The sequence below is a fragment of the Acetobacter sp. P1H12_c genome, assembly GCF_018811975.1.
GTDB lineage: Bacteria > Pseudomonadota > Alphaproteobacteria > Acetobacterales > Acetobacteraceae > Acetobacter > Acetobacter persici.
In genome coordinates this window covers 57,143-108,907 of the sequence record NZ_JACRVR010000006.1, presented here as the reverse complement: position 1 = coordinate 108,907, position 51,765 = coordinate 57,143, and the positions used below count along the sequence as shown (strand labels likewise).

Genomic DNA, 51,765 nt, shown 5'->3' with positions numbered 1-51,765 from the left:
CGTCCGGCTGTGGTAGCGGTGGCCGATGTCAAACCGGCCCGCCCCGCCCCGGCTGCCCGCCGGGACCGTATTGTGGCGGATGAAGACACCGTGCCTGCCCCCCGTGCGGCTGTAACCGTTGCCGAAGAAGCACCGACACGCGCCACGCCTGTTCTCCGCCCTGCGGTGCATCATGAACATGCACCCCGCCCGGCTGCGGACGATACGGATGACGTGGCTGTCCGCATGGCACAGCTCAGCGCCCCTGTTCCGGCCGCACGGCCTGCAGCAACGCGCCGCGCTGCGCCGTCCCAGATTGCGGAAGCCTCTTCGCGCACCAGCCAGCCAGCCGCCCGCACGCCGGTTACTGTTGCAAGTGCTGCTGATGCACCGCAGCCTGTGCGCCATAGCACGCCTGCTCCGGTCCGTGTGGCTGCGGCAACGCCCAGAGCCTCTCTGGCGGACAGCGACGGGGACTCTCAGGTGCGCCATCCGCTGCCTGTCACGGTGGCAAGCTGGCATGCCACCCGGCAGCACCGGGCCGCAACGCCGTCCGCCGGATATGTTGAAGCCCGGGCCACATCCTCGTACAGCGGTGGCTCTCTGCTGAGCCACAGTGAAGATGCGCTGCCAGCCCCGGTGCCGATGACCAACTGATTTTTTCAGACGTATTTTAAGGTGACTACATCCCGATATGGCCGTTCAGCCGCACGATTATGATACGCCACCCCCTGTGACGCGCACAGTGCGCGTCACAGGTGAGGACCTTCGTGCACGCGCCCACCGGGACCAGATGCATGTCAGATTGCTGGGCGTTGCAGGCGGGTTTTGCCTGCTTTTTWCTGTTGTGGCGCTCAAGCTGTCCGTGGCGACCGTTCTGCACCCCATGGCACCGGAAAAGCGGCAGATTGCCTCGCAGGTGCCCGAAATTCCCAAAATTGACCCCAAGGGCAGTCTGGCGGGAGACTTCTCTCTTCCGCAGGTACACCGGGCGTCCATTATGGACCGTAACGGCCAGACACTCGCGCTCTCCCTGCCGGTGGCGCAGGTCTATGCCAACCCGCAGGAACTGATTGACCCGCAGGATGTCACCAAAAAACTGAAAACCGTTCTGAAAGACCTGAACGAGGAAGACACCACCCGCAAACTCTCCCTGCCCAAGCAGTTTGTATATATCGCCCGAAACATCACACCCCAGCAGGAACTCGCTATTAACAGCATGGGGATTCCGGGCATCTATTTTGAACCCGGCGAACGCCGCCATTATCCTCTCGGCCACATGGCCGCCCAGATTATGGGCACAGTGGATATTGATGACCACGGCGTGGCCGGGGTTGAACGGTATTTTGACAAACGGCTGATGAGCGACCACCGCCCGTTGCGGCTGTCACTGGATGTGCGTGTGCAATCCGTGGTGCGAGACGAGCTGGCAAATGCCATGACCACCTTTCAGGCCATTGGGGCCTGCGCCATTGTGATGGATGTGCGGACGGGTGAAGTTATCGCCATGGTCAGCCTGCCGGACTATGATGCAAACGAATTTTCCCACGCCACGAACGATGCGCGCTTCAACCGCGCCGTGACCGGCCTGTATGAACCCGGTTCAACCTTTAAGCTGCAAACGGCGGCGATGGGGCTGGAGACCGGGACCATTCATATCTGGGACCGCTTTTCTTCCATCCCCATCCATATTGGCCGCTTCACCATCTCTGACATGAAGAGCGACCATTTTGCACCGTGGATGAGCCTGCCGGAAGTAATGGCCTTCTCCTCCAACCCGGCAGCAGCCCATATCGCGCTGGATGTTGGCGGCACACGGCAGGCCCAGTGGTTCAGGGATATGGGCTTTTTCGCACCTGTGCCGATTGAACTGCCGGAAGCCGCCCGTCCGCTTGTGCCGCACCAGTGGGGAATTTCCACCACCATGACGGTCGGCTTCGGGCACGGTATGGCGGAACCGCCGCTGGCCATTGTGCGCGGCACCGCCGCCACGGTGAATGGCGGTATTCTCGTAACACCCACTCTGCTGGAAAAAGAAGAGAACACCCCCGCCCCCACGCAGGACGCGGCCCTCGCTCAGGGCGTGCAGACCGCAGCACTGGAACAGGCGCAGGCGGAGAGTGACCCGGATCCTGACGCCGGCAAGCTGACCGTCGGGACGGACGGGCTGGCTATCCCGCAAGGGCGACGTGTGATTTCCGAGAAAAACTCCGCCCTGCTGCGCCGCCTGCTGCGTCTGGACGTAACGGGCGGCACAGGCAGGACCGCAGAATCTCCCGGCTACTTTGTGGGTGGCAAAACCGGCACGGCGGAAAAAATCGGTCCGCACGGCGGCTACCTGAAGCACGTCAACATCTCGGCATTTACCGGCATTTTCCCGATGAACGCGCCGCGCTACGCCGTGTATGTCATGCTGGACAGCCCCAAACCAACGCCGCAGACCCATGGCTGGACCACGGCAGGCTGGAACGCAGCCCCCACGGTTTCCAAAATTGTCTCGCGCATCGGGCCAATGCTGCAAATCTTCCCCGATACCGCGCATGCGGAACAGATTGACGCCAGCATGGCGCTGCCCATGCATCCGGCTGTGCCGCGTGGCGTCCGCCCGCTTGGGCCGGGGAATGACCCCGGAGACCCGCGCAAGGCAGAGGCTGAGCGTCAGGCCGCCAAAGCCGCCGAACGCAAAGCACTAGCTGACAAAAAAGCGGCTCTGAAAAAACAGGCTCAGGAGGTGATGGACGAATGACCACACGCCTTTCCACCCTTCTCCAGACTTTCGGCCTTCAGGCCACTGGCCCGCAGGATGATCCGGTTCTTACCGCCATCACGCCAGACAGCCGCGCCGTAAAACCCGGCACGCTGTTTGTGGCGCTGCCGGGTACTAAAGTTGATGGCCGGGCTTTTATTCCCGCTGCCGTGCAGAACGGGGCCGCCGCTGTGCTGGCCCCCACAGGCACCGTCTGGCCTGCGGATGTTCCGGCCTGCCCGCTGGTGCTTGCCGACACACCACGCCATGTGCTGGCTGTTCTGGCAACCGCCCTTGCCGGGCGTCAGCCGGAGTGCCTCGTGGCCATTACCGGCACAAACGGCAAAACCAGCACCACAGATTTCCTGCGCCAGATCTGGGCGTTACAGGGGCTGAAAGCCGCTGGGGTTGGCACGCTTGGGCTGACAGGCGTGGACGGTCTGGGCATAACCATGCCCTCCCTCACCACCCCGGACCCGGTTGCTCTGGCCAATGGGCTGGCGGCCCTCGCGCAGGCAGGCGTTGAGCATGTTGCGCTGGAAGCCTCCTCCCACGGGCTGGAGCAGGGGCGGCTGGACGGGCTGCATCTGTCCGCAGCCGGGTTTACCAACCTGACGCGCGACCATCTGGATTATCACGGCACGCTGGAGGCCTATCGCGCTGCCAAGCTGAAACTGTTTGAAACCGTTCTGCCAGAAGGCGCTCTGGCCGCCGCCAACGCGGATATGGATGCGCAGACATTAACAGAGCTGCGCGCCATTGCAGCCCGGCGCAGCCTGACCCTGCGTCTGACAGGCGAAAACGGCACCACCCTCCGCCTGCTGCGCCACACCCCTCTGCCTGCCGGACAGGAACTGGAGCTGGAGGTTTGCGGGCAGCGCCAGACTGTCACGCTGGCTCTGCCGGGCCGCTTCCAGACAGATAACGCCCTGCTGGCCGCGGCTCTGGCCGCGCCGGATGAGGCCGCCCTGCCCGGCATCATCGCTCTGCTGCCGCAGCTTACGGGTGTGCGGGGACGCATGGAGCGCGCCGTGGTTCTGCCTAACGGGGCCAGTGCCTATGTGGACTATGCCCACACGCCGGACGCCCTCGCCCGCCTGCTGGCCTCTCTCCGCCCGCACGCCCACGGCAAGCTGGTTGTAGTGTTTGGCGCGGGCGGTGACCGTGACAGGGGCAAGCGCCCCCTGATGGCGCAGGAAGCCGCACGCGGAGCAGATATCGCCATTATTACGGACGACAATCCGCGCACGGAAAACGCCGCCGCCATCCGCGCGGAAGTCCGCACCGGCGCGCCGGAAGCTCTGGAAATCGGGGACCGCAGACGGGCCATTGCCGAGGCCCTGACCATGCTAGGGCCAGACGATGTGCTGGTTGTGGCCGGGAAAGGCCACGAGCAGGGGCAGATTATCGGCACGGAAGTCCATCCGTTTGATGATGCCGCCGTCCTGCGGGACCTTGCTGCGGCTCGTAAAAACGCACCCTTAGAACAGGCAGACCAGGCATGACGGCACTCTGGACACGTCACGAACTGGAAGCCGCAACCGGCGGCACATTCGCAGGCCCGTGTGACCCGGTTGTCAGCGGTATTTCCATTGATACGCGCACACTCGCCCCCGGTGACCTGTTTGTTGCCCTGAAAGGCGACAATAGTGACGGGCACGCCCACATTGCCGTCGCTCTTGAAAAAGGGGCCGCCGCCGTTCTGGTGCATGACACCACGGGCAATACCGACCCGCGCCTGCTGGTGGTGGACGACACCATGAAGGCCCTTCAGGCGCTGGCCCATGCGGCCCGTGCGCGCTTTACCGGCAAGATGGTGGCCGTGACCGGCAGCGTAGGAAAAACCACCACCAAGGAAATGCTGCGCCTGTGCCTCGGCGCACTCGGGCCAACGCATGCGGCGGAAGCCTCCTACAACAACCACTGGGGCGTGCCGCTTACGCTGGCGCGTCTGCCGCGTGAGGCCGCGTTCTGCATCAGTGAAATTGGTATGAACCATCCGGGTGAAATCCTGCCGCTGGCCAGCATGGTGCGCCCGGATATTGCCGTCATTACCACCATTGGCTCCGCGCATCTGGGCTATATGGGCAGTGTGGACGCCATTGCGCAGGAAAAAGCGGACCTGATTACTGCCCTACCCGCAGGCGGTGTGGCCATTGTGCCGGATGACGCACACGGTCAGACATTTTTTTCCGCTGCTGCCCGTCAGGCTAATGCCACCCTGTGGCATACGGGCCTCAAACGTGACAGCTTTGTGCATCTGTCCGGCCTGAAAAGCCTTGAAGGGGGCAGCCAGTTTATCGCCCACGCAGGGAGCCGCTCCGTGCCCGTCACCCTGCATGCTCCCGGCACCCATCTGGCGCGGAATGCCCTGACGGCACTGGCCGTTTGCGCCGCTCTGGGCGGAGACCTGAGCAAAGCCGCAGACGCACTGGCCAGCTTCCGGCCCGGCAAGGGCCGCGGCGCACTGGCGCAGATTGCTGGCGGGACCGTGACCCTGCTGGATGAAAGCTACAATGCCTCCTCCGCCTCCATCCGTGCGGCGCTGGATGTTCTCCGTCACCTCCCGGCCACGCGCCGCATTGCCGTTCTGGGCGATATGCGTGAACTGGGAGATTTTTCCACCTCCGAGCATCAGGCGCTGGCCCAGCCCGCCGCTGATGGTGCCGACCTTGTTTTCTGTTGCGGACCCCACATGAAATCCCTTTTTGAAGCCCTGCCCAAAACGGCACAGGGCGGCTGGGCGCAAGACGCCGCCACTCTGGCTCCTCTGGTCTGCGCCACGCTGCGCAGGGGGGACGCCGTTCTGGTCAAGGGCAGTCTGGGGAGCCGCATGCGGGATGTGATTACGGCTCTGAACACTCTGAGCGACGTGGAGCCTGTCTGATGCTGTATTTTCTGGTCTCCCACCCGCTGACAGATGCACATATTCCGCTGCTCAACCTGTTTCGGTACATCACGTTCCGGGCAGGTGCCGCCTGCTTTACGGCGCTGGCCATCAGCCTGCTTCTGGGCCGCCCGCTGATTGCCATGCTGCGGCGGATTCAGCGCGGTGGTCAGCCCATCCGCGCCCTTGGCCCGGAACGCCATCTGCTGGAAAAAACCGGCACCCCGACAATGGGTGGCGTGCTGATCCTGATTGCGCTGTTTGGCTCCACGCTGCTCTGGGGGGATCTTGAAAACGGCTTTGTCTGGGCCGTCATGCTCACCACGCTGGCTTTTGGCGCTGTGGGCTTTGCGGATGATTACCGCAAGCTGGCCCGCCGCAATACAGACGGCGTTTCCAAACGGATGCGGCTGGGCTGCGAGTTTTCAGCCTCCCTGCTGTGCGGCTGGTTCCTGCAAAGCCTGATGCCGGATGACCTGACCAATCAGCTGGCCTTCCCGTTTGTGAAAGACCTGCTGCTTCCGCTCGGGTTTGCGTATCCTATCTTCGCCATGATCACCATTACCGGCTTCGGCAACGCTGTGAACTTCACCGACGGGCTGGACGGGCTGGCGATTGTGCCGGTGGTGATTGCCGCCCTTGTATTTGCCATTCTGTCCTACGTGGTCGGCAACCATGTTTTTGCCGACTATCTTCAGGTTCATGCCGTGCCCGGCACCGGGGAACTGGCGGTATTCTGCGCGGCTCTGGTCGGCGCGGGTCTCGGCTTCCTGTGGTTTAATGCCCCTCCGGCGTCCGTGTTCATGGGGGATACCGGGTCCCTGTCTCTTGGCGGGGCACTGGGTGCGCTGGCTGTCGCCATCAAGCACGAACTGGTGCTGTGCATTGTGGGCGGCCTGTTTGTGGTGGAGACCCTCTCCGTCGTTATTCAGGTGTTCTGGTACAAGCGCACCGGACGCCGCGTGTTTCTGATGGCTCCCATCCATCACCATTTTGAAAAAAAGGGCTGGGCCGAGCCTAAAATTGTCATCCGCTTCTGGATTGTGTCCGTCATTCTGGGGATGTGTGGTCTGGCCACACTTAAACTGCGATGAATCCTTTCCCGCCCACTCTCTTTTCCGGCCAGCATTTTGCAGTGCTGGGTCTGGGCCGGAACGGCCTGCCCGCCGTCTGTGCCCTCGCGCAAAGCGGGGCCACAGTGCAGGCATGGGATGATGGCGAGGCTGCCCGCGCAGCACTCGCCAAAGCTGTCTCTGGGCTCCCGCAGGATGTTGCGGCCCGGATTACCTGCGCGCCTATTGAGAGCCTGAGCGGCGCGGATGGCCTCGTGCTCTCCCCCGGTATCCCGCATGTGCTGCCCAAACCTCACCCGGTCGCCATAATGGCGCAGGAGGCGGGGGTACCGATCCTGTCCGACGCGGAACTGCTCTATCGCGCCGTGCGGAAAGCAGGCAGCAAGGCGCGGTTTGCTGGCATTACCGGCACTAACGGAAAGTCCACCACCACAACGCTACTGGCCCACATTCTGGCCGAGGCCGGGATACCCGTAGCAGCAGGTGGCAATCTTGGCCCGGCAGCACTTGCCCTTCCCCTGCTGCCGGATAACGGCGTGTATGTGCTGGAAATGTCCTCCTACATGCTGGAACGGCTCGATACCCTGCGTTTTGACGCCGCCTGCCTGCTGAACCTGACCCCGGACCATCTGGACCGCCACGCGGGCATGGAGGGCTATGCCCGCGCCAAAACCCGCGTCTTTACAGGCCAGACCGTACAGGATTTGGCCGTGATTGGCGTGGATGATGACTATTGCCGCGAGATTGCCAGAACACTTAAAGCTGGCCCAGCACAGTGCGTGACCATTTCCGGTGCCAGCCCGGAATGCGACCTGTACGGGCAGGACAATGCCATCTGGCACGCGGGCCAGTGTATCGCCCGCCTCGGCCCGGCGCTGCCCGGCAGTCATAACGCGGAAAATGCCGCCGCTGCCTGTGCCATGGCACGTTTTCTGGGCGTGCCGGAGGCCGCACTGGCTGCCGCCCTTCTCTCCTTCCCCGGCCTGCCGCACCGGCAGAAACTGGTCGCGGAACAGAACGGCGTGGCGTTTATTGATGATAGCAAAGCCACCAATGCCGATGCCTCGGCCCGTGCGCTTGGCTGTTATGACCGGCTAATCTGGATTGCGGGCGGCATGGCGAAAGAGGGGGGCATTGCCTCGCTCACGCCCTATTTTCCGCGCATTGTCCACACGTTCCTGATCGGGCGGGATGCCGCACAACTGGCCGGGACACTCACAGCGCACGGCGTACCCTTTACGCTTTCTGACACGCTGGAACATGCTGTGCCCGCAGCTTATGCGGCGGCCAGAAGCACCGGCACCCCTGTCGTGCTGCTGTCCCCGGCCTGCGCCAGTTTTGACCAGTTTTCCGGGTTTGAGGCCCGTGGACTGCGCTTTCTGGAACTGGCGCGCGCGGTAACGGAACAGCCGCAAACCGGAACAGGAAAGACCGACTGATGGCAGGCTCCCGCATTGATGACTCCCTGTTCGGGCGCTGGTGGCGCAATGTGGACCGCACGACGCTCATCTGCGCGTTCGTGCTGATCGGTTTTGGCTATATTCTGATGCTGGCCGCCAGTCCGGCTGTTGCGGTGCGTATTGGCGCCTCCCGCAACATGTTTATTTTCAAGCAGGTGATGTTCCTCACCATTGCAGGGCTGATTGTGGTGAGCGTCTCCATGCTCTCCCGCAAAACGGTGCTCAGGCTGTCTCTTGTGGGCGGCGCGCTGATGCTGGGGGCAACGGCTCTGACGCTGGTACACGGCATTGAAATCAAAGGCGCGCGGCGATGGATCGCCCTGCCGATGATGTCCCTTCAGCCTTCAGAATTTCTCAAGCCCTGCTTTGCCGTCGCCACTGGCTGGCTGCTCACCCGGCGCCGCGTCTCCCGCTATTTCCCGGGTATGCTGCTGGCGTTCGCCCTGTTTGGCGTCATTCTGATGCTGCTGAAATCCCAGCCGGATATCGGGATGCTCACCGTTATCACCACCGTTTTCCTGACGCAGCTTTTTGTGGACGGGCTGAACCTGATCCTGTTCGGGCTCGGGGTGGCCGTCATGATTGGCGCGGGTATTGCAGCCTTCTTCCTGTTCCCGCATGTGCGCTCCCGCGTGGAACGCTTCCTGCACCCGAATGTGGGGGACCATTACCAGATTGACACCGCCCTCCGCGCCTTTGGCAATGGCGGCCTGACAGGCCGTGGCCCCGGTGAGGGCCGCGTGAAAGATCTGCTGCCTGACGCCCATGCTGACTTTGTGTTCGCAGTGGCGGGGGAGGAATATGGTCTGATTGTCTGCATGCTGATCATCTGCGTGTTTGGCGTCATTGTGGTCCGTACCCTGCTCCGGCTGATCCGCGAGGATGACCCGTTTATCGTCATTTCCACCACGGGCCTTGTCACAGGTTTTGGCCTGCAGGCGTTTGTGAATATGGCGTCCTCCTTGCATCTCATCCCAACCAAGGGCATGACGCTGCCTTTCATTTCCTATGGCGGGTCTTCCGCCATGTCCGTGGCGCTGGCCATTGGCATGGTACTGGCTCTCACACGGCACCAGCCGGGTGAACGGGCGCCGGGTAGCGGAGGCTTCATGACCACTCTCAGACAAGGGCGGCCTGTATGACCCAACGCACGATCGTCATTGCCGCAGGCGGCACCGGCGGACATTTCTTCCCGGCTGAAGCGCTGGCCGATGCTCTCGCAAAACGTGGCCACCGGCTGGTGCTCATGACGGACGCCCGCGCTGGCGCGCGCACGACAGGTGTTTTTTCAGGCGGCAAACAATATGTGCTGCCCGGCGCTGGTGTGGCCGGGCGTGGCCCGATGCGTGCCTTTAAGGCCGGTCTCACTCTGCTGAGCAGCGCATGGAAAGCCCGTGCCATTCTGCGCAGCGTGCAGCCGGACGCCGTGGTAGGGTTTGGAGGCTACCCTTCCGTGCCCCCGCTGCTGGGCGCCCGCCTGCTGGGCCGGAAACATCCGGCACTGATTATCCATGAAGGCAACGCCGTGCTCGGCAAGGCCAATGCCGTGCTCTCCCGCTTTGCGGATGTAATCGCAACATCTTTCCCCTCCGTCGCCAAACTGCCGATTGGCGCCCGCACTGTGTTTACAGGCATGCCGGTCCGCCCCGCGATTGCCGCGCTGGCGGGTGAAGGCTGGACGGCACCGGATCAGACCATCACCCTGCTGGTCTGGGGTGGGTCTCTGGGCGCGAGCGTGTTTGCAAAGGTTGTGCCCGCAGCGCTCGGCAAGCTGCCTGAAGACCTGCGCGCGCGCCTGCGCGTGACGCAGCAGGCGCGGCAGGATGATGTTGAAGCCACCCGCAAGGCCTATGCCGAAATGGGCATTACCGCGCGCGTGGAACCGTTTCTGAATGATGTGCCCGCCCTGTTGCAGAGCGCGCATCTGGTGATTGGCCGGGCGGGTGGCTCTTCCGTCGCGGAAATCACCACAGCGGGCCGCCCCTCCATTCTGGTGCCCCTGCCCATTGCCGCGAGCGATGAACAGACCGAAAACGCTCGCGCCGTCACCACCGCAGGTGCGGGCTGGATGATCCGCCAGCCGGACTTTACTCCCGCTGCTCTGGCAGACCGCCTGAATGACCTCCTTACGGCCCCGGAAGAGCTGGCGCGCGCTGCGGCCGCCGCTGCCTCACTCGCCCGCCCGGACGCCGCCACACGCCTTGCCGATGTTGTAGAAGAATGCTTGCACCTTTCCCCCTCGCCCACCTGTCCGCCACCCCCCAGCCAGACGGAGTTCAGCGCATGAGAGCCCTGCCCCTTTCCATTGGAACGATCCATTTTGTCGGGATTGGTGGCATCGGCATGTCTGGTATTGCCGAGGTGCTGTCCATGCTGGGCTATTCCGTGCAGGGGTCTGACATCGCGGAAAACGCCAATGTCAAACGGCTGCGCGCAGCGGGTATTCCCATCACCATTGGTCATGATGCGGAAAATCTGGGGAAAGCACAGGTTGTTGTCATTTCCACCGCCGTCAGCCGGGATAACCCGGAAGTGGTTGCGGCCCGCAGCCGCCTGATCCCGGTTGTGCGGCGTGCGGAAATGCTGGCGGAACTCATGCGCCTGCGCTGGTCCGTGGCCGTTGGCGGCACACACGGTAAAACAACCACCACCAGCCTGATTGCCGCGGTGCTTGAAGCCGCGCGGCTGGACCCCACCGTGATCAATGGCGGGATTATCGAGGCCTACGGCACCAACACCCGTATGGGCAAAGGGGACTGGATGGTAGCGGAAGCGGATGAGAGCGATGGCTCCTTCCTGCGTCTGCCCTCCGTGATTTCCGTTGTGACCAACATGGACCCGGAACATCTGGACCACTGGGGCTCAGCCGAGGCGATGGAAGCGGCGTATGACCAGTTTGTCTCCAACGTGCCGTTTTATGGCTTTGCCGTGCTGTGCATTGACCATCCTGCCGTGCAGCAGATGATCCCGCGCATGTCCGACCACCGGATTGTCACCTACGGATTCTCTCCGCAGGCGGACGTCAGGGCGGAAAAACTGATTACCGACAAGATGGGCGCCACGTTTGAGGTCACACTGACGGACCGCTCCACCCGCCGCACCCGTAAGGCAGGCCCGTTCCGCCTGCCCATGCTCGGCTCGCACAACGTGCAGAACGCGCTGGCCGCCATCGCCGTGGCGACCGAGATGGATATCAGTGATGATGTGATCCGCTCCGGTCTGGCCGCCTTCCGGGGTGTGAAACGCCGCTTTACCCGCACCGGGGAATGCAATGGTGTGACGGTGATTGATGATTACGGCCATCATCCCGTGGAAATTGCTGCCGTGCTGAAAGCCGCGCGGCAGGCCGGGGCGAACAATGTTATCGCCGTCATGCAGCCGCACCGTTATTCCCGCCTGAAAATGCTGTTCTCGGATTTCTGCACCTGCATGAATGATGCCGATACCGTCATTGTGGCGGACATCTATGCCGCGGGTGAGCAGCCGGACCCGGATGTGACGCGCGACAAGCTGATTGAAGGCCTGCGCGAACGCGGGCATCGCTCTGTTGTGCCGCTGTCCAGCCCGGACCATCTGGCGGAAATGATCAACGCCATCGCCAAACCGGGCGATTATGTTGTCTGCCTCGGCGCAGGGACCATCACCAACTGGGCGCAGGCGCTGCCGGAACAGCTTAAGGCCCTGCACGCAGCGGACGGCGGGCGGGCGGCATGAGCCTGTCTTCTGCCTCCATGACGGATCTGGTGCAGCAGGCTTTTGCGGAAACCCGTGGTCGCCTCACGCCTCAGGCACCCCTTGGCCCGCGCACATGGTTCCGCGTGGGCGGCGCGGCGGAATGGCTGTATCAGCCTGCGGATGCGGAAGACCTCGCTTCCGTCATGCAGCGCCTCTCGCCCGAACTGCCTGTGACAGCACTCGGGGCCTGTTCAAACGTGATTATCCGGGATGGCGGGCTGGACGGCATTGTCGTCCGTCTGGCGCGCGGCTTTTCTGACATCACGGTGGAAGAAGACGGGCTTGTGGTCGGCAGCGCCTGTCTGGACGCAACCGTGGCCGAATACGCCGCGCAGGCCGGTCTGGCCGGGCTGGAATTTCTGGCGGGGATTCCCGGTTCCATTGGCGGAGCCGTGCGGATGAATGCCGGGGCCTATGGGTCTGATATTGCAACCGTGCTGGACTGGGCCGACATCATCACGCGCGATGGCAGCCTGATGCGGCTGGATGCGGGCGCTTTGAAATTTGGCTATCGCCGCTCCGGCCTGCCGGAAGGCGCCCTGGTTATTCGCGCCCGTCTGCGCGGCACACCGGACAAGCAGGCGGATATTTCCGCCCGCATTGCGGATATTCGCGCAACACGGGAACTCTCCCAGCCTGTCCGGGCCAGAACCGGCGGCTCCACCTTCCGCAACCCGGACCCGGATCTCTCCCCCCGCAAGGCATGGGAACTGATTGACGCCGCGGGCTGCCGTGGCCTCCGGCGCGGCGATGCACAGGTGAGTGAGAAACACTGCAACTTCCTGATCAATCTCGGTCAGGCCTCGGCAGCCGATCTGGAAGGTCTGGGCGATGAGGTGCGGCAACGCGTTGCTCAGCAGTCCGGGGTGCAGCTCCACTGGGAAATCAAACGCATCGGCAAGGCAGAAGGACCATCCGCATGAGCAACAGCAAACGGATTACCGTTCTGATGGGCGGCATGTCTTCCGAACGGGATGTCAGCCTCTCTTCCGCCAAAGGCGTTGTTGAGGCCTTGCGCAGCCTTGGCCATACCGTAACTACACTGGACGCCGGTGCTGATCTGGCGGCACTGGTTACGGCCCTTGCCGAGCAGAAACCGGACGTCGTGTTCAACGCGCTGCACGGGCAGTTCGGGGAAGATGGCTGTATTCAGGGCGTGCTGGACTGGCTCGGCATCCCCTACACCCATTCCGGCGTGCGGGCTTCTGCCACTGCCATGGACAAAGCCGCCGCCCGTGCTGTTTTTCTCTCAGCCGGTCTGCCGGTTGCAGAAGGCAAAGTGATTGCCATTGAAGATCTGGCCGAAGCCGACCCCATGCCCGCCCCGTATGTCGTCAAACCGGTAAGCGAGGGCTCCTCCGTTGGCGTGTCCATCGTGCGCGCCGGGTCCAACACGCGGCATGAAATTATTAAAAGCTGGCGCTACGGCCCCCATGCTCTGGTGGAAGATTTCATCCCCGGCAAGGAAATTACGGTCGGTGTGCTGGGAGACCGTGCCCTGACCGTTACGGACATTACGCCCACCCCCGGTGCGGGCCGTGATTTTTATGATTATGACGCAAAATATACCAGTGGCGGCTCCAGCCATGTCCTGCCTGCGGACATTGATGATGCTGTGAGCAAACAGGCCTGTGCCGTCGCGGTTGCCGCGCATCAGGCGCTTGGCTGCTCCGGCGCATCCCGCTCGGACTTCCGGCTGGATGATACCGGCCCCGGCCCGGCCCGGCTGATCCTGCTTGAAGTCAACACCCAGCCGGGAATGACAGCAACCTCCCTGCTGCCGGAACAGGCTGCCTATTGTGGCATCAGCTACCCGGAACTGTGTGGCTGGCTGGTTGATCAGGCGACCTGCCGCCAATGAGACCCCCGTCCTCCCCGTCCGACCGCCCGTCACGCCTCGGGCTGTTTGCCAGACGCCAGAAACGGCTGTTCCGCCCGCTGTTTGGCGTGCTGGTTCTGGCTGCGCTGGGGGGAGGAGTCTATCTGTATCTTCAGCAGCCGGGCGCACAGGAACGCCTTGCCCCGCTGCGGGACAAGGTTCTCAGTTCCGCCCCGCTGCGGATTACCAGAATTCAGGTGCAGGGCGCGCAGCTCACCAGTGACGCCGCCATTCACAAAGCCCTTGGCGTTGCGGTGGGGGACCCTGTGCTGAATTTCAGCGTCTCCGACGCGCGGGACCGCCTGAACGCCCTGCCTTTTGTGGATCACGTAACGGTCGAGCGCCATCTGTCGGGTGAGATTAACGTCACCATTACCGAGCGGCCGCCTTTTGCCGTCTGGCAGCATAAAGGGCATTTTGAACTGATCGACCGGCAGGGCAAACGTGTGCCTGATCAGGGTATGACAGGCAAAGATGCCGAAGCCTTTACCAAACTGCCGCTGGTGGTAGGGGATGGCGCGAACGAGGCTGCTGCCGCTCTGATTGACGCACTGGGGCAGGAACCCTCCGTGCGGGACCACGTCACCGCCGCCGTGCGTGTAAGCGACCGGCGCTGGAACCTGACCCTGCGGGACGGCGCAACGGTTTTCCTGCCAGAAGGCGAGGAAATCCCCGCCATTCATCGTCTGGCCAAGCTGGATGCCACCACCCATCTGCTTGACCGCCCGGTGGTGCTGATTGATATGCGTCTGCCCGACCGCCTGACCATCCGGGAACGCCCGCCGCAGCCTGACCCTGCACCCCAGCCCGGCACGGACGCCGCTCCCGGCGGCCACGCTCCACAGCCTCCATCACAACCCGGCAGCCCACAACCCGCTGGCCGGCAGGGAAGTCCCGCATGATCAACCGCGCGCGCCCGTCCTTTTCGCTCAACTCTGACGCTCAGTCCCGTTTGCGCAAGAAAGCCGGTTCACCCTCCTCTTCATCCAGCCTTCGGATGAGCGGGGATGACACCATTCTCCCCCTGCCCCCGTCCGAGACCAACAAGCGCCCCCGCACCTGGCGCAATGGCTATTCGGCCGTGCTGGATATCGGCTCCACCAAAATCACCTGCCTGATTGGCAAAGGCGAGCCAAATGGCAGCCTGAAAGTGATCGGCTGTGGCTGGCGACGGTCCGCCGGGGTGCGTAACGGAGCGATTACGGACCTGCACGCTGCGGAAGCCGCCATCCGGGCGACTGTCGGGCAGGCAGAACTGATGGCTGAACGCACGATTGACCGCGTGGTGGTCAACCTCTCCTGCGGGCATCCGGCCAGCCGGCTGTTCAACGTGCGCTGGCCTGTGGGCGGCCGCGTGGTGACGGAAGCTGACATCCGCCGTGTTGTCACAGAAGGCCGTGTGCAGGCCACAGTCGAGGGGCGTGACGTTGTCCATACTCTGCCGATTGATTTTACGGTGGATGATACGGAAGGTGTGGCGGACCCGCGCGGACACCTTTGCGAAACCCTGAAGGCGCGCCTGCATATTATTGACGCTGCCTCCACCGCGCTGCTCAACCTTGAAACCGTGCTGAGCCGTGCGGAACTCAAGGTGGAAGCACTGGTATCCTCCCCCCTCGCCTCCGGCCTGTCCGTTCTGGATGCTGATGAACGTGAACTTGGCACGACCGTTGTGGAAATGGGCGGCGGCACGACCTCTCTGGCTGTTTTTGGAGAAGGCCAGATCCTGCATACTGCGCAGATCAGCGTCGGCGGGCTGCACGTCACGCGCGATATTGCACGCGGCCTCAGCACCTCTCTGGAAAATGCGGAACGACTCAAAACAGTTTACGGCAGCGCGGATCTTTCGTCTGACGTGGAAGATGAAATTCTGACGGTTGAACTGCTGGGGAATGACGTTCCTCATTTTGAACAGATTTCACGTGCACAGCTTGGCCGTATCATCCGCCCCCGCATGGAGGAAACTCTTGAACTGGTGCGTGAAAAACTGGACGGCGCAGGGCTGGGCAATGCCGCCAGCGGCCGGATCGTGCTGACAGGCGGCGCCTCTCTGCTGGACGGGATGCGCCCGCTGGCTGAACGTATTCTTGGCGCCTCCGCCGCGCGTGGGCGCAACGGTGGCCCGGCCTTTACGCGCTCCGTCCGGCTCGGGCGGCCCAAACATATTCTGGGGCTGCCGGAAAACACGGCGGCAGCGGCGGGATTTGCAACAGCTGCTGGCCTGCTCTCATGGGCTGCCAGTGCGGAACGCCCGTTTGGAGATGTTGAATTCCGTGCAGCCCCACCCTCGGGGATGTTACAAAAACTCGTCGCTTTTATTCGTGACAGAGTTTGATACAGTCAGAGAAATATTGGTAGATTCACTCTAGCCTCAACCTAAAAATTTCGTTAGTTTGCCCCACTTGCCCGGGAGAGCCTCATGACACTGAACCTGACCGTTCCACCTCAGACACATGCTGATTTTTCGCCGAAAATTACGGTTTTCGGTGTTGGGGGCGGTGGCACAAACGCAGTTGATAACATGATTGCGTCCAGCCTTCAGGGTGTGGAATTTGTTGTTGCCAACACGGATGCGCAGAGCCTTGCCAAAAGCCGGGCGGACCGCCGTGTGCAGCTTGGCCCGCACCTGACCCATGGGCTGGGTGCCGGTGCAAAGCCGGAAGTAGGCCGGGGCGCTGCGGAAGAAGCGGCTGATGAACTGGCGCGGTATCTGGATGGCTGCCACATGGTGTTCATCACCACGGGTATGGGTGGCGGCACGGGCACCGGGGCGGCTCCTGTTATTGCCCGCATGGCGCGTGAGCGGAATATTCTGACGGTTGGTGTTGTCAGCAAGCCTTTTGATTATGAAGGCAAGCGCCGGGCCCGTATTGCGGAAGAAGGCATCAAGGAACTTCAGCAGTATGTTGATACGCTGATTGTCATTCCGAACCAGAACCTGTTCCGCGTCGCGAGTGAACGGACAACTCTGCGTGAAGCCTACAAGATGGCTGACCATGTTCTCTACATGGGTGTGCGTGGCGTGACCGATCTGATGATGGCTCCGGGCTACATCAACCTCGACTTTGCCGATATCCGCAGCGTCATGGCGGAAATGGGTAAAGCCATGATGGGCACGGGTGAAGGCGAAGGTGAAAACCGCGCTGTTGAAGCCGCCGAGGCCGCCATTGCCAACCCGCTGCTGGAAGACACCTGCATGTCCGGCGCGCAGGGCCTGCTGGTCAACGTGACCGGCGGTGAAGACATGACGTTCTTTGAAGTGGATGAAGCCTGTAACCGCATCCGCCGTGAAGTGGCGGAAGACGCGAACATGATCTTCGGCTCCATTATTGATGAAAACATGAACGGCAAGATCCGCGTGTCCGTTGTGGCCACGGGGATTGATATCGGCACGCAGGCCAATGACCGCCTGCATCTGGTGCCGGTTGAAAACGAAGGTCAGGCTGAACAGCAGGCCGTTGCAACGGGCACGGGTCCGTCCGTCATGGGGGCCCCGGCCCAGACTGCCTCCGGCAGCCACATGCAGCAGCCGTCTGCGCCGCGCATGGACCTCGGCATGCAGCAGGCCCGCCCTGCCGCTCCGGCCCCGCAGGCGTATCAGCCGCAGCCGGGTGGGCAGCATGTCTCCCCGCCGCCTGCCCATAGCGTCCCCGGCCAGATCAACACGGCTCCGGCCGCTGCGGCCCCTGCACAGCCTCAGCCGCAGCGCCCCGCAGCCTCCCCGCGTGCAGGCCTGTTTACGGAAGCCCCGCGCTCCCCGTATCTGCCTGAATCCAGCCAGCCCTCTTCCCGCAGCCTGTTTGGCCGCGTGACCGGCGCCTTCCGCCGGACGGGCATGGGTGAAGAACAGCGGCATGAACCGGCGGCAGAACCGCAGCGCCCCATGGTCAGTCCCGCTGGCCAGCAGGGCCCGAGCGTGCGTCCGGCTGACACGGATGATGCAGGGCTTGAAATTCCGACCTTCCTGCGCCGCCAGTAATCAGGCGCAGTTTTCTGCCGCGCTGCTCATCAGGGCAGCGCGGTTTTTTATGTAATAGACGGCAATAATGATTGACTCGCCAGAACAGAAGGTGGGCTTTAGCGTTACCCTGCACGTCTTTTAAACCGCGCAGGAAAGAAGCCAGAGCCATGGACAGTCTGCTTATGGAACCCATCACCTACTCCGCCCCGCCGGAGTCCGTTACTGGTCCCGCTGCCCTGCCATCAGCTCCACGTTCCCCTGCTGTCCAGCATACGCTGCACCACACCATTTCCTGTGTGGGCACAGGCCTGCATACCGGAGCCTGCATTACCCTCACCCTCCAGCCCGCCCCTGCCGGGCATGGGGTTGTGTTCAAACGCTCCGATCTGAACGCAGCGTTTCTGCCTGCACGATTCGACTATGTGGTGGATACGCGCCTCAGCACCGTGCTGGGGGACCCGACAAACCCCGCCAACCGGATTGCCACCATTGAACATCTGATGGCCGCGCTGAATGGCTGCGGGATTGATAATGTTCTGGTGCTAGTGGACGGCCCGGAAATTCCGGTTTTTGACGGATCTGCCGCTGATTTTGTGTTCCTGATGGATTGCGCTGGCCGCGTGACGCAGGACGCTGTGCGGCACCGGATTGACGTCCTGCGTCCGGTCCGGGTCGAGCAGAATGGCGCGTTTGTGGAACTCAGCCCGGCGCCCGTGCAGAGCCTGCATCTGGATATGAGCATTGATTTCCCGGCAGAAGCCATCGGCAAACAGACATTCTCAACCGAGCTGACCCCGGCCACCTTCCGTCGGGATCTGGCACGCAACAGAACCTTCACGCTGCGGCAGGAAATCGAAGCCCTGCACAAAGCCGGTCTGGCGCGTGGCGGCTCTCTGGAAAACGCAATTGTTGTGGATGGGGCCGAGATTCTCAACCCGTCTGGCCTGCGCTGCCCGGATGAATTTATCCGCCACAAAGTGATGGACGCCGTGGGCGACCTATATCTGGCTGGAGCCCCCCTGCGCGCCCGCTTTACCGGCCACCGCTCAGGCCATTGCCTGAACAATAAGGTGCTGCGCGCTCTGTTTGCGGACCCGTCAGCCTGGCGCTATGTGCCTGCCCATGCGGGCTTTTCCCTCGCCGCGGCGTAAGGTGCCTGCGCCCAAAATACAAAGAGCGCCTTCATTCCCTTTTCTTGAGCGCCATGCGTGCTATAAGACGAGTTCAAACTGAAGAGCCGGGATGCCTGTGAGCCTCATTAATTCTCTTTCCGTTCGCTGCCGCATACGCCATCTGGCATCGGCTGGTCTGCTGTTGGGCTTGTCCGGGTGCGGCCTTTTTGGCGGCGGGAAACCCGCTCCGGCTCCCAAGCTTGCATCCCCGGAAACCCTTTATAATAACGGGATTGATGCTCTGCGCACGCAGCGTTACACGCTGGCGGCCGCAGAGTTTGAAGTTCTACAGCAGAACTATCCCTATTCCGGCTACATTGCGAACGCCCAGTTGATGGAAGGGTATGCCTACTACCTGAAAGGCAAATACCCGGAAGCCGTGCAGCAGCTTAACCGCTTTATTGGCCTGCACCCCACCAGTGCTGATGCCGCTTATGCCTATTACCTGCGCGCACTGTGCTTCTATGAGCAGATTGCGGACGTCAAGCGTGACCAGCAGGGCACCGTGGAAGCCATGGATGCGCTGGAAGAAGTGATTACCCGCTTCCCGCAGTCTCAGTATGCGCGGGATGCCCAGTTGAAAATTGACCTGTGCCGGGACCATCTGGCCGGGAAGGAAATGCTGGTTGGCCGGTATTACCAGCAGGAACGGAACTATGAAGCCGCAATCAACCGCTACCAGCGCGTTGTGCAGGACTTCCAGACAACCAACCATGTGCCCGAAGCTCTTGAGCGTATGGTCGAAGTCTATCTGGACCTCGGCCTGACCGATCAGGCGCGTAAATCCGGTATTGTGCTGGGCTACAACTATCCCGGCAGCAAATGGTATCGTTACGCTTATAGCGACCTGAAGCGTTATAAGCTGCTGAGCAACAACTTCCCCATTCCGGGCAAGGTGATTACAGCGCAGACCCAGCCTGCCCCAACAACACAGCCGCCGACCGCCACGGGCACCGCCCCGGCTCCCTCGGCTCTGGATATCAAAGCCGCACCTGTTCAGCCTGTTAAAAAACAGCGCATTGAACCACAGGTCGATCAGGCTCCGGTCCTGCGTTAAGCAGAACGACATGGCACACACATCAGACCCACGCCGGAGCCACCGCTTCCGCGTGGGTTTGTTGTTTTATGGGCAGACAGCGCTGCGGATGAGAGCTATAAGCCGCAAGAACGTATAGTGAACAGTCTTTCGGACCGGACATCATCATGCTGACAAACCTTTCCATCAGGGACGTCGTGCTGATTGAAGCACTGGATCTCTCCCTGCATGCCGGTTTTACCGCCCTGACGGGTGAAACGGGGGCGGGTAAATCCATCCTGCTGGACAGCCTTGGGCTTGCTCTGGGGGAACGCGCCAACGCGGGCCTCGTCCGTGCCGGGGCGGAAGAGGCCCGCGTTACTGCCAGCTTCGATATCCCCCAGACACATGCCGCTTACGCTCTGCTGAAAGAACAGGGCATTCCGGCGGAAGCGGGTGAGCCGCTCATGCTGCGCCGCATTGTCTCCCGGGAAGGCCGCTCACGCGCATGGATCAACGATCAGCCGGTGGGCATTACGCTCATGCGCCGGGTGGCGGTATCTCTGGTGGAAATTCAGGGCCAGCATGAACAGATGGGACTGGCTGATTCCAGCACACATCGCGGCCTGCTGGACGCCTATGGTGTCCCGGCTTCTTTGCTGCGCGATGTGTCCGCCACGTTTGATAGCTGGCAGAGCCTGCGGCGGGATCTGGACACGGCCCGGAAAAACCTCCTTGAAGCCGCGCGGGAAGAAGAATGGCTCCGGCATACGGTGGAAGAACTCACCACCCTTAATCCGCAACCGGGGGAAGAGGAGCAACTGGCCTTGCAGCGCCACGGCCTGCAACAGTCCGAACGACGCGGCGAAGCCATTGCGGCCGCCCTTGCGGAACTGACCCCGCGTGACAGACGGAACAGCGGCCCGGCAGCTGCCCTGCGTGGGGCTAGCCGTGCCCTGCAACGCCTGCTCCCTGCCCCCACAGCGGAACAGACAGGCATTGACCCGCTGGAAGCCCGCACAAACGAGGCCCTGAGCGCGCTGGAAAGTGCAGAAAACGCTCTGGCGGAAGCGGAAAACCTCCTCTCCCGTCTGGCGGATGAGTCAGAAGCCAACCCGCGCCTGCTGGAAGACATTGAGGAACGCCTGTTCACGCTGCGCGCCGCAGCCCGCAAACATGACGTAACAGTGGATGATCTCCCTGCCCTGCTGGCGGATCTGTCCGCCCGCCTGACTGCGCTGGAAACAGGAGCCACACAGCTTGATGCGCTGGAGCAGGCCGTTAAAGAGGCCCGCGCTCAGTATGAACAGGCCGCCACCCGCCTTTCTGCCGCGCGGGAAAAAGCCGCGCGCAAGATGGAGCAGGCTGTCACCAAAGAACTCAAGCCGATCAAACTGGATAAGGCCCGGTTCTTTGCGCAGATCGAACCACTCTCACCGGACAACTGGAGCCGGCAGGGGATGGAACAGGTCCTGTTCCTGATTGCCGCCAACCCCGGCCAGCCGCCCGGCCCGCTGGCAAAAGTGGCCTCCGGCGGGGAACTTTCCCGCCTGATGCTGGCCCTCAAACTGGTGCTGGCAGGCCAGTCCGGTATTGGCACACTGGTGTTTGATGAAATTGACGCAGGCGTTGGCGGCGCAACAGCCGCTGCTATTGGGGAACGCCTGCACCGTCTGGCCCGCTCCGTGCAGGTTCTGGCCGTTACCCACAGCCCGCAGGTTGCCGCCAGTGCGGATGCCCATTTGCGCATTGGCAAAATTGTGCGTGACGGGCAGACTGCCACCCACGCAGCCCCCCTCAGCCACGCAGAACGACAGGAAGAAATTGCCCGTATGCTGGCCGGGGATGTGATTACCGATGCCGCCCGCGCCGCAGCCGCCAGCCTGCTGAAACATGAGAATGACTGACTTCCCGGACCTTACTGCCCTGACCGCCGCACAGGCCAAAGCTGAACTCACACGGCTTGCAGACCTCATTGGCCGCTACAATACCGCCTATTACACGGAGGATGCCCCCGAGGTAAGCGATGCGGAGTATGACGCGCTCCGTAAACGCTACGACGCTCTTCTGGCTCTGCACCCGGATGCAGAACCAGCGGACAGTGCCGCGCGCGCCGTTGGCGCCGCGCCAGACAGCGCTTTTGGCAAGCACCGGCATCTGGTGCCCATGCTCTCACTGGATAACGTGTTTGATCAGGCGGAATTTGAAGCCTTTATCAGCCGCGCCACCCGCTTTCTGGGTCTGAGCGAGGCGGATGCCTGCAAGCTTGCGTTTGTGGCCGAACCCAAGATTGATGGACTGTCCATCAGCCTGACCTACGAAAATGGTGTGTTTGTCCGCGGCACAACACGCGGCGACGGGACTGAGGGGGAAGACGTTACCGCCAACCTGCGCACGCTGAAGGATCTGCCGGAACGCCTGCATGGCTCCGTGCCGGAGCTGATTGAAATTCGCGGCGAGGTCTTTCTCTCCAAAGAGCATTTTCTGGCGCTTAACGCAGCACAGGAAGAGCTTGGGCGCAAACCGTTTGCCAACCCGCGCAACGCGGCCGCCGGGTCTCTCCGCCAGCTGGATGCGCGGGTTACGGCCCGACGCCCGCTCTCACTGTTTGCGTATGCCATGGGCTTCTGTTCGGAAAAACTGACCCTGAGCCACTGGGATTATCTGGAACAGCTCAAAACGTGGGGCTTTCCGGTCAATCCGCTGTCCGTGCGTCTGGAAGCCGCCAGTGGCGCGGAAGCGTTTTTTGAGACAGTCAGCCAGAAACGCGCGGCCCTGGCTTATGATATTGATGGGGTTGTTTATAAAATCGACAACCTGACCCTTCAGGAGCGGCTGGGCTTTGCCGGGCGTGCGCCCCGCTGGGCGGTTGCGTGGAAATTCCCGGCGGAGCAGGCTGTCACGACCCTGAAAGCCATTGAAATTCAGGTTGGCCGCACCGGCGCGCTGACCCCTGTTGCGCATCTTGAACCGGTCAATGTGGGCGGTGTGCTGGTTACGCGCGCCACCCTGCATAATGAAGATGAAATTGCCCGCAAGGACGTCCGGCCCGGAGATACCGTACAGATCCAGCGCGCCGGGGATGTAATCCCGCAGATCCTGTGCGTGATCCCTCCCGGCCCAGATGCCCCTCCCCGGCAGGAACCGTTCCGGTTCCCCGACCACTGCCCGGCCTGCGGGGCCCTCGCTGTGCGGCCGGAAGGGGAGGCCGTGCGGCGCTGTACCGGCGGCCTGACCTGCCCGGCCCAGATTGTTGAACGGCTGATCCATTTTGTCTCCCGCACCGCGTTTGATATTGACGGGCTGGGCGAGCGCAGCATCCGCGAATTTTACGATGCCGGTTTCCTGCACACACCGGGCGATATTTTCCGCTTGCAGGACCATGCGGAGGAAATCATGAAGCGGGATGGCTGGGGGGAGCAGTCTGTGCGCAACCTCATGCAGGCCATTGAGGCCCGGCGCACCATCCCTCTCTCCCGCTTTATCTATGCGCTGGGTATCCGGCGCGTCGGGGACAGTAACGCCCGCCTGCTGGCCCGGCATTACGGATCGTATGAAAACTGGCTGGAGCAGCTCCGTAAGGCCGCACTGATCGGCTCGGACGAGCGGCTGGAACTCGGGTCCATCACCGGGATTGGCAGCGTGATCGCGGAGGATCTGGTGGCCTTCATGCAGGAAGATCACAATCTCGCAACCCTTGCGGACCTGCGCGCCTCTCTGACCATCACGAATGAAGAGGCCGTGTCCGGCGGGGCGCTGGCAGGCAAGACGGTTGTCTTTACCGGCACCCTGCACACCCTCACCCGGCAGGAAGCCCGCGCCATGGCTGAACGCATGGGGGCAAAAGTGTCTGATTCCGTCTCCAAAAAGACCGATCTGGTCATTCTGGGAGAAAAAGCGGGATCAAAAGCCAAGAAGGCCGAAGACCTTAAAATTGCCACTTTGGATGAAGCCGGCTGGAATGCTTTTTGCGCAGGTGAGGGACCTGATTTTTCTGCCTGATAACGCAAAAAGAGTCGTTGCCCGGACCAGAAATCTGCGCCATGCTACCGGGCAGCGAAGGGGTGGAATTCGTCGTCCAGAATAAAAATAAAATTTCGTTCGCAGACCAGCCTGTTTCCTCGTTGTTTTCCCCCTCGTGCGGGCAAATGAGGCCTCTGCGTTCGCAACAATAAAGTGAACGGCAACATGACCAAGTGGATCTACAGTTTCGGCGCAGGCCAGAACGACGGCAACGCCGGAATGCGCAATCTCCTCGGCGGCAAAGGCGCAAACCTGGCCGAAATGTCCAATATCGGCCTGCCAGTGCCGCCCGGATTTACCATCACCACTGAAGTCTGCTCCGCCTTTTACGAAAACGGCCGCAAATATCCGTCTGACCTCAAGGACCAGCTTAACGAAGCGATGGCCCGCGTGGAAAAGGCGATGAACCTGCGTTTTGGCGATGCGGACGCCCCGCTGCTGGTTTCCGTGCGCTCCGGTGCGCGCGTCTCCATGCCCGGCATGATGGATACGGTGCTGAACCTCGGCCTGAATGATCAGACGGTTGAAGGACTTGCCCGCTCCTCCGGTGACCCGCGCTTCGCATGGGACAGCTACCGCCGCTTTATCCAGATGTACGGCTCCGTGGTGCTCGGCGTCTCTCATCATCGCTTTGAAGATCTGCTGGAACAGACCAAGCGTGAACTCAGCAAAGATGATGATACCGAGCTGACAGCCGAAGAATGGAAAGTTGTCCTTAAAGGCTACAAGGACATCGTGCTGAATGAAACCGGCACAGCCTTCCCCGAAGACCCGCAGGACCAGCTCTGGGGTGCCATCGGGGCCGTGTTCGGCTCATGGATGAACCCGCGCGCCAACACCTACCGCAAGCTGCATGATATTCCGGCAAGCTGGGGCACGGCTGTGAACGTACAGTCCATGGTGTTCGGCAATATGGGGCAGGATTGCGCCACCGGCGTCTGCTTCACACGTGACCCGTCCACGGGTGAAAACGTGTTCTACGGTGAATATCTGATCAACGCGCAGGGTGAAGACGTGGTGGCCGGTATCCGCACACCGCAGCCCATGGCGGCCGAGCGCGCAACGCCTGACCAGAACCCGATGGAAAAGGCCCTGCCGGAAGCCTATCAGGAAATGCTCAAGGTGCGTGACCTGCTGGAACGCCACTACAAGGACATGCAGGACATTGAATTCACCGTGCAGAGCAACACGCTCTATCTGCTCCAGACCCGGTCTGGTAAGCGCACGGCTGCCGCTGCCCTGCGTATCGCCATCGACATGGCGCAGGAAGGGCTGATTACAAAAGAAGAAGCGATCGCCCGCGTCCCGCCTGCATCTCTTGACCAGCTTCTCCATCCGATTCTGGACCCCAAAGCCGAGCGCAAGCAGCTTGCCCGTGGCCTCCCCGCCTCTCCGGGTGCCGCAACCGGCGTGATTGCGTTCTCTGCGGAAGATGTGGAAGACCGCGCCAGCAAAGGCGAAGACGTCATTCTGGTCCGTATCGAAACCTCTCCGGAAGACGTGCATGGCATGCACGCCGCCCGTGGCGTGCTGACCACCCGTGGCGGCATGACGTCTCACGCCGCCGTTGTAGCGCGTGGCATGGGTCGTGTCTGCGTTGCCGGTGCCGGCAGCATCATGGTGGACTACAAAGCCCAGACCATGACCGTGAACGGCCACACGCTGAAAGCAGGTGACTGGCTGACGCTGGATGGTGGCACGGGTGCCGTCTATCTCGGCCGCGTGCCGACCATTCCGCCCACGCTGTCGGGTGACTTCTCCACCCTGATGGGCTGGGCGGACTCCGTGCGTCGCCTTGGCGTCCGCGCCAACGCGGAAACACCGGAAGATGCTGAAACCGCCCGCCGGTTTGGCGCGGAAGGCATTGGTTTGTGCCGCACGGAACACATGTTCTTTGGCCCGGACCGCATCGGCCATATCCGGCAGATGATCATGACGGAAGAAAAAGGCGCGCGCGCCAGAGCCATTGGTGCTCTGCTGCCGTTCCAGCGTGATGATTTTGCGGCCCTGTTCCGCATTATGGCGGGCCTGCCCGTTACCATCCGTCTGCTTGACCCGCCGCTGCACGAGTTCCTGCCGCACGGGGAAGCTGAACTGAAGGAAGTGGCCAAGGCACTGGGTCAGGATGTGGAAGCGCTGCGCGCGCGTCGCTCAGCTCTGTCCGAAGCCAACCCGATGCTTGGCCACCGTGGCTGCCGTCTGGGGATCAGCTACCCGGAAATCTACGCCATGCAGGTGCGCGCCATTACGGAAGCCGCCCTCGCCATTTCCAAGGAAACTGGCAAGGCTGTGATCCCGGAAATCATGATCCCGCTGGTTGGCACCAAAGCCGAGCTGGATCTGGTCCGTAAAGCCAGTGAGGCCGTGATTGCGGATGTTCTGAAAGAACAGAACGCCACTCTGGAATACCGCATCGGCACCATGATCGAGCTGCCGCGCGCAGCCATCACGGCCGACAAAATTGCGGAAAGTGCTGACTTCTTCTCCTTCGGCACGAACGACCTTACTCAGACCACACTCGGCCTCTCCCGTGATGATGCCGGGTCCTTCCTGCCTGACTATGTGGAAAAAGGCCTGCTGCCGCAGGACCCCTTCATCTCCATTGATCAGGAAGGCGTTGGCGCTCTGGTGCGGATGGGCGTTGAAAAGGGCCGGGCTACCAAACCGGATATCAAGCTGGGCATCTGTGGTGAACATGGCGGGGACCCGCTCTCCATCACGTTCTTTGAATCTGTCGGGCTTGATTACGTCTCCTGCTCCCCCTTCCGTGTGCCTGTTGCACGGCTGGCAAGCGCACAGGCTGCTCTGGCTGCACGCAAAGCGGTAAAAGCCTGAAGAAAAGCGTGGCCGCCCCTGTTTCGGGGCGGCCATGACCCTGAGTGACCAGCCATGCAACAAAACACCATCACTCTGCATCTTGTTTCTGAAGCCACTGGCCAGACACTGGATGCCGTCGCACGGGCCTGTATTGCCCAGTTCCCCAATACCGATGTCAGACTGCGCCACTGGAATCTGATCCGCTCGCGCCTGCAACTCCGCCGCGTTCTGCGCCATATTGCGCTGGACCGCGGGCCTGTCATGTCATCCCTGACGGACCCGGCTTTGCAGGCCGATATGGAAGCCGGATGTGTGAGCCTTCAGGTGCGCCTGCTGGATGTGCTGGATAATGCTGTGACGTTTCTCTCCGAAGAAACAGGTGAGACCGCCACACGTCACCCCGGCGGCCAGTATATCATGGATGAAAACTACTATCAGCGGATTGAGGCCATGCATTACGTGCTGGCTCATGACGATGGACAGGAAACGGATGATCTGAATGAGGCGGACCTCGTTCTGGTCGGGGTTTCCCGCGTGTCCAAAACGCCAACCTGTTTTTATCTTGCCAACCGCGGCATTAAAGCGGCCAACGTCCCGCTTGTGATGGGAATTGAACCGCCCCCTTCCCTGTTCACGCTGAAACGCCCGGTAATCGGGCTGACGATTGACCCGCAGACCCTGATTGAAATCCGGCGGACTCGTCTTTCCCAGATGATGCCAAACAGCCGCCATGCCGATCCTTCAGCAGACTACGCCTATATTGACCTTGAAAAAGTGCAGGAAGAACTGCGCTGGGCCCGCCGCCTGTGCCGCCACCACAACTGGCCGGTTATTGACGTGACCCGACGCTCTATTGAGGAAACATCAGCCTCCATTCTGGATCTGATAGCACCGCAATAAACTCCGTCTCCTGTCCGCAGACGTAAAAAAAAGCCCCGGTCAACGGGGCTTTTTTGTAAGGAAACCAGAAGGCTCAGTCTTCCAGTTCCGAGGCTTCAAGCCGCTGGACGCGAATGGCCTGCCCCTGTGCATTATAATAGATAATGCTGCTGCCACGGCGTTCAGCATAGCCATCGGGCTTGCCATCCTGTGTCCAGAACAGCAGACGGTTGGCGTCAGCCTGCTCCTGCACTTTATCCCCGGCAGGACGATAGCGGAATTTGCTGAAATCCTTGTGGGCACGCGGCAGCGGGGGTTTGGCCGCAAGATGGTGCATATCCGGGCCTTTGTGGCCTTCCTCGCCGCCCTCTCCGTCATCATCATCCGCCAGAGCGGGAGAGACCGTCAGAACAGGCAGAGCAACAGCCCACAGACCAGCAAACAGAACACACCCTTTACGGAACCACTGTGCCATAGCGCGTTGACCTCCCGCGTTCAAACAGCCTTTAACGCCCTGATCTTTGCCCGTTTTTACCACCGGGCGCAATGCAGGAGGGCTGTTCTCCGCCGCTCACAGCACAGCCTTGCAAATCAGTCACCTTTTCTGGGTGCAAGCTTCTGGAAAATAGCCTCAAAGGCCGGGTCTGCAAAACGCCCTACTTCCCGGAAGGCGATGGCCTCCTCCACTTCTGGCTCGTGCCGTAGCCGTTGCTCCAGAAGCTTCATGACGCCCGCTGCCGTATTACCCTCTGCATAGAGCAGGAAAGGCATATCAAACCGCTCATTGTAGGATTTATTGAGGGACCGAAACTGAGCGAATTCTTCCGGTGAGAGCTGGTCCAGCCCGGCGGGAGCCGTCGTGCCCGAAATAATCCGCTCCCGCGGGGAGGCCACGGCCAGCAGGGTTTCCAGCCCCGGATAAGCCCGCAGGACCCGCAGACGGGCTTCCTGCGGTGCGCCACGCACCATAGCCATCAGGGTGCTTTTCAGCGCGGAGATATCCGCAAAAGGCCGACATTCATAAGCCTCTTCCGCAGCCCAGGGTGCTTCCCTGAAAACAGACCCGAATGTCGCTATAAACTCAGAGCGCTTCATGGCGTTAATCGCGCGCGTTACGGACTCGTCCATACAGATATCTCTCCGTTTCAGCCCTGTTGCGGCAGGTCTGGCCTGTTCATTTCCACTCATGTGGTACGCATCCGTCCCCATCAGGTCGCCTTGAGGATGCGAGAGCGGAACAAAACAGACAACGCCTGCCAGCACCTATCGTTCATGCATCATGCGCACAGCCAGCCCCTTGCCCACAAGGCTTTGTTTTTTCACCCGCAAGGACCTTGTCGGTCCTCCGGGCGGGCCTTTATCATGCGCGTCATGACGGAAACACTGACCGGGCCGTTCACGCTGGAACGGGATATCAAAAAAAGCCGGTTTGTGGCCCGTGCCGCGCCCGTGCAGAGCAGTGAGGAAGCCGACGCCTTTATTGCCGGTATTATGGCCGCAGAGCCGGATGCCACGCACCATTGCTGGGCATGGCAGGTGGGGCCGCACTGCCGCTGCCATGATGCCGGAGAACCCTCCGGCACGGCCGGACGCCCTATTTTACAGATGATTACCGCACAGAAGCTGGATCTCGTCGCCATCGTCGTCACCCGCTGGTTTGGCGGGATCAAGCTCGGCGCGGGCGGGCTCGTGCGGGCCTATGGCGGCACAGCGGCGGAGTGTCTGCGGGAAGCCCCGAAGGAAGAACTGATTGAGCGCATCCGGCTCAGTTTCCACTGTCCGTTTTCACTGCTGGCTCTCATGCAGGCAAGACTGCAGGACTGGACGGGGATAGAAAGCGCGCCGCCGGAGTTTGACAGCACAGGAGCCCTGATTGTGCTGAGCCTGCCTGTTGAACAGCAGGAGAGCATCACACATCGCATTCAGGATTTAACCAGCGGGCAAGCCACTGTCAGCGTGGTGGAGGACTAGGAGCCCCGCCTGCACAATTTTCCGCACAGGCAGGCTTCAAACCCTCCGGTCACGTCAGCGCGGTGTAACCCAGCCGTTCCCGGTCGCGTCACCCATCTGGCCGGAACCATAAGGGCCGCTGCTTTCATAGGCAGAACCATAACGGGACAGGTCAGAGCCGGTCACGGCATCACGATGCACTTTTGCCAGATGGTCCGGGTCCGCACCGTGGTTGAATTCCATGGACGGCGCATCCTGATAGCCCGGCGGGAGGCTACGGTGACCATGCACAGTCTTCTTTTCAGCCGATTTCTGGCCGGACTGGGAAGAGGCATCATCCCCGAAGGAAATATTGTCATCAGGCGTCAGAGCCGGGTCAGCATAGGCAGCGGACAGCCCCGTAGCCAGACTGAACCCAAGGCAAAGCCCGGTGAGCAGAAGTAAAGACGGTTTACGCAGCTGCGCCATTGCGCGTCACCCCGCGAAAAAAAATGAACCCTAACCTGCACTCAGAGATCTGGCGCGGGCGACAAGCAGCCAGTATCGCACCAACCCACGAAAAAATCCAATCAGCTTTCATCACGAAACAGTCCGCCGATCCTGTGGGCTGCCCCGCTGGCTATCCTGCTGGAAACAGAGGGAAACCGAGAACCCCACGCCCCTTTGCGGTAGCCATACCCCAGCAACACGGGGGCCATTCCTCATGCGCAATACGTATTGCAGTCATTAAAGAACAGCACCATTTAACCCTAACAAAATTTGCGTATTGCGGCGGTTTTAGACATAAAGTCACGCCCTCACGCTCACTGAACGTGTAAGGGCCTTTCTTTTTCCATCCGGCCTTCCCTTTTATTCAAGAATGAACAGACAGGATCGACCTATGAGTGCCTCGCTCAACCAGCCCCACCCGACGTCTAAAGCCTGGATGCCGGATAGCTGGCGGTCGTTTCCGGTCCGGCAGATGCCCACCTATCCGGATCAGGAGACTCTTAAAGCGGTTGAAGGCCGCCTGAGTTCCTACCCGCCGCTGGTTTTTGCCGGTGAAGTGCGCCGCCTGCGCGCACAGCTTGCCAAAGCCGCCAAAGGGGAAGCCTTTGTTCTGCAAGGCGGTGCCTGCGCGGAAAGCTTTGGGGAATTCAAGGCGGACGTTGTGCGCGACACATTCCGTGTCCTGCTGCAAATGGCGGTTGTGCTGACCTTTGGCGCAAAAGTGCCGGTGATCAAACTGGGCCGTATGGCCGGGCAGTTCGCCAAGCCACGGTCTTCCGATACGGAAACGCAGGGCGATGTGACGCTTCCGTCCTACCGCGGCGATATCATCAACGGGCCGGAATTCACGGAAGAAGCCCGCATCCCTGACCCGCTGCGGATGGAAACCGGCTATTTCCAGTCCACCGGTATCCAGAACCTGCTGCGCGCCTTCTCCCGCGGGGGCTATGCCAACCTGCATGAAGTGCATCGCTGGAATCTGGGCTTTGTGGAACGCTCACCGCTGGCCGACCGCTACCGCGTGATGGCCGAACGGATTGGCGAGACGCTCTCCTTCATGCAGGCCTGCGGGATTGACGCCGCCTCCGCCCCGCAGGTGGATGAGACAGAATTCTATACCTCTCATGAGGCTCTGCTGCTGCCGTATGAGCAGGCTCTGACCCGCATCGATTCCACATCTGGCGAATGGTATGACTGCTCTGCGCATTTTGTGTGGATCGGGGACCGCACCCGCCAGCCGGACGGCGCGCATGTGGAGTTCCTGCGCGGTGTGCGCAACCCCATCGGCATCAAGGTTGGCCCAACTACCTCTATCGAGGATCTGGAGCAGCTTCTGGAAATCCTGAACCCGCAAGATGAAGCCGGGCGCATTACCCTTATCTCCCGCATGGGGGCGGAAAAGCTGGGCAACCACCTGCCGCAGCTTATGCGGGCGGTCAAAGGCACGGGCCGTACCGTGACCTGGCTGACAGACCCGATGCACGGCAACACCATCTCCACCTCTCACAAGGTGAAGACGCGCTCCTTTGATGCCATCATGAAAGAAATCAAAGGCTTCTTTGATGTCAGCAAAGCCGAGGGCGTCCATGCAGGCGGCGTGCATCTGGAAATGACAGGCCAGAACGTGACGGAATGCGTCGGGGGCGCCAACTGCCTGACGGAAGATGATCTGGGCAGCCGGTATGAAACCTTCTGTGACCCGCGCCTGAATGCGGAACAGTCTCTGGAAATCGCGTTCCTACTGGCTGAGGAACTGACGGGCAAACGCTGAGCGCTGCCTGACGGGTCTCTTCATCACAGAACCGGGGGGTGTCTTTACCGCACCCTCCGGAGAGACCATGATCCGTGCACCTAAAACCGGAACGGAGCGCTGAGAGCATGACGCATTCCCCCAAAGGCACGGATGCGCCCGGCCTGACGAACGCCTACACATCGGCCCCGCTGGCTGACGCCACCATTCATGCGCGGACGGATTCCTACTTCAATCGCACGCGGGAAATTGTCTCCCATTTTGGCGATGCGCAGGTGACGTATGCCTTCTTCATCCGTCGTCCGGTTATTTCCGCACCGGGGCTGATGCTGGAGTGGCTGAAAAACGTCATGGCCGAACGCAACAGCCCCTATTCGGTTGATCTGGTTCACCCGGAAGGCGACTGGGTCGGCGCGGGTGAACCGCTGATGTACATCACCGGCTCCTTCACCCATCTGGCGGATCTGGAAACGCTGCTGCTGCAAAAGCTCGGCAGCCCCTGTGTTGCGGCGCACCGTGCCTATCAGATTGCCATCTCCCTGCCCCAGACGAGGTTTCTGGCGATGGATGCCCGCCACTGTGCGGGCTTTGAAATGCAGGAACTGATGGCCTACGCCGCCTCTGTTGGCGGACGTACCGCACAGCGCGACGGTGCTATCGGTTTTGTCGGCACCGCGAATGATGCCGTAGCCCCCTTTTTCGGCACGCAGGATGGCGCGGGCACCATGCCACATGCGCTGATTGGCTATGCAGGCTCAACCGTGCGGGCTGCCGAAATGTTCCATGAGATGTATCCAGAGGCGACACTGGTCGTGCTGGTGGATTATTTCGGGCAGGAAATTACGGATGCTCTGGCCGTTTGCCGCCGCTTTCCGCACCTTGCGGCGGAAGGCCGACTGGCCGTGCGGCTGGACACACATGGCGGCCGCTTTCTGGAAGGGCTGAACCCGCAACTTTCTTACGCCGTGCTCGACCGGCACGCACCGGAGTCGTTACGCCGCTACCGCTCAGATTCAGAACTGCGCTATCTGATTGGCACCGGCGTTTCCGCCGCAGCGGTCTGGCGGATGCGGGATGCGCTGAATGAGGCCGGTTTCCCGCAGGTGAAAATTATCGCCTCTTCCGGTTTTGGCGTCACCAAATGCGCCTGTATGGCCGATGCCCGTGCGCCAATTGACATTGTTGGCACCGGATCTTTTATCCCGGACCGATGGAACGAAACATACGCCACAGCCGATATTGTCTCCTACAACGGCGTGGAACGCGTAAAAATCGGACGTGAGTTTCTGCTCCCGTCCGCACAGAAGACACAGAAAGGCAAAGAGGCATGACGGAAACCTCCCCTCCCGAGGATAAAACATGGCGCGTGCGCATTATGGATCTGTCCGGCGGTGCGGAAGATAATATTTCTGAAGAAGTCGGCGGGTTTCATGACCTTGCCCACGCCAACGCCTTTGCCCGCACCTATGTGCGGGACAGTGTGGAACGCTGCCGCATGCCCGGCTCCTCCGCCAAGGACGTGCTGACGGCATGGATGAGCTTTGGGGAAGATGCGCTGGTGATCGACGCGGGCGAAAGTGGCTGGCACTCCGCGAATGAACTGGATGATTTTGCCGCCACCCGCGCCACCCCCATGGAACGGGACTGGCGCGCTCTGGACCCCCGCCGTCTGGTGGAAGATGAGGATGCGGACGAGGACCTGCCCGGTGCCAGGGATGAGCCGGAAGAGCCCTCCTTTCACTAATCCTGTCTTCCACTCCGGCGGAGGCTGGTATTTCCCCTCTGCCCACGGCATAGAGACCCTATGAAGCTTCGTTTTGCGCCCAGCCCCACCGGCATGCTGCATGTTGGCAATGCCCGTCTTGCTCTTGCCAATGCCCTGTTTGCCCAACGCAACGGCGGCAGCTTTCAGTTACGTATTGATGATACGGACACAGAACGCTCCCGCGAGAGCCATGTGGAAGCCATCCAGACTGATCTGACATGGATGGGCATTACGTGGGACGAAACCTTCCGCCAGACGGACCGGCTGGACCGCTACGCGCAGGCCATCAAAAAGCTGAAGGCCTCTGGCCGCCTCTACCCCTGTTTTGAAAGCGAGTATGAACTCGCGTCCAAGCGGGAAACCCAGATCCGCCAGCGTCGCGCCCCGGTGTATGACCGCGCCATGCTCAAGCTGACCCCAGAACAGCGGGCATCTGCGGAAGCAAACGGGAAAGTCCCTTACTGGCGCTTTAAACTCTCGGATACCGTCGTCCACTGGCGCGATCTGGTGATGGGGGACTGTCAGGTCAAACTCCCCTCCGTGTCCGACCCTGTTCTGGTCCGCACCGATGGCACCGTGCTCTACACACTGGCCTCCGTGGTGGATGATCTGGAAACAGGTGTGACCCACATTATCCGGGGTGAAGATCACGTGACCAACACGGGTGTTCAGCTTGATATTGCGGAAGCACTGGGTGCGCGCCCGGACCATTTCCGGTTTGCACACCTGCCGCTGCTGCTGGATGAAAACGGGGGCAAGCTGTCCAAACGCTTTGATGCGCTCTCCCTGCGCACCCTGCGGCAGGACGGGATTGAGGCCGAAGCCCTGATTTCCTATCTGGCGCGTCTGGGCAGCTCGGATGATCCGGTTCTGCTGCCGTTTGCCGAACAGGCCGCAGTCTATGATATTTCCCACATCTCCCGCTCTGCCGCGCGGTTTGACACCCACCAGATGCTCGGGCTGAACCACAAACTGCTGGGCCAGTTGCCATTTGAGGCGGTGAAAGACCGCCTGCCGGAGGGCGCAACGGAGGCTTTCTGGCTGGCCGTACGCGGTAATCTCGACCTGCTTTCTGAAGCCCGGCTGTGGCACACCGTGACGGATGGCACGCTGATCCCGCCGGTGCAGGAAGAGGGGCAGGATTTCCTGAAACAGGCCGCTGATCTGCTGCCTGCGGAACCGTGGGACACCACGACATGGAAGACCTGGACAACCGCCCTGCGTGAGCAGACAGGCCGGTCCGGCAAAGCGCTGTTCCATCCGCTCCGCCTCGCGCTGACGGGTGAGGAACAGGGGCCGGAACTCAGAGACCTGCTGCCTTTGATTGGCCGTGCCCGTACCCTGTCCCGTCTGGTACCCGGCAAGGCCTGAACTTCTTACCCCATAAAGCAGGAGAGAGTGTGCGTCATGATATCTGGCTCCCCCTCTCTCCGGCACACAACCCCGCACCACAGGATGGGCCTGACACCCGGCCCCGCTGATGCGTTGCTGATTATTGATGTGCAGAATGATTTCCTGCCCGGCGGCGCTCTCGCCGTGCCGGAGGGAGACGCCATTCTGCCGGTTATCCGGCAACTGACCCCTCTCCCCTTTGGTCTGATTATCACCTCGCAGGACTGGCACCCGGCACAGCATGTCTCTTTTAAGACAGCGACACCGGCTGGCCCATGGCCGCCCCACTGCGTGGCCGGGACGCAGGGGGCCGCGTTGGCGGCAGACCTGACGGTACCCGCAGATACACTGGCGGTTTTCAAGGGCACGCTAACGGATCAGGACAGTTACTCGGCGTTTGGCGGAGCAGATGCACAAGGCGCGTCTCTGGCGGCGCTGTTACAGCGCCACGGCATAAACCGCGTTTTTCTCTGCGGACTGGCGCTTGATTACTGCGTGCAGGCCTCTGCACTGGACGCGCGCAAGGCTGGTTTAGAAACTGTTGTGCTGACAGATGCCTGCCGGGGCATTGCGCATGATCTCACGCCTGCTCTTACCGCCCTGCAGACCGCAGGCGTAATACTCTGCACATCGCAGGATCTTGCACCCGATATCCGCAACTAGAAACGCTTCCGGTCCCGCAAAAGGCTTCCGGTTGGGGCATACAGCACTGAAGATTACTCCGTTTCCAGTTTTCTGACCGTGACAGCCCCCGGAACATCAGGCACTCTTTTCGTCAGTTGTGATCAGAACAGTGTTCGATAGTCCGGAAACCGCATGTTACCGCCTTTATCCCGCCGCTCTTTTGGTCTTGGCCTGACCGGTCTGCTGGCCCTCCCGCGCAGTGCGGGGGCCTCAACGCCTATCATGACATCGGATGTGCCGCCGCCCACGCTGGAAGTCCTGAAATGGGCACCCGCAACACGCGCCGCCCTGCAAACCGTTATGGACGCACACGGCCATTATGCGGAAGGATATGACCCCAACCAGCGCCCCTACGCCGTGTTTGACTGGGACGAGACAGCAATTGTCGGCAATGTGCAGGAAACGCTGTTCCACTTCATGCTGGAGCATTTCAGCTTTCTGCTCCCCGCCGAACAGTTCCGCCATCTGCTGCATGTTGGCGGCTCTGAGCACCCGCTGACCACGCAGTTTAAAAATCTTGCTGGTCAGCCCATTATTTTTTCCGAGCTGATACAGGATATTCTGGAAGATTACCGCGCCCTCGCCGCGCATTACGGGCATATGCCGCACCCGCTCCCGCGTGAGGAACTCGCGGATGATCCCGCGTTGCAGGCTTTCCGCGCCCGTATGGCGCTTTATCATCAGGCCTTGCGCGCCATGCATGGGGAGGAAGCTGCCCAGCGTGGCCTGATCCGCCTGCTGGCAGGCCAGACCGTGCAGGATGTTGTGGCCCTGACCCGCGCTGCGAATGAAAGCGCCCTCGGCCAGTCCATAGAGCGCGTGACATGGAAAAGCCCGGCCACCCGCCCCGGCAGAACCGGCCCCCTCAGCGTCACCCTCACGCAGGCGCTGCGCCTGACGCCGGAAATGGCAGACCTGTTCCAGATTTTGCAGGAACAGGGGATAGACCCGGTTATCTGCACATCGTCACTGGAAGAGAGCGTCGCTATTTTCGCAACTTCTGCGGAATATGGCTATAATTTACGCCGCGAGCATATTTTTGGCGCACGGCTCAGCCAGCACAAAAGCGTCTATGCCGCAACGGAAGAAGCCAATTACCCATTCCCGTTCGGGGTTGGGAAAACCGCTATCATCCACACCCATATGGCCCACCGCAAACAGCCGCCACTGATCATTTTTGCAGGCGAGGATAGTTCCGGCCATCTGCTTTCCGCCTTCCCCCAGACCCCGCTCTGCTGCCTGATTAACCGCAAACAGACAGCGGATATGCAACCTTTTCTGCAAGACGCCGCCAAACAACGGGGCACATCCTCCCCGCGCTTTGTTCTGCAAGGGCGTGATGAAAATACTGGCGAGTGGCGGCCTGACGAAGCCAGTATTTTTCTCGGCGAGACCAGCCCGACACTCCCGTAAGGCTCGCGTTTGAAAATCCATCCGTTGCCTCAACAGCTTTTCCAGTCTGTCGCACGAAATTTTTCAAATAGCCTCAGCAAGCGTGATCCCGCGCCATAGAAAAAGGGCCTGCCGGAACAAACCGGCAGGCCCTTTTTTAAAGACACCCAGAAACTGGCTGGCTTTTTAGTTCTTGGTTTTGTCAACCAGACGGGATTTTGCAATCCACGGCATCATGCCACGCAGCTTTGCGCCAACGGCTTCAATCTGGTGCGCATCGTTACGGGCGCGCGTTGCCTTGAAGCCGACATTGCCGGACTGGTTTTCCAGAATGAAGTTACGGACAAACGTGCCGTTCTGGATATCCGTCAGAATGCCTTTCATGGCCTTCTTGGTTTCCGGCGTAATCACGCGCGGGCCGGACACATATTCACCATACTCAGCCGTGTTGGAGATGGAGTAGTTCATGTTGGCGATACCGCCTTCATAAATCAGGTCCACAATCAGCTTCGTTTCGTGCAGGCACTCAAAATATGCCATTTCCGGAGCGTAACCGCCTTCAACCAGCGTTTCAAAGCCAGCGCGGATCAGTTCGACCAGACCACCACACAGAACAGCCTGTTCACCAAACAGATCGGTTTCAACTTCTTCCTTGAAGCTGGTTTCGATCACGCCTGCACGGCCACCGCCGATGGCAGAAGCGTAGGACAGAGCGATATCCAGAGCGGAACCGGATTTATCCTGCGCGATAGCCACGAGGCAGGGCACGCCACCACCACGCTGATATTCAGAACGCACCGTGTGGCCGGGGCCTTTCGGGGCGATCAGGAACACGTCCAGATCCGGGCGGGCTTCAATAATACGGAAATGGATTGCCAGACCGTGTGCAAAAGCCAGAGCAGCACCCTGCTTCAGGTTCTTTTCCAGAGAGTCCTTATAAAGAGCGCCCTGCCCTTCATCCGGCGTCAGCACCATCACAACGTCAGCCCATGCAGCCGCTTTATCCGGCGTCATGACCGTAAAGCCAGCCTGCTGTGCCTTTTCAATCGCGGAAGAGCCTTCACGCAGGCCGATCACGATTTCCTTAACGCCACTGTCCTTCATGTTGTTGGCGTGGGCGTGGCCCTGGCTACCGTAGCCAATAACAGCAACTTTTTTGGATTTGATCAGATTCACGTCGGAATCGCGGTCGTAATACACACGCATTGTCATATTGCTTTCTTCCTTATTCTGTCAGAGCGCGCACGCCCTGCTCTTTCACCTTCAGAGGGACTGAATCGTCTGGGGTCCACGGCAGATTGCAGCGACTCCGGTACGGGAGACCTCAACCAGCCCAAGCGGACGCATCAGCTCGATGAAACTGTCAAGTTTGTCGGTGGAGCCTGTCAGTTCAAACACGAACGACGTCGCGGTTGTGTCCACCGCCCGCGCGCGGAACGCCTGCGCAATGCGCAGCGCCTCGGTGCGGGGTTCGCCGGAGGAGACGACTTTGATCATCGCCATCTCACGCGCCACATGCGGGCCTTCCGCCGTCAGATCCACCACGCGGGAGACAGGCACCAGACGCGCCACCTGCGCCTTGATCTGGCGGATATCAGCCAGACTGCCAGTCGTGACGATATTGACGCGGGACTGCACGCCATGTTCATCCACCGGAGCCACAGTCAGGCTCTGGATATTATAGCCACGGCCGGAAAACAGGCCGACAATGCGGGCCAGCGCCCCGCTTTCATTATCGACCAGAAGAGAGATGACCGCAGAGCCGGGAGCTTCCTGCTGCATTGAAAAACTTCCTGAAAACACGCCAGAACACGCCGTGTGCCTCACACGGCAGAGGAGAAAGGTGGGACGATCAGACGAGCATCATGCCCTCACGCGTGACTTTCGCGTCGCGTCCTTCCTGTTCCGGGCCAAGGATCATTTCATTATGGGCCGCACCTGAGGGAATCATCGGGAAGCAGTTTTCCCCTTCCGTCACGCACAGATCCACCACCACCGGACCATCATGCTCAAGGGCGGCACGAATGGTATCATCCAGTTCCTCCATGCGCGTTGCCCGCAGGCCTTTTGCGTGGAAGCTTTCCGCCAGTTTTACAAAATCCGGCAGGGCATCACTATAGCTTTCGGAATAGCGGGAGCCGTGCAGCAGTTCCTGCCACTGGCGCACCATGCCCATATAGTGGTTGTTGATAATGAACAGCTTAACCGGCAGACGATACTGCGCGATGGTGCCCAGTTCCTGAATATTCATCAGGGTGGAGGCCTCACCAGCAATATCCAGCACCAGTGCGTCCGGGTGCGCAATCTGCGCGCCCACGGCGGCAGGCAGGCCATAGCCCATGGTGCCCAGACCACCAGACGTCAGCCAGCGGTTCGGCTCATCAAACCGGAAATACTGCGCCGCCCACATCTGATGCTGCCCGACTTCCGTTGAGACATACGTATCCCGGCCCGTTTCACGCGCCAGTTCATAAATCCGGCGGATGGCCTGCTGCGGTTTGATAACGGCGTCCGGCGCCTGATCCTGCGAGAACCGCAGGCAGTTGAGCGCACGCCACGCCTCAATCTGCTCCCACCAGGCCGCCAGATCAGCCTGATGCGCATAAGCGGGTTCTTTTTCCCACTCTTCGATCATCATTTCGATAATGCGCCCGGCATCACCCACAATCGGCTGATCAACAGGGATGATCTTGTTGATCTGGGAAGCATCAATATCCGCATGGATCTTGAAAGAGTCAGGGGAGAACGCATCCACCCGGCCCGTCACGCGGTCATCAAACCGGCTGCCCAGCGCAATGAGAACATCACAGCCGTGGGTTGCCAGATTGGCCTCATACATACCGTGCATGCCCAGCATGCCCAGATACTGCTTATCATTCCCCGGATAAGCCCCAAAACCCATCAGCGTGCAGGTAATGGGGAAGCCCGTCAGCCTGACCAGCCTGCGCAGATTTTCACAGGCTTCCGGGCCAGCGTTGATCACGCCGCCCCCGGTGTAGAACAGCGGACGACGCGCCTTTTTCATGGCGGCAACCGCACGTTTTACGGCCTCACGGTCCGGCTCTGCCGTGCCTTTGGCAACACGCATCTGGGTCTGGCTGGCGGCAACATACGGTGCATCGCCCACCGTGATATTTTTCGGCAGGTCAATCAGCACCGGTCCGGGGCGGCCGGAGCGGGCAATGGTAAAGGCCTCATGCACTGCCGGGGCAAGATCTTCCGGGCGGCGCACCAGATAATTGTATTTGGTCACCGGGCGGGTAATGCCTGTGGTATCCGCTTCCTGAAACGCATCATTGCCAATCAGGGAGGACGGCACCTGCCCGGACAGGCAGACCAGCGGGATGGAATCCATCAGCGCGTCCAGCAGGCCAGTGACGGCGTTGGTCGCACCGGGGCCGCTGGTAACCAGCACAACACCCACCTTGCCGGTGGAGCGGGCATAGGCTTCCGCTGCATGCACAGCCGCCTGCTCATGCCGGACAAGCACATGACGGATACGGTTCTGCTTAAACAGGGCATCATAAATCGGCAGCACAGCACCGCCGGGATAGCCGAAAATAACCTCCACACCCTGCTCATCTAACGCGCGCATAAGCACTTCCGCGCCCGGAAGGGTCTGCGGTTTCTGTGCATCGGGTGCTGAGGAGGCGGTCTGCGGTGTCATCTTATCCTGTTCTCCCATGGAAGGGCTGGGCCGCATCTTTAGGGAACCTGCGCACCAGCGTCAATCCCGGAAAGAATAAAAGAAATAATTTCGTGCCATTTTCTTTCCGAAAATTTCTCAAAATCCGGCATACACATATCAAGATCATATGTGAGACCGGATTGTGTCAGGGCGTGATGCGTAAACCACGTCGCCTGACGCCGCGTATAACGGCCAGTTGCAAGGGTCGCGAGGCGGATCGCCTCCTCTTCCGGGATCTCGCCGCGCAGCATAGCCGCAAGCTCCGGCACACCATGCGCCCGCATGGCAGGCAGAGCTGGGTCCAGTTTTTGTAATAACAAAGCGCGCACCTCGTCCACCGCGCCCTGCTGCATCATGGCCTCAAACCGCAAAGCGATTCTGGCGCGGAGGTCTGGCCGGGGCGGCAGCAGGCGCAACGCCACAAACCGGCACGGCGCAGGCGGCAGCCCCGGCTGAGCCTGCCACCATGCCAGACTGCGGCCCGTGCCGCGCCACACTTCCCACGCGCGGGAGACACGTTGCGCATCAACCGGTTGCAGGCGCGCCGCCATGTCCGGGTCAACCTCGGCCAGTCTGGCATGCACGGCGGGCGCCCCTTCTTCCGCCACCAGCCTGCGGGCCTCCGTCCGGGCGGCTTCCCCACAGTCCGGAATTTCCGCCAGACCATCTGTCAGGGCGCGCAGATACATGCCCGTCCCGCCGCACAGAATGGGCAGACGGCCAGCAGCCCATGCCTCCTGCATGGCGGCCAGCGCCTGCGTACGCCACCAGGCCACGCTGCCTTTTTCCGCCGCGGGCAGCACCCCATAAAGCCGGTGCGGCACGCTCTGCTCGTCGTCGGCACCCGGACGCGCTGTCAGCACATGCAGATCCCGGTAGACCTGCATGGAATCCGCATTGATAATCGTGCCACCGAATTCCCGCGCCACGGCAAGCGCCAGAGCAGATTTGCCCGAGCAGGTCGGGCCGGCAATAATCAGGGCCGGAGGGATCAGGGCTGCGGGTTGGGTTGTCTGGTCTTCCGCTTGCTTCATGCAGGCATTCCTGTCACACACCGATCTGAAATGATGAGCTTTGTTCTGACACTTGTCGCACAACGCGACGCCACCACCCTTGATAACGCCACCATCGCCCTTGCGCGCGATACGCTGGACGGCGCACGGGACGTCACCCTTCTCTCACCGGAAGAAGCGGTGGATATCCCCTGCCCTGCCACAGCGGCGGAGCGCCTGCCTGCCCTGCATGCTGCGCTGGAAGGCCGAGCGATTGATGCGGTCCTGACACATCAGGCCAGCCGACGCAAACGCCTGCTGGTCTCTGACATGGACAGCACCATCGTCGCGAATGAAACGCTGGATGATCTGGCGGCCCACGCAGGCATTGGCGAAAAAATTGCCGCCATTACCACCCGCTCCATGAATGGTGAGCTGGATTTTGCCACGGCTCTGCGGGAACGCGTAGCTTTGCTCAAAGGCTTTCCCTCCGCTTTGCTGGAAAAAGCATGGAACGATGTCACGCTGAATGAGGGCGCAAAAACCCTCGTGCAGACCATGCATGCCCACGGGGCCCATACGGCTCTTGTGTCTGGCGGATTCACCTTCTTCACGGCCCGCGTAGCAGGTCTGTGCGGGTTTGATGAAGACCACGCCAATACGCTGATACTCGATGATGCACAGGGCGTTCTGACCGGCGAGACCGGCCACCCGGTTCTGGGGCCGGACACCAAGCTGGCCCTGCTGGAGCGTCTGGCGGCCGAACGCGATATTCCCGTCGCGGAAACACTGGCCATCGGGGATGGCGCGAATGACCTGCCGATGCTGAAAAAAGCCGGGCTGGGGCTGGCCTTCCACGCCAAGCCGGTCGTGCGCAAAGCCATTGCAGCCCAGATCAACCAGACGTCTCTCAGGACAGCCCTGTTCGCGCAAGGCTACCCGGCATCGGCTTTTTCAGGCACATAACGCAAAGACCAGCGCCCGAAGGGAGAAAACCACACCATGCAGCTTGACCCGCGTGATTTTTCTTCCTTCCCCATTGTCCGCATCATTCTGGTGATTATCGGCTGCGCCCTGATGGCCTACTGCGTTCAGTATTATCTGGTACTGCCGCCGGACTCGCCGGAGCACGTCATGCGGCATGTGGCTGCCCTGATTGTCGGCACGCTCATTCTGCTGGGAACAATCTGGGTTTAAAAAGGGCGGGCTGCCCCGCCCTGCCCTCAGGACTTCTTTACAAATTCAGATTTCAGGTTCATGGCCCCGATCACGGGGATCTTGCAGGCAATGTCATGCCCGTCCCCGCCATCTGTCAGGCGGATACCTTTTACTTTCGTGCCGCCTTTGACCACCAGAGATGATCCTTTGACCTTCAGATCCTTGATCACGGTCACAGTATCTCCATCCGCCAGCACATTGCCGTTCGCATCCCGGATTTCTGCAACGCCATCCACACCGTCCGCGTCTGCGGCCTGATCCTGCTGGCTCCATTCATGCCCGCACTCCGGGCAGATCCACAATGCGCCATCCTGATACGCATAGGCGGAACTGCATTTGGGGCACTTAACATTACTATCCATAATCAACCTCGTTGTTATGGTCCTGTCCTAAAGCACGGATAACGCGCGGCTCCTACCCCTGCGCCTGCCGGGCAGACAGCACCGGCAACAAAAAGAGGGGCGGCTTTCAGACTTTATTTACTGCGTATCGGACGTCCGGCCCATCCACAGCCAGAGGACAAGCGGCGGGATAAAAAAATACAGCGCAACAGCAACAATCAGCAGCCGTAATTCAAACATCAGGTCGGTATGCAGCACACCCCGACAAAAAATGTTGGCAAGGCCAAGCATAAAGGCCACGCAGACAAAACCACCCAGATTGGCCAGAAAGGACCGTCCGGCATTAATCTGCACAAGGGTTCTGAACACCACGCCACCGGGTTGCTGCTTGTTCATGGCTTTTCCTCTGGTTCTGCTTTGCCTGTTTCTCTTAAGCGCCCGCGGGCGGGAAGTCACTGACCGATCTGCGAAACACAGCCCCTAGAATCCCAGCCGACGGTGCATCTCCGCGATAAGCTCCGGCGTATCATCCAGCGGAGCCGCAACCCACGGTGTCAGTCTCTGTGCCGGGCTTTCCGGCTCCAGCATACGAATACGCCCGGCGGCTTCCAGCCCTTGCAAAAAGCGGGTAATGCGCCGGGACCGGCCCGGCAGAGGAAAAACAAATACGCTGGCTGACCCGGCCACGGCTTCGGACACCATGGAGACGCTATCCATCGTCACCACAAGCGTATCCGCACAGGCTACCAGCCCCTGATACGGGTTATCGCCCTCCCCGTTCCAGACCGTGCCTCCGGCTCCTTCCACCAGTTCAGTCAGCACCCGCAGAGCCTCCGGGTCCGTCCGGCGGGAGGGGGTGACAATCAGGCTGCCGCCCTGCGCCGTTACGGCCCCCGCCAGCAGCGTGCCCAGCCGGTGCGCTTCCGGCACACCAAATGTAAAACGCCCGTTGGAACCACCGACCAGCCCCGCAATGAGCGGGCGCGGCAGAGCCGCAAACCGGGGGGCCCAGTGCGTACGGGCCTGTGCCAGCACCTCCGGCGTCAGACCGTGCAGGGCTGTACGCCCGAGCAGAACATTGGGGCCGGTAATCTCATCATGATCACAGGCCACAATCAGATCAAACCGGTCCAGAGACTGGCGCGGGTTCTGCACCTGCACCACAGGCCGACGCCCCGGTGCGCGCAAAGCCGCACCGACTGCCCCCCCTTTACCGCCAATGCTGATCACCACATCCGCCCGAGCCAGATCAGCCATGCCTGCCAGCCGCGCCCCGGAAGCCGTGCGGAGGAAAGGCCGGGCCAGAACCTGCGGTCCGGCCAGCATCAGCCGCGCCAGACGGGACGGGCTGACCGCCTGAAAACGGCTTTCCCACCCCGCACGGCCTGCCAGCCCGAGCGCCTGAGAACGCATGCCAGCAAAATCTTCCCCTACCACCAGAGCAGAGACAGGGTTTGAACCCGGCACCTTTCCGGCATATACGTCTTCAGCCATCAGGCTCCCCTGCTTTTTTCTCGTTTCACACCCGGTCAGGACGGATACCACACAGCATGTCCAACAGCTTTGAGGCAATGGGCCTTCTGCCGTCTTTGTGCACATGGGCCGCACAGGCTGGCATGGAAGAGCCAACACCCATCCAGCAGGCCGCCATTCCAGCAGCCCTCGCCGGGAAAGATATTCTGGCCATTGCCCCTACAGGCACGGGCAAAACGGCAGCATATGCCCTGCCCATGCTGCAACAGCTTCTGGAAAGCAAACGCGAGCAGGACGTGCTGGTCATGGTCCCGACGCGAGAACTAGCCTTGCAGACGGCCCGCGTTTTCAGAACCTGTCTGGGCCTGAAGGCCGACAACTCCCGCCAGAAAGCTGGCAGCATTGCCGTTATCCCGCTCTATGGCGGTGCAGACCGTGCGCATCAGGCCGAGCGCCTGCTGCATGATGGACCGCGTGTGCTGATTGCCACCCCCGGACGCCTGCTGGACTTTGCCGATGGCGGAGAAATTCTGCTCGCCTCCTGCACCCGCGTCGTGATGGATGAAGGGGACCGCCTGTTCTCCCCTGAATTTTTTGAGGAAAGTGCGGCCATTGTCAGCCTTCTGCCGCCTGTCCGGCAGACGCTGTTCTTTTCCGCCACCCTGCCGGATGCCCTGAAGCAGACCGTGCAGCAGCTCCTGCGACGGCCCGAAGAGATCCGGATCACCCGGTCGGCTGAAAAACGCGGGCCGATCCGTCAGGGCGCCGTCTTTGTGGAACCCGCGCAGAAAACCGGCTTCCTGCGGCAGTTTTTTATGCGCGACCGCACCAACCGCGCCATTGTCTTTGTCAAAACCAAAGCCGAAGCTGATCTTCTGGCTGCCACCCTCAAAAAAGCCCGTATTCAGGCAGCCCCTCTGCATGCCGATCTGTCTCAGGCGCAGCGCAACGCGACCGTCGCCAGCTATGCCGAAGGCAAGCTTATGGTGCTGGTGGCAACCGATATTGCGGCACGCGGGCTGGACCTGCCTGCCGTGAAAACCGTGGTGAATTATGACCCGCCGGATCAGCCGGAAGCGTATCTGCACCGTATTGGCCGCACAGGCCGCGCAGGCCAGACCGGCTCTGCCCTGACACTCTGCGCGGCGGCGGAACGCAAGAAGCTCCGGCAGATTGAACTCGGGGCCTCGGTGCGCCTGCGTATTCTCTCACAGGATCAGGCCTTGCCGGACGCCACCGGAAAGGATGCCTCTGGGCAGGATGCCGCCCCCCGCGCACCACGCAGCGGAAAACCTGCCCCCCGCCGCCCATCTGCCTCTTGAACACGGCCCCAAAAGAGTGGACCATAACGCCATGATCTGCACAGAGAACGCCCGATGAGCGCCAGCCAGCCCGGCTTAGGCCCGGTTCATATTTATGTCTGCCATCATGCTGCGGGCATTGCGTTTGAAGATGACGTCTTCCGCCCCATTCAGGTTGGTCGTGCGCTTGCCACCACCACTCTGCCAATGCGCGGGGATGACACCGGTGACAATATTTCCAGCAAAAACCGGGAATATTGTGAGCTGACAGCACTCTACTGGGCCTGGAAAAATGACCCGGATGCCGCGTGGATCGGCTTCATGCATTACCGGCGCTTTCTGGACTTTGCCTGCACAGGGCTGAAGACTGACCAGTTCGGCTGTATCCCTCTGCCGGACATGACGCCCCAGACCCTCAAACAGATGGGCCTGAACGCCGCCACGGTCCGTAAGACGATTGAAAACACACCGGACGCCTGCGCCATTCTCCCCGAGAAATGGTCTGTGCGGAATGTCGGCTTCACCTCCTTCTACCAGCATTATGTGGAAGCCGATTACCACTTCGCGCATGACCTCGCACTGACGCGGTCCGTTATTGCCGACCTGTATCCCGATGATCTGCCCGCGTTTGATACAGTCATGGCAGCGGATGAAGGCTACTTCACCAACGTCTTTATCTTCCGGCGGGACCTGTTTGACACCTATTGCGCGTGGCTCTTTGCCATTCTGGCAGAAGTGGAACGCAAAGCCGATCTGACCAATTATTCCGCTCAGGCACGCCGCATTTACGGCTATCTGGGGGAGCGGCTGTTCAATGTCTTCATGGCCTCGCCCCATGTGCCTAAAACGGGCGTGATTGAACGCGCGCGCTGCTTTTTTGAAAATACCAAAACCGGCAAGGAAGTTGTCCTTCCCAAAAGCCCTGCGGCCCCAGCGGCAAACACTGTCACCCTTGTTACCGCGGCGGATGAAAACTTTGTGCCGCATCTGGCCGCTCTGCTGGAATCCATCAAGGCGTCCTTCGACCCTGACCGCTTTCTGGACCTGATTGTGCTGGATGGCGGCATCCCGCCGCTCAAACGCAATCTTCTGCGGCGGCAGTTCCATATGGGCCTGCCTGCCAGCAAAGGCAGCCTGACCTTTCTGGACTGCCAGCATATGTATCGCGGCATCAGCACGCATATGCATTTTTCACCGGCGACGTTCTACCGGCTCTCGCTGGGACAGCTTCTGCAAAACCATAAGCGTGCCCTCTATATTGACTGTGACACCATTGTTCTGGCCGACCTGTGCCGCCTGTGGGACACCCCTCTGAACGGCGCCGTCATTGGAGCCACGCCTGACCTGATCATGAAGAACTTCGTAAAGGCCGGGATCCGCTCCATGGAAGAAACGGGCGCCCTGCCCGCCAGCCAGTATCTGAGCGAGTATCTGGGCCTGCAAGGCCGGGGCGATGCGTATTTTCAGGCGGGCGTGATCCTGTTTGACCTTGACGCCTTCCGGGCCGCCAATATTTCCGACGCTGCCATCAAAGACCTCAGCAACCGGCGCTACTGGTTCCTTGATCAGGATATTCTGAACAAATATCTGATCGGCAAAGTGAAAATGCTGGATACGTCCTGGAACTGCGTCAACAGCATCCGCGAGATCTTCCCGCACCTGAATGCCGACTGGCGCGCCAAGGTTCTTGAAGACCTCAAAGACCCCAAAATTGTGCATTACGCCGGGTATGAAGCCAAACCCTGGAACAACCGCCGCGCACCGCTAAGCTTTTTCTACTGGTACTTCCTGCGCAGAACCTTCTGGTATGAATCCGTCTTTAATGGTGAGGCCGGACCGGGGGATGACCCGGCCCCCTTCCGCCACAGCCTGCTGCGCCGCGTGCTGACACGTGGCTGGCATCTGCTCCCCCACCCGCTGCGCAGGCCGTTGTCCGGCGTGGCGTCCCGCCTCAAACAGGCGCTGTAAACCCACATGCCCCAGCCCCCCTCCACGCCGGCAGGACACACGCCGTGCACGGTGGCAGCCGTTATTGTCACCTGTAACCGGCTGGCCATGCTGAAAACGGTTCTGGACCACACGCTTGCCCAGAAGTTTTCAGCCGTGGTGGTGGTGAATAACGCCAGTCAGGATGGCACACAGGACTGGCTGGAAACCCAGACAGACCCGCGCCTGCATTGCCTGCATGAAACCGTCAATAGCGGGGGCGCTGGCGGGTTTGCGCGGGGCATGGAGTATGCTGCGCACCACACAGACTGTGAATGGATGGTCTGTTTTGATGATGATGCCTGGCCGCAGCCTGACGCCCTGAGCGTTTTTCAGTCCCTGCCTCTGCCCCCTGCAGTGGGCGGCGTGGCCGCGGCGGTCTATTTCCCCGGTGGCGCGGTCTGTGACATGAATCGCCCCGGCCTGAACCCCTTTACCAGCGGGCGCGGCCTCCTGCGCCTTCTCAAAAGCCGCAAACCCACCTTTGCCATTGACCCGTCCATCTACCGGCAAAACAAACCTCTGCCCGTTGATTACGCCTCTTTCGTCGGCTTTTTTGTCCGCTCGGATCTGGTGCGCGGCCCGTTGGGCCTGCCACAGACAGACCTGTTCATCTACGCGGATGATACCCTCTACGCGTGGAAATTACGCTGTCTGGGCCGCAAAATCCTGTTTGTTCCCGCCGTTCGTTTTAATCATGACTGCAAGACAACCGTCAGCTTTGCGCGCAACCGGTGGAAAATTTACTACATCGTGCGGAACAGGATTCTTTTTTACAAAAAAATTGCGGGCGGCCTGTTTCTGCCTTTTGCCCCCCTGCTACTGCTCAGTATTCTGAAACTCTACTGGAAAAACCGGACAGTCCCGCATATCCGGGCACTCATGCTTGCCGGGCTACGGGACGGGTTCCGTAACGATACCTCACGCAAACATCCCAGCATTGTGACCCTTGCCGGCGAGTCCTGAGAGCGACGGGATTGCAGCATGAGCCAAGGGAGATAATACTTCCCTCGCCATGCTGTGCCTTACCCCCTCATCTGGCGAAAGCGCCCCCCTGCCAAACCCCATAACAGGCTGGGTTTCGTCATGAGTTGTGCGTCCCGTCGCCAGAACACGCAACAGGGACGCATCCGTCTTCGTACGCTTTCAGAAACACTGCCGCCACCCCAGCTTCCGCTGCCGCGGTTTGAAATCGCCTTACCGCCACCTGACCTCAGCCGCTGGCAGGAGGGCAATTGCGGGGTTCCCGGCGCTTATCACTTTGAAGCCTCTCACCCTGGCCCGCATGTTGCCATCACCGCCCTTATGCACGGCAATGAATATAGCGGGGCCTGCGCGCTGGCTCATCTGCTGAGGCAGGAAGTGCGACCGGAACGTGGCCGCCTCAGTCTGATTTTTCTTAATCTGGCGGCTTTTGCACGATTCGATCCGGGCCGCCCCACACTCTCCCGCTTTATTGATGAGGATATGAACCGCCTGTGGGAGCCGGGGCTGATGGCCTCTGGCCATACATCCTATGAGATGGAACGCGTACGCGCAGTGGCCCCCATTCTCAATACAGTGGATGCGTTGCTGGACCTGCACTCCATGCTCTGGCCTGCCGACCCGCTTTTTTTAAGTGGCCTGACAGAAAAAAGCTGTGCGCTGGCCACGGCACTCGCCACCTTCCAGCCGCCCCCGCCTCTTATTGTGCAGGATAGCGGGCATGAAGAAGGCCCCCGGCTGATTGATTATGTGCGCTTTGCCTCCAACCGCACAACGGCCCGGGCCTGCCTGCTGGAGGCCGGGCAGCACTGGCAGCCCGAAGCCGCGACACTGGCTCTGAATGTCTGTCAGACGTTTCTGGAGCAGATGGGCACCGTCTCGCCCAAAAATCTTCGGTCCCCCTGCCGCCAGAAAACCCGGCAGGTCACGGTGACAGATCATGTGCTGGCCTGCACGTCCCGCTTTGTTTTTGCGAGGCCCTTCCGCAGCGGGGAAGTCATTAAAAAAGCAGGGACTCTTCTGGCATTTGACGGATGTGAAGAAATCCGCACCCCGTATGAGAACTGCCTGCTGGTCATGCCCAACCTCAGGCCGATGCGCGGGCATACAGCCGTCAGACTGGCCCGCTGCACCTGAAAACATCCCTCCGGAGCCTGAGCCGAAGCCCGGCCCCGGAGGGATTTTGTTTTAGCGATTATAGATCGGGAAGCGGGCGCACAGCGCACGCACACGGTCATGCACAGCGTTTTCAACCGCTGCATCGCCTTCCCCGCCAGACGCAGCCAGCGCGGTCAGTACTTCGTCAATCATTTCACCAATCTGGCGGAATTCCGCTTCACGGAAGCCGCGCGCCGTGGCTGCCGGGCTGCCCAGACGCACGCCAGAGGTAATGGCAGGCTTTTCCGGGTCAAACGGAATAGCGTTTTTATTAGCGGTAATGCCTGCGCGTTCCAGAGCATGCTCGGCGGCCTTGCCGGTCACTTTCTTGGGCCGCAGGTCAACCAGCAGCAGGTGAGAGTCCGTCCCACCCGTCACGATATCAAAGCCGCGTTCCACCAGAACTTCCGCCAGAACATTGGCGTTTTTCTGAACGGCTTTCTGGTATTCCTTGAATTTCGGCTCAAGCGCCTCGCCAAACGCCACGGCCTTACCGGCAATAACGTGCATCAGCGGACCACCCTGCAGACCGGGGAAGACGGCGGAGTTGATCTTTTTGGCCAGCGCTTCATCGTTGGTCAGGATCAGCCCCCCACGCGGGCCACGCAGCGTTTTATGCGTGGTGGACGTCACCACATGCGCGTGCTCAAGCGGGTTGGGATAGAGGCCAGCAGCCACCAGACCAGCAAAATGAGCCATATCGACCATCAGGAATGCGCCAACTTCATCCGCAATGCGGCGGAAGCGGGCAAAGTCGATGATCCGCGGATAGGCAGAGCCACCAGCCACAATCAGGGTGGGCGTTGTCTCGCGGGCCAGACGTTCCATTTCCTCATAGTCCAGCAGGCCATCTTCCTTGCGGACGCCATACTGCACGGCATTGAACCACTTGCCGGAATAGTTCGGGGCGGCCCCATGCGTCAGGTGGCCACCGGCCGCAAGGCTCATGCCCAGAACGGTGTCACCGGGCTTGGAGAGCGCCATGAACGCGGCCTGATTGGCGTTGGCGCCAGAGTGCGGCTGCACGTTGGCAAAACCAGCCCCAAACAGCGTTTTTACGCGCTCAATAGCCAGTGTTTCAATTTTATCGACCTCGGAGCACCCGCCATAATAGCGGCGGCCGGGATAGCCTTCCGCATATTTGTTGGTCAGCACGCTGCCCTGAGCCTGCAACACGGCTTCAGACACCATGTTTTCGCTGGCAATCAGTTCAATGCCGTCCTGCTGCCGCTTCAGTTCACTGGCAAGTGCGGCCGCAACATCCGGATCCGTCTTTGTAACCGGCGCGTGAAAGAAACGATCCAGATCCGTCTGGCTCATCAGGAGCTCCTCATTTATCTCGTTCAACCGCCCCGTTACACTGTCCTATGAAATGCCGGGCCGTTCGTTACGTTTAAAACACATCTTGCTAAGAGAGACACTCTAGCCTCTCTATGGGACGAAGACCACCAATTGCTCTATACGTGGTTTTGTTCACGGTCGAGACAGGAGAGAAAACTCTATGACGCAAAGGCCTGCATCTTCCGCAGCGTCATTCCTTACGCGCTGCATGCCTTTAGACAAGCTGGAAACCTCG

At 60.8% G+C, this 51,765-nt stretch carries 44 protein-coding genes and 1 pseudogene (1 of these 45 running past the window's edge); 34 read left to right on the top strand and 11 right to left on the bottom strand.

The genetic code is table 11. From position 1 onward, the window contains the following. From KP699_RS06250 to KP699_RS06155, 20 genes and pseudogenes are all read left to right on the top strand, one after another. Window positions 1-636: pseudogene (locus KP699_RS06250) on the top strand (hypothetical protein); the annotation flags it as partial. Between the two features lie 37 nt (window positions 637-673). Then, the gene (locus KP699_RS06245; protein WP_215761990.1) at window positions 674-2,725 is read left to right on the top strand and encodes a penicillin-binding protein 2; all 2,052 of its coding nucleotides are present in this window, start codon (window positions 674-676) and stop codon (window positions 2,723-2,725) included. Continuing rightward, window positions 2,722-4,230 (top strand): UDP-N-acetylmuramoyl-L-alanyl-D-glutamate--2,6-diaminopimelate ligase, encoded by a 1,509-nt coding sequence (locus KP699_RS06240; protein WP_215761989.1) that lies wholly within the window; start codon window positions 2,722-2,724, stop codon window positions 4,228-4,230. Before KP699_RS06245 ends, KP699_RS06240 begins: the two co-directional genes overlap by 4 nt. After that, window positions 4,227-5,612, top strand: a complete 1,386-nt coding sequence (murF, locus tag KP699_RS06235) for a UDP-N-acetylmuramoyl-tripeptide--D-alanyl-D-alanine ligase (protein WP_215761988.1) — start codon at window positions 4,227-4,229, stop codon at window positions 5,610-5,612. The genes KP699_RS06240 and murF overlap by 4 nt, the downstream gene beginning before the upstream one ends. Further along, a complete protein-coding gene (gene mraY, locus KP699_RS06230) occupies window positions 5,612-6,706 on the top strand; it encodes a phospho-N-acetylmuramoyl-pentapeptide-transferase (protein ID WP_077931316.1) in 1,095 nt (364 codons plus the stop codon). Before murF ends, mraY begins: the two co-directional genes overlap by 1 nt. Continuing rightward, window positions 6,703-8,124: a UDP-N-acetylmuramoyl-L-alanine--D-glutamate ligase gene (gene murD, locus KP699_RS06225; protein WP_215761987.1), complete on the top strand. Its 1,422-nt coding sequence runs from the start codon at window positions 6,703-6,705 to the stop codon at window positions 8,122-8,124. The genes mraY and murD overlap by 4 nt, the downstream gene beginning before the upstream one ends. Next, window positions 8,124-9,287, top strand: a complete 1,164-nt coding sequence (locus KP699_RS06220) for an FtsW/RodA/SpoVE family cell cycle protein (RefSeq protein ID WP_215761986.1) — start codon at window positions 8,124-8,126, stop codon at window positions 9,285-9,287. The genes murD and KP699_RS06220 overlap by 1 nt, the downstream gene beginning before the upstream one ends. Next, window positions 9,284-10,432, top strand: coding sequence for an undecaprenyldiphospho-muramoylpentapeptide beta-N-acetylglucosaminyltransferase (murG, locus tag KP699_RS06215; protein ID WP_215761985.1), 1,149 nt, complete (start codon window positions 9,284-9,286; stop codon window positions 10,430-10,432). Before KP699_RS06220 ends, murG begins: the two co-directional genes overlap by 4 nt. Next, window positions 10,429-11,859 (top strand): UDP-N-acetylmuramate--L-alanine ligase, encoded by a 1,431-nt coding sequence (murC, locus tag KP699_RS06210; protein WP_077931312.1) that lies wholly within the window; start codon window positions 10,429-10,431, stop codon window positions 11,857-11,859. The genes murG and murC overlap by 4 nt, the downstream gene beginning before the upstream one ends. Continuing rightward, complete coding sequence (murB, locus tag KP699_RS06205) at window positions 11,856-12,803, top strand: UDP-N-acetylmuramate dehydrogenase (RefSeq protein WP_215761984.1); 948 nt, start codon at window positions 11,856-11,858, stop codon at window positions 12,801-12,803. The genes murC and murB overlap by 4 nt, the downstream gene beginning before the upstream one ends. Then, window positions 12,800-13,741 (top strand): D-alanine--D-alanine ligase, encoded by a 942-nt coding sequence (locus KP699_RS06200; RefSeq protein WP_212360913.1) that lies wholly within the window; start codon window positions 12,800-12,802, stop codon window positions 13,739-13,741. The genes murB and KP699_RS06200 overlap by 4 nt, the downstream gene beginning before the upstream one ends. Next, entirely contained in the window at window positions 13,738-14,661 is a 924-nt protein-coding gene (locus tag KP699_RS06195; protein WP_212360915.1) for a cell division protein FtsQ/DivIB, read from the top strand. Before KP699_RS06200 ends, KP699_RS06195 begins: the two co-directional genes overlap by 4 nt. Continuing rightward, window positions 14,658-16,094 (top strand): cell division protein FtsA, encoded by a 1,437-nt coding sequence (gene ftsA, locus KP699_RS06190; protein ID WP_212360918.1) that lies wholly within the window; start codon window positions 14,658-14,660, stop codon window positions 16,092-16,094. Before KP699_RS06195 ends, ftsA begins: the two co-directional genes overlap by 4 nt. Window positions 16,095-16,178: 84 nt before the next feature. After that, on the top strand, window positions 16,179-17,738 hold the full coding sequence (gene ftsZ, locus KP699_RS06185) for a cell division protein FtsZ (protein WP_215761983.1): 1,560 nt from the start codon (window positions 16,179-16,181) through the stop codon (window positions 17,736-17,738). 149 nt (window positions 17,739-17,887) lie between these two features. Further along, a complete protein-coding gene (gene lpxC / locus KP699_RS06180; RefSeq protein WP_215761982.1) occupies window positions 17,888-18,871 on the top strand; it encodes a UDP-3-O-acyl-N-acetylglucosamine deacetylase in 984 nt (327 codons plus the stop codon). Between the two features lie 91 nt (window positions 18,872-18,962). Continuing rightward, the gene (locus KP699_RS06175) at window positions 18,963-19,949 is read left to right on the top strand and encodes an outer membrane protein assembly factor BamD (RefSeq protein WP_025828363.1); all 987 of its coding nucleotides are present in this window, start codon (window positions 18,963-18,965) and stop codon (window positions 19,947-19,949) included. 146 nt (window positions 19,950-20,095) lie between these two features. After that, window positions 20,096-21,814 (top strand): DNA repair protein RecN, encoded by a 1,719-nt coding sequence (gene recN / locus KP699_RS06170; protein ID WP_215761981.1) that lies wholly within the window; start codon window positions 20,096-20,098, stop codon window positions 21,812-21,814. Continuing rightward, on the top strand, window positions 21,807-23,909 hold the full coding sequence (gene ligA / locus KP699_RS06165) for an NAD-dependent DNA ligase LigA (RefSeq protein ID WP_215761980.1): 2,103 nt from the start codon (window positions 21,807-21,809) through the stop codon (window positions 23,907-23,909). Before recN ends, ligA begins: the two co-directional genes overlap by 8 nt. A 186-nt stretch (window positions 23,910-24,095) precedes the next feature. Next, window positions 24,096-26,765, top strand: coding sequence for a pyruvate, phosphate dikinase (gene ppdK, locus KP699_RS06160; RefSeq protein WP_025828360.1), 2,670 nt, complete (start codon window positions 24,096-24,098; stop codon window positions 26,763-26,765). A gap of 54 nt (window positions 26,766-26,819) precedes the next feature. After that, entirely contained in the window at window positions 26,820-27,647 is an 828-nt protein-coding gene (locus KP699_RS06155) for a pyruvate, water dikinase regulatory protein (protein WP_025828358.1), read from the top strand. 73 nt (window positions 27,648-27,720) lie between these two features. Here the strand turns inward: KP699_RS06155 and KP699_RS06150 are convergent, their stop codons facing one another. Together KP699_RS06150 and uraD are read right to left on the bottom strand one after the other, a co-directional pair. Continuing rightward, window positions 27,721-28,101, bottom strand: coding sequence for a hypothetical protein (locus KP699_RS06150; RefSeq protein WP_025828355.1), 381 nt, complete (start codon window positions 28,099-28,101; stop codon window positions 27,721-27,723). Window positions 28,102-28,217: 116 nt separating this feature from the next. Next, on the bottom strand, window positions 28,218-28,814 hold the full coding sequence (gene uraD / locus KP699_RS06145) for a 2-oxo-4-hydroxy-4-carboxy-5-ureidoimidazoline decarboxylase (RefSeq protein WP_215761979.1): 597 nt from the start codon (window positions 28,812-28,814) through the stop codon (window positions 28,218-28,220). Between the two features lie 183 nt (window positions 28,815-28,997). Here uraD and KP699_RS06140 point away from each other — a divergent pair, with 183 nt between their 5' ends. Beyond that, window positions 28,998-29,597, top strand: coding sequence for a YigZ family protein (locus KP699_RS06140; RefSeq protein WP_215761995.1), 600 nt, complete (start codon window positions 28,998-29,000; stop codon window positions 29,595-29,597). A gap of 54 nt (window positions 29,598-29,651) precedes the next feature. Here the strand turns inward: KP699_RS06140 and KP699_RS06135 are convergent, their stop codons facing one another. Beyond that, window positions 29,652-30,044, bottom strand: coding sequence for a hypothetical protein (locus KP699_RS06135; protein WP_025828350.1), 393 nt, complete (start codon window positions 30,042-30,044; stop codon window positions 29,652-29,654). Between the two features lie 412 nt (window positions 30,045-30,456). Between KP699_RS06135 and KP699_RS06130 the strand changes: the two genes are divergently transcribed. From KP699_RS06130 to KP699_RS06105, 6 genes are all read left to right on the top strand, one after another. Continuing rightward, on the top strand, window positions 30,457-31,836 hold the full coding sequence (locus tag KP699_RS06130; protein WP_086655064.1) for a class II 3-deoxy-7-phosphoheptulonate synthase: 1,380 nt from the start codon (window positions 30,457-30,459) through the stop codon (window positions 31,834-31,836). A 107-nt stretch (window positions 31,837-31,943) separates the two neighbouring features. Continuing rightward, window positions 31,944-33,146 carry a nicotinate phosphoribosyltransferase gene (locus KP699_RS06125; RefSeq protein ID WP_086655063.1) on the top strand — a complete coding sequence of 401 codons (1,203 nt, stop codon included), beginning with the start codon at window positions 31,944-31,946 and terminating at the stop codon, window positions 33,144-33,146. Further along, the gene (locus tag KP699_RS06120) at window positions 33,143-33,559 is read left to right on the top strand and encodes a hypothetical protein (protein WP_077931301.1); all 417 of its coding nucleotides are present in this window, start codon (window positions 33,143-33,145) and stop codon (window positions 33,557-33,559) included. Before KP699_RS06125 ends, KP699_RS06120 begins: the two co-directional genes overlap by 4 nt. Window positions 33,560-33,619: 60 nt before the next feature. After that, on the top strand, window positions 33,620-34,951 hold the full coding sequence (gltX, locus tag KP699_RS06115) for a glutamate--tRNA ligase (protein ID WP_215761978.1): 1,332 nt from the start codon (window positions 33,620-33,622) through the stop codon (window positions 34,949-34,951). 36 nt (window positions 34,952-34,987) lie between these two features. Further along, window positions 34,988-35,635, top strand: a complete 648-nt coding sequence (locus tag KP699_RS06110; RefSeq protein ID WP_252346830.1) for a nicotinamidase — start codon at window positions 34,988-34,990, stop codon at window positions 35,633-35,635. A 153-nt stretch (window positions 35,636-35,788) separates the two neighbouring features. Further along, entirely contained in the window at window positions 35,789-37,069 is a 1,281-nt protein-coding gene (locus tag KP699_RS06105; protein WP_215761977.1) for a lipoprotein pyruvate-formate lyase, read from the top strand. A 165-nt stretch (window positions 37,070-37,234) separates the two neighbouring features. Here KP699_RS06105 and ilvC read toward each other — a convergent pair whose 3' ends face one another. The 4 genes from ilvC to miaA all read right to left on the bottom strand — a co-directional run bounded on the left by ilvC (window position 37,235) and on the right by miaA (window position 41,770). After that, window positions 37,235-38,254 carry a ketol-acid reductoisomerase gene (gene ilvC / locus KP699_RS06100; protein ID WP_077931821.1) on the bottom strand — a complete coding sequence of 340 codons (1,020 nt, stop codon included), beginning with the start codon at window positions 38,252-38,254 and terminating at the stop codon, window positions 37,235-37,237. A gap of 57 nt (window positions 38,255-38,311) precedes the next feature. After that, window positions 38,312-38,830, bottom strand: coding sequence for an acetolactate synthase small subunit (gene ilvN, locus KP699_RS06095; RefSeq protein ID WP_025828340.1), 519 nt, complete (start codon window positions 38,828-38,830; stop codon window positions 38,312-38,314). A 70-nt stretch (window positions 38,831-38,900) separates the two neighbouring features. Beyond that, on the bottom strand, window positions 38,901-40,715 hold the full coding sequence (gene ilvB, locus KP699_RS06090; protein ID WP_212354129.1) for a biosynthetic-type acetolactate synthase large subunit: 1,815 nt from the start codon (window positions 40,713-40,715) through the stop codon (window positions 38,901-38,903). Between the two features lie 38 nt (window positions 40,716-40,753). After that, entirely contained in the window at window positions 40,754-41,770 is a 1,017-nt protein-coding gene (miaA, locus tag KP699_RS06085) for a tRNA (adenosine(37)-N6)-dimethylallyltransferase MiaA (RefSeq protein WP_215761976.1), read from the bottom strand. A 30-nt stretch (window positions 41,771-41,800) separates the two neighbouring features. Between miaA and serB the strand changes: the two genes are divergently transcribed. Both serB and KP699_RS06075 read left to right on the top strand, forming a co-directional pair. Further along, the gene (serB, locus tag KP699_RS06080; protein WP_086655058.1) at window positions 41,801-42,694 is read left to right on the top strand and encodes a phosphoserine phosphatase SerB; all 894 of its coding nucleotides are present in this window, start codon (window positions 41,801-41,803) and stop codon (window positions 42,692-42,694) included. Window positions 42,695-42,730: 36 nt separating this feature from the next. After that, the gene (locus KP699_RS06075; protein WP_077931294.1) at window positions 42,731-42,925 is read left to right on the top strand and encodes a hypothetical protein; all 195 of its coding nucleotides are present in this window, start codon (window positions 42,731-42,733) and stop codon (window positions 42,923-42,925) included. A gap of 26 nt (window positions 42,926-42,951) precedes the next feature. Here the strand turns inward: KP699_RS06075 and KP699_RS06070 are convergent, their stop codons facing one another. From KP699_RS06070 to KP699_RS06060, 3 genes are all read right to left on the bottom strand, one after another. Next, window positions 42,952-43,308, bottom strand: a complete 357-nt coding sequence (locus KP699_RS06070; protein ID WP_215761975.1) for a zinc ribbon domain-containing protein YjdM — start codon at window positions 43,306-43,308, stop codon at window positions 42,952-42,954. A gap of 117 nt (window positions 43,309-43,425) precedes the next feature. After that, the gene (locus KP699_RS06065; protein WP_215761974.1) at window positions 43,426-43,683 is read right to left on the bottom strand and encodes a hypothetical protein; all 258 of its coding nucleotides are present in this window, start codon (window positions 43,681-43,683) and stop codon (window positions 43,426-43,428) included. Between the two features lie 84 nt (window positions 43,684-43,767). After that, window positions 43,768-44,781 carry a mitochondrial fission ELM1 family protein gene (locus KP699_RS06060; protein ID WP_215761973.1) on the bottom strand — a complete coding sequence of 338 codons (1,014 nt, stop codon included), beginning with the start codon at window positions 44,779-44,781 and terminating at the stop codon, window positions 43,768-43,770. Between the two features lie 56 nt (window positions 44,782-44,837). Between KP699_RS06060 and KP699_RS06055 the strand changes: the two genes are divergently transcribed. From KP699_RS06055 to KP699_RS06040, 4 genes are all read left to right on the top strand, one after another. After that, window positions 44,838-46,082, top strand: coding sequence for a DEAD/DEAH box helicase (locus tag KP699_RS06055; protein WP_215761972.1), 1,245 nt, complete (start codon window positions 44,838-44,840; stop codon window positions 46,080-46,082). A 54-nt stretch (window positions 46,083-46,136) separates the two neighbouring features. After that, a complete protein-coding gene (locus tag KP699_RS06050) occupies window positions 46,137-48,029 on the top strand; it encodes a DUF4422 domain-containing protein (protein WP_215761971.1) in 1,893 nt (630 codons plus the stop codon). A gap of 6 nt (window positions 48,030-48,035) precedes the next feature. Then, window positions 48,036-49,013 carry a glycosyltransferase gene (locus KP699_RS06045; RefSeq protein ID WP_215761970.1) on the top strand — a complete coding sequence of 326 codons (978 nt, stop codon included), beginning with the start codon at window positions 48,036-48,038 and terminating at the stop codon, window positions 49,011-49,013. Between the two features lie 120 nt (window positions 49,014-49,133). After that, window positions 49,134-50,168 (top strand): succinylglutamate desuccinylase/aspartoacylase family protein, encoded by a 1,035-nt coding sequence (locus KP699_RS06040; protein ID WP_215761969.1) that lies wholly within the window; start codon window positions 49,134-49,136, stop codon window positions 50,166-50,168. Between the two features lie 51 nt (window positions 50,169-50,219). Here KP699_RS06040 and glyA read toward each other — a convergent pair whose 3' ends face one another. Further along, window positions 50,220-51,509 carry a serine hydroxymethyltransferase gene (gene glyA, locus KP699_RS06035; protein WP_215761968.1) on the bottom strand — a complete coding sequence of 430 codons (1,290 nt, stop codon included), beginning with the start codon at window positions 51,507-51,509 and terminating at the stop codon, window positions 50,220-50,222. 181 nt (window positions 51,510-51,690) lie between these two features. Here glyA and KP699_RS06030 point away from each other — a divergent pair, with 181 nt between their 5' ends. After that, window positions 51,691-51,765, top strand: partial view of an amino acid permease gene (locus KP699_RS06030; protein ID WP_025827134.1) — the beginning only. Its footprint extends 1,383 nt past the window's final position; 75 of the gene's 1,458 nt are visible here — the first part of the coding sequence; the start codon lies at window positions 51,691-51,693; its stop codon lies off the right edge, out of view.

What these genes read in the sequence shown, in the direction of transcription:
- KP699_RS06240 (WP_215761989.1), top strand. Translation starts at nt 2,722, where the DNA reads ATGACCACACGCCTTTCCACCCTTCTCCAGACTTTCGGCCTTCAGGCC.
- murF (WP_215761988.1), top strand. Translation starts at nt 4,227, where the DNA reads ATGACGGCACTCTGGACACGTCACGAACTGGAAGCCGCAACCGGCGGC.
- mraY (WP_077931316.1), top strand. Translation starts at nt 5,612, where the DNA reads ATGCTGTATTTTCTGGTCTCCCACCCGCTGACAGATGCACATATTCCG.
- murD (WP_215761987.1), top strand. Translation starts at nt 6,703, where the DNA reads ATGAATCCTTTCCCGCCCACTCTCTTTTCCGGCCAGCATTTTGCAGTG.
- KP699_RS06220 (WP_215761986.1), top strand. Translation starts at nt 8,124, where the DNA reads ATGGCAGGCTCCCGCATTGATGACTCCCTGTTCGGGCGCTGGTGGCGC.
- murG (WP_215761985.1), top strand. Translation starts at nt 9,284, where the DNA reads ATGACCCAACGCACGATCGTCATTGCCGCAGGCGGCACCGGCGGACAT.
- murC (WP_077931312.1), top strand. Translation starts at nt 10,429, where the DNA reads ATGAGAGCCCTGCCCCTTTCCATTGGAACGATCCATTTTGTCGGGATT.
- murB (WP_215761984.1), top strand. Translation starts at nt 11,856, where the DNA reads ATGAGCCTGTCTTCTGCCTCCATGACGGATCTGGTGCAGCAGGCTTTT.
- KP699_RS06200 (WP_212360913.1), top strand. Translation starts at nt 12,800, where the DNA reads ATGAGCAACAGCAAACGGATTACCGTTCTGATGGGCGGCATGTCTTCC.
- KP699_RS06195 (WP_212360915.1), top strand. Translation starts at nt 13,738, where the DNA reads ATGAGACCCCCGTCCTCCCCGTCCGACCGCCCGTCACGCCTCGGGCTG.
- ftsA (WP_212360918.1), top strand. Translation starts at nt 14,658, where the DNA reads ATGATCAACCGCGCGCGCCCGTCCTTTTCGCTCAACTCTGACGCTCAG.
- ftsZ (WP_215761983.1), top strand. Translation starts at nt 16,179, where the DNA reads ATGACACTGAACCTGACCGTTCCACCTCAGACACATGCTGATTTTTCG.
- lpxC (WP_215761982.1), top strand. Translation starts at nt 17,888, where the DNA reads ATGGACAGTCTGCTTATGGAACCCATCACCTACTCCGCCCCGCCGGAG.
- KP699_RS06175 (WP_025828363.1), top strand. Translation starts at nt 18,963, where the DNA reads ATGCCTGTGAGCCTCATTAATTCTCTTTCCGTTCGCTGCCGCATACGC.
- recN (WP_215761981.1), top strand. Translation starts at nt 20,096, where the DNA reads ATGCTGACAAACCTTTCCATCAGGGACGTCGTGCTGATTGAAGCACTG.
- ligA (WP_215761980.1), top strand. Translation starts at nt 21,807, where the DNA reads ATGACTGACTTCCCGGACCTTACTGCCCTGACCGCCGCACAGGCCAAA.
- ppdK (WP_025828360.1), top strand. Translation starts at nt 24,096, where the DNA reads ATGACCAAGTGGATCTACAGTTTCGGCGCAGGCCAGAACGACGGCAAC.
- KP699_RS06155 (WP_025828358.1), top strand. Translation starts at nt 26,820, where the DNA reads ATGCAACAAAACACCATCACTCTGCATCTTGTTTCTGAAGCCACTGGC.
- KP699_RS06150 (WP_025828355.1), bottom strand. Translation starts at nt 28,101, where the DNA reads ATGGCACAGTGGTTCCGTAAAGGGTGTGTTCTGTTTGCTGGTCTGTGG.
- uraD (WP_215761979.1), bottom strand. Translation starts at nt 28,814, where the DNA reads ATGAGTGGAAATGAACAGGCCAGACCTGCCGCAACAGGGCTGAAACGG.
- KP699_RS06140 (WP_215761995.1), top strand. Translation starts at nt 28,998, where the DNA reads ATGACGGAAACACTGACCGGGCCGTTCACGCTGGAACGGGATATCAAA.
- KP699_RS06135 (WP_025828350.1), bottom strand. Translation starts at nt 30,044, where the DNA reads ATGGCGCAGCTGCGTAAACCGTCTTTACTTCTGCTCACCGGGCTTTGC.
- KP699_RS06130 (WP_086655064.1), top strand. Translation starts at nt 30,457, where the DNA reads ATGAGTGCCTCGCTCAACCAGCCCCACCCGACGTCTAAAGCCTGGATG.
- KP699_RS06125 (WP_086655063.1), top strand. Translation starts at nt 31,944, where the DNA reads ATGACGCATTCCCCCAAAGGCACGGATGCGCCCGGCCTGACGAACGCC.
- KP699_RS06120 (WP_077931301.1), top strand. Translation starts at nt 33,143, where the DNA reads ATGACGGAAACCTCCCCTCCCGAGGATAAAACATGGCGCGTGCGCATT.
- gltX (WP_215761978.1), top strand. Translation starts at nt 33,620, where the DNA reads ATGAAGCTTCGTTTTGCGCCCAGCCCCACCGGCATGCTGCATGTTGGC.
- KP699_RS06110 (WP_252346830.1), top strand. Translation starts at nt 34,988, where the DNA reads ATGATATCTGGCTCCCCCTCTCTCCGGCACACAACCCCGCACCACAGG.
- KP699_RS06105 (WP_215761977.1), top strand. Translation starts at nt 35,789, where the DNA reads ATGTTACCGCCTTTATCCCGCCGCTCTTTTGGTCTTGGCCTGACCGGT.
- ilvC (WP_077931821.1), bottom strand. Translation starts at nt 38,254, where the DNA reads ATGCGTGTGTATTACGACCGCGATTCCGACGTGAATCTGATCAAATCC.
- ilvN (WP_025828340.1), bottom strand. Translation starts at nt 38,830, where the DNA reads ATGCAGCAGGAAGCTCCCGGCTCTGCGGTCATCTCTCTTCTGGTCGAT.
- ilvB (WP_212354129.1), bottom strand. Translation starts at nt 40,715, where the DNA reads ATGACACCGCAGACCGCCTCCTCAGCACCCGATGCACAGAAACCGCAG.
- miaA (WP_215761976.1), bottom strand. Translation starts at nt 41,770, where the DNA reads ATGAAGCAAGCGGAAGACCAGACAACCCAACCCGCAGCCCTGATCCCT.
- serB (WP_086655058.1), top strand. Translation starts at nt 41,801, where the DNA reads ATGATGAGCTTTGTTCTGACACTTGTCGCACAACGCGACGCCACCACC.
- KP699_RS06075 (WP_077931294.1), top strand. Translation starts at nt 42,731, where the DNA reads ATGCAGCTTGACCCGCGTGATTTTTCTTCCTTCCCCATTGTCCGCATC.
- KP699_RS06070 (WP_215761975.1), bottom strand. Translation starts at nt 43,308, where the DNA reads ATGGATAGTAATGTTAAGTGCCCCAAATGCAGTTCCGCCTATGCGTAT.
- KP699_RS06065 (WP_215761974.1), bottom strand. Translation starts at nt 43,683, where the DNA reads ATGAACAAGCAGCAACCCGGTGGCGTGGTGTTCAGAACCCTTGTGCAG.
- KP699_RS06060 (WP_215761973.1), bottom strand. Translation starts at nt 44,781, where the DNA reads ATGGCTGAAGACGTATATGCCGGAAAGGTGCCGGGTTCAAACCCTGTC.
- KP699_RS06055 (WP_215761972.1), top strand. Translation starts at nt 44,838, where the DNA reads ATGTCCAACAGCTTTGAGGCAATGGGCCTTCTGCCGTCTTTGTGCACA.
- KP699_RS06050 (WP_215761971.1), top strand. Translation starts at nt 46,137, where the DNA reads ATGAGCGCCAGCCAGCCCGGCTTAGGCCCGGTTCATATTTATGTCTGC.
- KP699_RS06045 (WP_215761970.1), top strand. Translation starts at nt 48,036, where the DNA reads ATGCCCCAGCCCCCCTCCACGCCGGCAGGACACACGCCGTGCACGGTG.
- KP699_RS06040 (WP_215761969.1), top strand. Translation starts at nt 49,134, where the DNA reads ATGAGTTGTGCGTCCCGTCGCCAGAACACGCAACAGGGACGCATCCGT.
- glyA (WP_215761968.1), bottom strand. Translation starts at nt 51,509, where the DNA reads ATGAGCCAGACGGATCTGGATCGTTTCTTTCACGCGCCGGTTACAAAG.